56 protein-coding genes, 1 tRNA gene and 1 pseudogene (1 of these 58 running past the window's edge) are annotated in these 48862 nt (G+C 37.3%); 37 read left to right on the top strand and 21 right to left on the bottom strand.

The window, feature by feature from the left end; all coding sequences use genetic code 11:
* Nucleotides 1–82 precede the first annotated feature (82 nt).
* Nucleotides 83–361 carry a hypothetical protein gene (locus tag PLI06_05660; GenBank protein ID HOI77080.1) on the top strand — a complete coding sequence of 93 codons (279 nt, stop codon included), beginning with the start codon at nt 83–85 and terminating at the stop codon, nt 359–361.
* 4 nt (nt 362–365) lie between these two features.
* Here PLI06_05660 and PLI06_05655 read toward each other — a convergent pair whose 3' ends face one another.
* Nucleotides 366–911 carry a hypothetical protein gene (locus PLI06_05655; protein ID HOI77079.1) on the bottom strand — a complete coding sequence of 182 codons (546 nt, stop codon included), beginning with the start codon at nt 909–911 and terminating at the stop codon, nt 366–368.
* Nucleotides 912–978: 67 nt separating this feature from the next.
* A complete protein-coding gene (locus PLI06_05650) occupies nt 979–1782 on the bottom strand; it encodes a hypothetical protein (GenBank protein ID HOI77078.1) in 804 nt (267 codons plus the stop codon).
* 417 nt (nt 1783–2199) lie between these two features.
* Here PLI06_05650 and PLI06_05645 point away from each other — a divergent pair, with 417 nt between their 5' ends.
* The 20 genes from PLI06_05645 (at nt 2200) to PLI06_05550 (ending at nt 20836) form a co-directional block, all read left to right on the top strand.
* On the top strand, nt 2200–3108 hold the full coding sequence (locus tag PLI06_05645; GenBank protein ID HOI77077.1) for a hypothetical protein: 909 nt from the start codon (nt 2200–2202) through the stop codon (nt 3106–3108).
* Nucleotides 3109–3190: 82 nt separating this feature from the next.
* Nucleotides 3191–5995, top strand: a complete 2805-nt coding sequence (locus PLI06_05640; protein ID HOI77076.1) for an ADP-ribosyltransferase — start codon at nt 3191–3193, stop codon at nt 5993–5995.
* Nucleotides 5976–6254 carry a hypothetical protein gene (locus tag PLI06_05635; protein HOI77075.1) on the top strand — a complete coding sequence of 93 codons (279 nt, stop codon included), beginning with the start codon at nt 5976–5978 and terminating at the stop codon, nt 6252–6254. Before PLI06_05640 ends, PLI06_05635 begins: the two co-directional genes overlap by 20 nt.
* Nucleotides 6235–6606 (top strand): hypothetical protein, encoded by a 372-nt coding sequence (locus PLI06_05630; GenBank protein HOI77074.1) that lies wholly within the window; start codon nt 6235–6237, stop codon nt 6604–6606. Before PLI06_05635 ends, PLI06_05630 begins: the two co-directional genes overlap by 20 nt.
* 3 nt (nt 6607–6609) lie before the next feature.
* The gene (locus tag PLI06_05625; protein HOI77073.1) at nt 6610–7464 is read left to right on the top strand and encodes a hypothetical protein; all 855 of its coding nucleotides are present in this window, start codon (nt 6610–6612) and stop codon (nt 7462–7464) included.
* Nucleotides 7464–8636, top strand: coding sequence for a hypothetical protein (locus PLI06_05620; GenBank protein ID HOI77072.1), 1173 nt, complete (start codon nt 7464–7466; stop codon nt 8634–8636). The genes PLI06_05625 and PLI06_05620 overlap by 1 nt, the downstream gene beginning before the upstream one ends.
* A gap of 27 nt (nt 8637–8663) precedes the next feature.
* The gene (locus tag PLI06_05615; GenBank protein ID HOI77071.1) at nt 8664–8858 is read left to right on the top strand and encodes a hypothetical protein; all 195 of its coding nucleotides are present in this window, start codon (nt 8664–8666) and stop codon (nt 8856–8858) included.
* Nucleotides 8858–9124, top strand: a complete 267-nt coding sequence (locus PLI06_05610; GenBank protein ID HOI77070.1) for a hypothetical protein — start codon at nt 8858–8860, stop codon at nt 9122–9124. Before PLI06_05615 ends, PLI06_05610 begins: the two co-directional genes overlap by 1 nt.
* A 10-nt stretch (nt 9125–9134) precedes the next feature.
* Complete coding sequence (locus PLI06_05605; GenBank protein HOI77069.1) at nt 9135–9365, top strand: hypothetical protein; 231 nt, start codon at nt 9135–9137, stop codon at nt 9363–9365.
* A 1-nt stretch (nt 9366) separates the two neighbouring features.
* Nucleotides 9367–10266, top strand: coding sequence for a hypothetical protein (locus tag PLI06_05600; protein ID HOI77068.1), 900 nt, complete (start codon nt 9367–9369; stop codon nt 10264–10266).
* Nucleotides 10263–10709, top strand: coding sequence for a hypothetical protein (locus PLI06_05595; protein ID HOI77067.1), 447 nt, complete (start codon nt 10263–10265; stop codon nt 10707–10709). Before PLI06_05600 ends, PLI06_05595 begins: the two co-directional genes overlap by 4 nt.
* Nucleotides 10710–10718: 9 nt before the next feature.
* Nucleotides 10719–11699 (top strand): phage tail tube protein, encoded by a 981-nt coding sequence (locus PLI06_05590; GenBank protein HOI77066.1) that lies wholly within the window; start codon nt 10719–10721, stop codon nt 11697–11699.
* Nucleotides 11700–11708: 9 nt separating this feature from the next.
* Nucleotides 11709–12029 (top strand): hypothetical protein, encoded by a 321-nt coding sequence (locus tag PLI06_05585; protein HOI77065.1) that lies wholly within the window; start codon nt 11709–11711, stop codon nt 12027–12029.
* Between the two features lie 7 nt (nt 12030–12036).
* The gene (locus PLI06_05580; protein HOI77064.1) at nt 12037–12234 is read left to right on the top strand and encodes a hypothetical protein; all 198 of its coding nucleotides are present in this window, start codon (nt 12037–12039) and stop codon (nt 12232–12234) included.
* Nucleotides 12197–14059, top strand: coding sequence for a hypothetical protein (locus PLI06_05575; GenBank protein ID HOI77063.1), 1863 nt, complete (start codon nt 12197–12199; stop codon nt 14057–14059). The genes PLI06_05580 and PLI06_05575 overlap by 38 nt, the downstream gene beginning before the upstream one ends.
* 120 nt (nt 14060–14179) lie before the next feature.
* Nucleotides 14180–14560 (top strand): hypothetical protein, encoded by a 381-nt coding sequence (locus PLI06_05570; GenBank protein HOI77062.1) that lies wholly within the window; start codon nt 14180–14182, stop codon nt 14558–14560.
* 73 nt (nt 14561–14633) lie between these two features.
* Nucleotides 14634–19535 carry a hypothetical protein gene (locus PLI06_05565; GenBank protein HOI77061.1) on the top strand — a complete coding sequence of 1634 codons (4902 nt, stop codon included), beginning with the start codon at nt 14634–14636 and terminating at the stop codon, nt 19533–19535.
* Nucleotides 19526–20014: a hypothetical protein gene (locus PLI06_05560; GenBank protein ID HOI77060.1), complete on the top strand. Its 489-nt coding sequence runs from the start codon at nt 19526–19528 to the stop codon at nt 20012–20014. Before PLI06_05565 ends, PLI06_05560 begins: the two co-directional genes overlap by 10 nt.
* Before the next feature lie 10 nt (nt 20015–20024).
* Entirely contained in the window at nt 20025–20693 is a 669-nt protein-coding gene (locus PLI06_05555) for a hypothetical protein (protein HOI77059.1), read from the top strand.
* The gene (locus tag PLI06_05550) at nt 20690–20836 is read left to right on the top strand and encodes a hypothetical protein (protein ID HOI77058.1); all 147 of its coding nucleotides are present in this window, start codon (nt 20690–20692) and stop codon (nt 20834–20836) included. Before PLI06_05555 ends, PLI06_05550 begins: the two co-directional genes overlap by 4 nt.
* Before the next feature lie 24 nt (nt 20837–20860).
* Here PLI06_05550 and PLI06_05545 read toward each other — a convergent pair whose 3' ends face one another.
* From PLI06_05545 to PLI06_05520, 6 genes are all read right to left on the bottom strand, one after another.
* The gene (locus PLI06_05545; protein ID HOI77057.1) at nt 20861–21085 is read right to left on the bottom strand and encodes an NFYB/HAP3 family transcription factor subunit; all 225 of its coding nucleotides are present in this window, start codon (nt 21083–21085) and stop codon (nt 20861–20863) included.
* 327 nt (nt 21086–21412) lie between these two features.
* Entirely contained in the window at nt 21413–21610 is a 198-nt protein-coding gene (locus PLI06_05540) for a hypothetical protein (GenBank protein HOI77056.1), read from the bottom strand.
* Nucleotides 21611–21644: 34 nt separating this feature from the next.
* Nucleotides 21645–23720 (bottom strand): site-specific DNA-methyltransferase, encoded by a 2076-nt coding sequence (locus PLI06_05535; GenBank protein ID HOI77055.1) that lies wholly within the window; start codon nt 23718–23720, stop codon nt 21645–21647.
* Nucleotides 23721–23796: 76 nt separating this feature from the next.
* Nucleotides 23797–24846 carry a hypothetical protein gene (locus PLI06_05530; GenBank protein ID HOI77054.1) on the bottom strand — a complete coding sequence of 350 codons (1050 nt, stop codon included), beginning with the start codon at nt 24844–24846 and terminating at the stop codon, nt 23797–23799.
* Nucleotides 24847–24900: 54 nt separating this feature from the next.
* Nucleotides 24901–25635: a hypothetical protein gene (locus PLI06_05525; protein ID HOI77053.1), complete on the bottom strand. Its 735-nt coding sequence runs from the start codon at nt 25633–25635 to the stop codon at nt 24901–24903.
* A gap of 34 nt (nt 25636–25669) precedes the next feature.
* On the bottom strand, nt 25670–26827 hold the full coding sequence (locus tag PLI06_05520; GenBank protein HOI77052.1) for a hypothetical protein: 1158 nt from the start codon (nt 26825–26827) through the stop codon (nt 25670–25672).
* Between the two features lie 95 nt (nt 26828–26922).
* Between PLI06_05520 and PLI06_05515 the strand changes: the two genes are divergently transcribed.
* The gene (locus PLI06_05515) at nt 26923–27537 is read left to right on the top strand and encodes a DNA-3-methyladenine glycosylase (GenBank protein ID HOI77051.1); all 615 of its coding nucleotides are present in this window, start codon (nt 26923–26925) and stop codon (nt 27535–27537) included.
* Nucleotides 27538–27554: 17 nt separating this feature from the next.
* Here the strand turns inward: PLI06_05515 and PLI06_05510 are convergent, their stop codons facing one another.
* Nucleotides 27555–28085, bottom strand: a complete 531-nt coding sequence (locus tag PLI06_05510; protein HOI77050.1) for a hypothetical protein — start codon at nt 28083–28085, stop codon at nt 27555–27557.
* Between the two features lie 323 nt (nt 28086–28408).
* Between PLI06_05510 and PLI06_05505 the strand changes: the two genes are divergently transcribed.
* The 3 genes from PLI06_05505 to PLI06_05495 all read left to right on the top strand — a co-directional run bounded on the left by PLI06_05505 (nt 28409) and on the right by PLI06_05495 (nt 30676).
* Nucleotides 28409–29443 (top strand): endonuclease NucS, encoded by a 1035-nt coding sequence (locus PLI06_05505; GenBank protein ID HOI77049.1) that lies wholly within the window; start codon nt 28409–28411, stop codon nt 29441–29443.
* 64 nt (nt 29444–29507) lie between these two features.
* Nucleotides 29508–29921 carry a DUF6508 domain-containing protein gene (locus PLI06_05500; GenBank protein ID HOI77048.1) on the top strand — a complete coding sequence of 138 codons (414 nt, stop codon included), beginning with the start codon at nt 29508–29510 and terminating at the stop codon, nt 29919–29921.
* 8 nt (nt 29922–29929) lie between these two features.
* Nucleotides 29930–30676 (top strand): hypothetical protein, encoded by a 747-nt coding sequence (locus PLI06_05495; GenBank protein HOI77047.1) that lies wholly within the window; start codon nt 29930–29932, stop codon nt 30674–30676.
* Nucleotides 30677–30969: 293 nt separating this feature from the next.
* Here PLI06_05495 and PLI06_05490 read toward each other — a convergent pair whose 3' ends face one another.
* On the bottom strand, nt 30970–31218 hold the full coding sequence (locus PLI06_05490) for a hypothetical protein (protein HOI77046.1): 249 nt from the start codon (nt 31216–31218) through the stop codon (nt 30970–30972).
* A 118-nt stretch (nt 31219–31336) separates the two neighbouring features.
* Between PLI06_05490 and PLI06_05485 the strand changes: the two genes are divergently transcribed.
* From PLI06_05485 to PLI06_05460, 6 genes are all read left to right on the top strand, one after another.
* Nucleotides 31337–31624 (top strand): hypothetical protein, encoded by a 288-nt coding sequence (locus PLI06_05485; GenBank protein HOI77045.1) that lies wholly within the window; start codon nt 31337–31339, stop codon nt 31622–31624.
* Nucleotides 31625–31802: 178 nt separating this feature from the next.
* On the top strand, nt 31803–32690 hold the full coding sequence (locus PLI06_05480) for a hypothetical protein (GenBank protein HOI77044.1): 888 nt from the start codon (nt 31803–31805) through the stop codon (nt 32688–32690).
* A gap of 62 nt (nt 32691–32752) precedes the next feature.
* Nucleotides 32753–33151 carry a hypothetical protein gene (locus PLI06_05475; GenBank protein HOI77043.1) on the top strand — a complete coding sequence of 133 codons (399 nt, stop codon included), beginning with the start codon at nt 32753–32755 and terminating at the stop codon, nt 33149–33151.
* 192 nt (nt 33152–33343) lie between these two features.
* The gene (locus PLI06_05470; protein HOI77042.1) at nt 33344–33838 is read left to right on the top strand and encodes a hypothetical protein; all 495 of its coding nucleotides are present in this window, start codon (nt 33344–33346) and stop codon (nt 33836–33838) included.
* 163 nt (nt 33839–34001) lie between these two features.
* On the top strand, nt 34002–34202 hold the full coding sequence (locus tag PLI06_05465; protein HOI77041.1) for a hypothetical protein: 201 nt from the start codon (nt 34002–34004) through the stop codon (nt 34200–34202).
* A gap of 10 nt (nt 34203–34212) precedes the next feature.
* A complete protein-coding gene (locus PLI06_05460) occupies nt 34213–34371 on the top strand; it encodes a hypothetical protein (GenBank protein HOI77040.1) in 159 nt (52 codons plus the stop codon).
* A gap of 629 nt (nt 34372–35000) precedes the next feature.
* Here the strand turns inward: PLI06_05460 and PLI06_05455 are convergent.
* From PLI06_05455 to PLI06_05430, 6 genes are all read right to left on the bottom strand, one after another.
* Complete coding sequence (locus tag PLI06_05455) at nt 35001–35132, bottom strand: hypothetical protein (protein HOI77039.1); 132 nt, start codon at nt 35130–35132, stop codon at nt 35001–35003.
* Nucleotides 35133–35288: 156 nt separating this feature from the next.
* Nucleotides 35289–35373: transfer RNA gene (locus PLI06_05450), tRNA-Leu, on the bottom strand.
* Nucleotides 35374–35406: 33 nt separating this feature from the next.
* The gene (locus tag PLI06_05445) at nt 35407–36003 is read right to left on the bottom strand and encodes a hypothetical protein (GenBank protein HOI77038.1); all 597 of its coding nucleotides are present in this window, start codon (nt 36001–36003) and stop codon (nt 35407–35409) included.
* 17 nt (nt 36004–36020) lie between these two features.
* A complete protein-coding gene (locus PLI06_05440; protein HOI77037.1) occupies nt 36021–36461 on the bottom strand; it encodes an NUDIX domain-containing protein in 441 nt (146 codons plus the stop codon).
* A 180-nt stretch (nt 36462–36641) separates the two neighbouring features.
* On the bottom strand, nt 36642–36887 hold the full coding sequence (gene albA / locus PLI06_05435; GenBank protein HOI77036.1) for a DNA-binding protein Alba: 246 nt from the start codon (nt 36885–36887) through the stop codon (nt 36642–36644).
* A 159-nt stretch (nt 36888–37046) separates the two neighbouring features.
* Nucleotides 37047–37877, bottom strand: a complete 831-nt coding sequence (locus PLI06_05430) for a hypothetical protein (GenBank protein ID HOI77035.1) — start codon at nt 37875–37877, stop codon at nt 37047–37049.
* A gap of 152 nt (nt 37878–38029) precedes the next feature.
* On the opposite strand from PLI06_05430, the gene PLI06_05425 reads away from it, so the two are divergent.
* The 4 genes and pseudogenes from PLI06_05425 (at nt 38030) to PLI06_05410 (ending at nt 41711) form a co-directional block, all read left to right on the top strand.
* Nucleotides 38030–39736, top strand: a complete 1707-nt coding sequence (locus PLI06_05425) for an OB-fold nucleic acid binding domain-containing protein (GenBank protein HOI77034.1) — start codon at nt 38030–38032, stop codon at nt 39734–39736.
* Nucleotides 39737–39738: 2 nt separating this feature from the next.
* Nucleotides 39739–40683 (top strand): annotated as a pseudogene (radA, locus tag PLI06_05420) (DNA repair and recombination protein RadA).
* 8 nt (nt 40684–40691) lie between these two features.
* On the top strand, nt 40692–41357 hold the full coding sequence (locus PLI06_05415) for a peptidylprolyl isomerase (protein HOI77033.1): 666 nt from the start codon (nt 40692–40694) through the stop codon (nt 41355–41357).
* Nucleotides 41358–41420: 63 nt separating this feature from the next.
* Entirely contained in the window at nt 41421–41711 is a 291-nt protein-coding gene (locus PLI06_05410; protein HOI77032.1) for a hypothetical protein, read from the top strand.
* Between the two features lies 1 nt (nt 41712).
* On the opposite strand, the gene PLI06_05405 is transcribed toward PLI06_05410, so the two are convergent.
* On the bottom strand, nt 41713–42510 hold the full coding sequence (locus tag PLI06_05405) for a hypothetical protein (protein ID HOI77031.1): 798 nt from the start codon (nt 42508–42510) through the stop codon (nt 41713–41715).
* Nucleotides 42510–43382, bottom strand: coding sequence for a hypothetical protein (locus PLI06_05400; protein HOI77030.1), 873 nt, complete (start codon nt 43380–43382; stop codon nt 42510–42512). Before PLI06_05400 ends, PLI06_05405 begins: the two co-directional genes overlap by 1 nt.
* A gap of 118 nt (nt 43383–43500) precedes the next feature.
* Here PLI06_05400 and PLI06_05395 point away from each other — a divergent pair, with 118 nt between their 5' ends.
* A complete protein-coding gene (locus PLI06_05395; GenBank protein ID HOI77029.1) occupies nt 43501–45210 on the top strand; it encodes a tRNA uridine(34) 5-carboxymethylaminomethyl modification radical SAM/GNAT enzyme Elp3 in 1710 nt (569 codons plus the stop codon).
* Here PLI06_05395 and proS read toward each other — a convergent pair.
* Entirely contained in the window at nt 45204–46643 is a 1440-nt protein-coding gene (proS, locus tag PLI06_05390) for a proline--tRNA ligase (GenBank protein ID HOI77028.1), read from the bottom strand. The two genes, PLI06_05395 and proS, sit on opposite strands and share 7 nt — an antisense overlap.
* Nucleotides 46644–46689: 46 nt before the next feature.
* Nucleotides 46690–47343, bottom strand: coding sequence for an ArsR family transcriptional regulator (locus PLI06_05385; GenBank protein ID HOI77027.1), 654 nt, complete (start codon nt 47341–47343; stop codon nt 46690–46692).
* A 121-nt stretch (nt 47344–47464) separates the two neighbouring features.
* On the opposite strand from PLI06_05385, the gene PLI06_05380 reads away from it, so the two are divergent.
* A complete protein-coding gene (locus PLI06_05380; protein ID HOI77026.1) occupies nt 47465–48220 on the top strand; it encodes an SAM-dependent chlorinase/fluorinase in 756 nt (251 codons plus the stop codon).
* Here the strand turns inward: PLI06_05380 and PLI06_05375 are convergent.
* Nucleotides 48206–48862, bottom strand: partial view of an undecaprenyl-diphosphate phosphatase gene (locus tag PLI06_05375; protein HOI77025.1) — the 3' portion only. 111 nt of this gene lie beyond the right edge of the window; only the last 657 of its 768 coding nucleotides appear in the window; its start codon lies beyond the right edge, outside the window; its stop codon occupies nt 48206–48208. The two genes, PLI06_05380 and PLI06_05375, sit on opposite strands and share 15 nt — an antisense overlap.

The raw sequence follows: 48862 nt of genomic DNA, 5'->3' as shown, positions 1-48862 counted from the left end.
AATAGGGAAAATAGGGAAAATTAATTTTTTTCCCTTTTCTTAGGGATAAAGTATAAGTCCATATTAGTTCCAATAGAATCAGGTGATGCAAACGGCAGCAATAGTTGAAATGAACGGGAAGAAGTTTGTTGAAGGAAATGAGATAATAGCCGCTTGGAAGAGTGAAACAGGCTGGCACTGGTTTGCAACTGAAGTTTCCGAAATCAGGAGAGTAGAGGACGAGACAGGCGGCTCAATAATTAATGGCAAGCCAGAAAACGACATAATATACTATGGCCTAGTTTTAGGGCCAACAGAGGAGTGGGGCTACTTCTCGGCAAGAGAACTGGAAATGGACCAAAGGGTAGAAAAATTATTTTAATTTTTTATAATGTTCTATTTGTAATATTATAGTTTTCTGTTACATATGTTTTCATGTCTGTAAAAAAGAATTCTACAGTTTTTTTGTAATCCTTCACTCTGAATATTTCTTCCCAATAATTTTTAATTGGAGACTCTCTTTCAATTCCGTATGATGCCTCAATCTCGACCTCTCCTGTTTTAGAAATTTCAAGATAAGGCAGTATAACTGCATCAATCTCCTTAATGTTGAAGACTTCACTAGCAATCGTGCAACAGTCCTTGTAGTAGCTATCCTCATTTGAAGATAATGGCGAAAAGTCTCCGCTTACAAGAGAGATGACGCAGACCCCATTTTCCTTGGAATAGATGACCTTGTCTATCTTAAGTTCGATTTTATCCTTCAAGAGTGCATATGTTCTTGCAACTACCTCGGCAGGATCGGCTTCAGGATGCCCGACCAATGTTTCATCATTTGTCTGTATTTCATTTTTAGGAGAAGTAGATAAACAGGCACTTAATACTAAAACAGCAATTGGTATTAGAAACACGATATATTTTCTTGATGACATTTGATAGCCTCAGATATTTTGTTAAATTGATAAAAACTTTATATATAAATTTTTAGATAAAATTATATTAAATCATGTATTCATAGTTTGATGGGACATCCTCGAATCGTTTCCATTCGTACCACGAAGAAAGATTCAAAATATTGGCCCAATCGTTGATTCTTTTTAGATCTCCGTCAAAGTTGTTTTTATATTTGTCCATAATCTCGATAAGTAATCTGCCTTTATCCTCAAATTCAAAATCATCATAGCTGCCTAGTAACTCAAATTTTGTCTTTTTGGCTAGGACATTAAAATAAGCGTAGTTCATTGAATGTGAAGCTTCATAGATTTTAGAAGGTGTTATTTTTCTAACATCTTCAATCAATCCCCCTAAAGCTTCCTGCAGCTGGGATTGAAAAGAGATTTTCTGAAATTCTCTTAATCCAGGATATTCATTATAGATCCAATCTTCGATTTTTAGATCAACTGGCTGATTTGTAAGTTGCATTACTAGCCCCTTGAAAAGCATTTCAATTAACTTCTCAACCTTTGATTTAGGCATGACTTTGGATATGGAATCAATATCATTTGCTATCTCGTTGATAGCAGTCTCAGAACTCTTGGAAGATATAAAAGGGATTAATCTTTCTGAAGGATCGGATTTGAATATTCTTATGATGTGGCCGCATTCATGGGCTATAATGTGATTGATGCTTTGGCTTGCGCCCTCTTTGTAGTATACAATATGATTCTCCATATCATTTCTGGCCATCTTAAGCTTTGCATGTGATGTTATTTCCTTGTTTGGTATAAATTTGAATCTTTTCTCTGTAAGGCTCTCCACCTTTTCTAGGATCTCCTTTGTTTCAGGGATAAGTTCCAAGCTCATGAAATCATAACTCGCAAAATCCAATAATGTACTGTTTATGTTAATTATTTCTTTTAAGCTTATTTAAGAAAATATGAAAAGAAATACTTTTTACCTATTTCCCTATTTTTTTTCCATATTCTTATATATGGGGAAAAATATACTTATTGCATGTATAATTATAAATTCTTTATTAGATCTATTCTTGTTATTACTTTCTTATTATTGATTATTTCTCCCGGGTGTACACTTTGGACTAAAGCGAATTATAAAGAGTCTGGAAGAGAAGGTTTTGATGAACTAAAAAAAATAGAAGAAGCGCCCGAAAAATATCAATATGATTTAGATATTGAATCTAAAACTAAGACTGATTATAACACAGAATTGTTTTCAATTATCGAAGAACATTACATAAAAGCCAATCGAACATTTAGTAAAATGAAAGAACATGCCACAACAAACGATGAAAAAGAATTAGCAAGTAGCTTGATTAAATATACTTATTACAATGGATTACGTGTTCCAAAATTAAGGGATTTACTTATTTATTTATCCAAAAATAATGTATCCGATGAGAATGCCTACCTTCATCCTGAAGCCCTAATGTTAGCAAGAGATATAAAATCATACCAAAATTCAGCAAATCTTGAATTGGAAAAGGCCAAAGAAATCTTGGGCAGGATGCCCGAATACCAAAAGGATTTTGCCTATCTATATGAATTGGAAAGTATATTTGAATTGGAAACTGGGCAGGACAAAAAAGATAAGCCTTCCCCAATACAAGAGACAAACGCCAATATAATTTCGGATGAGATTTTTGTATATCTTTTATCTGCTTTTATAATTATTATATTTATAATAATACCCTCTGGGATAGCTTACTATTTAGTCAGGAAAAAAAGCAATAGAGAAGAAAAATTCTTAAACTCTGCTTTAATGGGGGTAGGATTTTTCATAATATGTATTGGAATGCTACTTATATTTTCGAGTGGTATGAACATTTCTTTTTTAACCGGTGGAATTATAATCTTACTATTCGGAATTTTGTTATTAATCTTATATATATTATATTATAAAGACATTCCTTTAAACCTTAAGAAAAGAAATAAATCAAATGCGAAAACAAATGATTCCAAGTTGGAAATAAATCTCGATAAAAAAGATAAGTCTCTTGAATATCTAAAAAGTTTTGACAAACTAACTGAAAAAGAGATAGTTGTATTTCTCTATCTTAAAAACAATCAAAATATTTCCAAAGATAAATTAAATGAAATGTTTGGCGAAGAAATAATTAATTCTCTTATCGCCAAGGGCCACTTTACTGAGGAGAATGTTGATCAAGACTAAACATTTCTATACGCACAAATTATCTTAGATACGCTATTCGACAATTCATATAAACTCTTTACCCAGTCTAAATACTCTTTGATTGTCTTTTCTTGCAAAAATTAATCCCTACGGCACAGTCATTTCTGGCCTTAAAAATAGAGTTGCATTACTGGAGAAGGAGCTTTCTATAGTTGGGCAGGACGGCAACCTCTACTTAAAGGAAACATCCGAGCCGAAGTTCCCAACGATATCTAAGGAGAAGATCCTGAAATACTGTGATCATTCCCCGCTTGTCCAGCCAATCCACAACGCAATAATACGTGAGGTCACAAACGCCGGATGGTCGATCAAGCCCCTTTTCAACTCTAAGTGCAGCAAATGCGGGAAAGAGTATGATAGACCTGAAGATGTTAGTTGTGATTGCGGGGGGAAAATATTAAGGCCAGAATTAGAGCAAAAAAACAAGCTCCAGTCCTTCATAGACAATCCTCATCCAGATATAGATCTTTATTCAATCATAAGATCCGCCCTCAAATGGGAGCTTTGTATTGATGACTATTATCTATCCCTTTCTTACATAAGGCAGAACGACAGGGGAAAGTATTTCATAATGGAGGCGCCCCAGGCACTCTATGTTGAGAATCCTCTTTTGATTGGGAAGGTTAGGCGTGGCGATTCTGATTGGTCGTACTTCTGCCCCATCTGCAATCTGCTTGATGAAGAATATTTATCAGAGTCAAAGGGGAAGTGCCCCAAGCATAAAATAGAGCTTTGGGAGACGGCATACGTACTTTATGCCGGGAGAAGGATAAGAAGGCGCTACTCCAAAAGAGAGATAATAGAGGGCCACTTCAATAGGAGACTCCCGGATGAATATGGCACTCCAATAATCCAGGCATGCATAAATCAGATAGAAGCGGCCCTAAATCTAGACCTCCTGAATCGTGACACTTTTGAGAAGGGCACCCTCGCAAAGATATTCGCCTTCGAGGGCTATACGCAGGACGAAGTGGCTTCTTTAGAGCAGGCAATAGCATCGATGGCCGAAAAAAGAAAAAGCATAGGTTCAAAGCTATTCAATCTTTTCCTGGGAAACTCGAAAGGCAAGATAGAGATCCATGATGTGCTTTCTGATCCCTCAAAACTCCAGGCTCTGGAGTGGCACCGCTACTATCGTGACATGCTCCTCTCAAATTACGGAGTGACCCCAGTCTTTGCAGGTACAGTTGAGAGCGGAAAGGCTGGGAACAACCCGATGCTGCAGATTGACGTGATGGCGAACACCACAAAGGCATGGATGAGGACAATCTCTGAGCCCATAAACACTATTCTGCTTTCAGCTCTTGGAATAACGGATTGGTACTTTGATTTTGATGAGATAGAGCGTGAAGACAAGAAAGAGTCGGCATTGATCCAAAAGCTAAGGGCCGAAACAGTCGCCATCTACAGAAGCTCCGGTCTTGAGATTGAGATAGAAGACGATGGCACCATTAATCCGATCATAACAAAAGAAACAAAGCCAAAAGAGCCCATCCCGCAGATAGAAAAACAGAAAGATCCTCTAGACAAATTGTTCGATGATTTTGAAGATGCACTCTTCCATATTTCAAGGGATTATGAGAGCGGCCTGCTTCAAACTCTGGAAAACAGTTCAAAAGATAGGGCCAATCTTGATAATGAAATAACTCCAGCCGTATCAGACGTTACACTAAAGCTAGGCGCCGAGCTTAGGGCCAATATTCATCTTATTTTTAATCATGCTTACCTAAATACAATTTCTAAATACGCAAAAATAATCTCAAAAGATGATATCAATCCAAACATACTGAAATACCGGAAGGAGTATTTTGAGAGTTACGTCTCGCCCTTCTTCGATAAGTGGGAGGATAGGGAAAAGGAGAACATATTCAAGATTATCGAGGAAGAAATTCTAAAAGGCTACAACTGGCAGACAGTCAGAAAAAGATTGTCAGAGGATTATTTCGAAAGAAGGGATTCTTACTACTGGCGGATGGTGGCAAGGACCGAAGGAACGAGAGCGTTCAGCTTCGCATCAGAGCGGGCGGCAAAGGATCTTGGTGCCACCGAGAAGAGATTCATTTTTACTGAAGATGGCCTTGCATGTGTTAGCTGTGTCCAGGCCTCAAAAGAGGGATGGCTTCCCATTGATTCAGAAACCTCATTTGGCAATCCACCGCTTCATCCGAACTGCAGGTGCTACTATGAGTTCCGGATAGGGCCAGTTACCAAAAGGTGGGATGATGTGCCAGCTGAGAAGAGGAAAGACTTCACCGAAGAGATGCAGGATGCTCTATGGGAATACTCCTCCACTTCCTATTACATAAACACGATATTGAGGCACCCCTTGGATTATCTAAAGAGGATATCCTACAAGCTTCAGATAGAGCGTGCACTGAAAGCGATTGAAACAATGAAAAAGATATTCAATTTAGAAGGAAGCAAAATCAACGAAGAAGGTGTTCTTCTTTGGAGGGGCCTTGATGAAGCTGACATATTAGATCATATCCTTGATCCAAATGATCCTGAGCTAAAGGATATTTTCGATGACAAGGGATTTTCAAGCACAAGCAAGGATAGCGACATTGCCCTTGCTTTTGGTTATCATTACATGCAGGTAAGCGAAGGCCATATAACAATGCTTAAAATCCACGTCCCTTACGGAACAAGGGTGATTTATATTGGAAATTCATATGAGTACGCCCAGGAGGAAGTCATACTGCAAAACGGATCAATTTTCCGCATAAATAACACTTCTTTCAGGGATCTTACAGAGTCTGAAAAAGAACTACTGTACAATGAAGGCATGGACCCAGAAAGACAAAAAAATATAAAGGTCAAAATCTATGATGTGGACTACCTAGGTGATGCAAATATCAGAGCTTAAGAAGGATGATCCGGGCAGGAGATTTGTCGCAGGAGAATTTGTAACACGTGGCATAAATCTATGCAAGATGTGCGTCCATTACAGAAATGACAAAAAGTGTGAAGCATTTCCGGACGGTATACCCCATGAGATATGGATCCTCAAGGTATTGCACAAAAAGCCATATCCCGGCGACAATGGAATAACTTACAAGCCGCTTCCAGAATATGACAGCTCTATTGAAAACATAAACGCTACATATGATAAATATTTCTCTTGATATAAAGGCAGAACCTTTGAAATCAGTTCTAAAAAAGGCCCCGTTTGAAGTTGACAGGATTGTTTCTGAGGAGATAGCTAACTGGGCACTCAGGACTTCTAATCTTGCAAAATCCAGATCACCAGTTAGAACTGGAAATCTAAGGCAGTCCATAACGCCGGCAAGAACAACTGATTCTGCAAGCGTTTCCGCCCTTGTCATGTATGCAAAGTTTGTCGAGCCCCCTCCTCTTGGAGTTCCGATGAAGCGGAAGATGACGAGAACTATGTTTCTATACAACTCCGCCATGGAGGAACTTGACGTGACTGTTCTAAAGATTAATGATAGAATCAAAGAGCTAATGGAAGTTTAGATCATGGAAGACTCATTCAGATTTCAGGGCGAGTTCTTCAAGGTGAACGGCGAGGAGGACTTCTTCATATTCGGCCCGGCATCGGCAGAGATGCTGGATAGCCAGGGGGACGTCATAAGGATTGACGCTGTGAAGAAGGCACTACCAGAACTTTTGAAGCGTGCAAGGGTCACCGTCGACCACAAGGACCAGATAGTAGGCGAGATTATCGAGTCCTTTGAGAAAAAAGGCCTTATTTACAAGACAGAGGTAAGGCCACCAAACGACGATGAGCTCTCAAAATTTTCTAGCCTTGAGAAGGAGAAGGAGGCCCTATTCGTCTTAGCAAAGGTCTGGGACGATACGGAATACTGCAGGGAGGTAAGAAAAGCCATAGAGAAGGGCGACTACAGATCATATTCTATTTCTGGTAACGTCCTAAACTCTAGGCCTTGCAGCTCAAGCGAGGGCTGCACAAGAATCGTATCTGACCTAAATCTATCTGCAGTCACCATCTGCCGCTCAGGTGCAAACCCAGCGGCGCAGTTTGACATCTTAAAAGAGGAAAAAGAGATGCCGGAAGAAGTTACAAATGCCGAGGAGAAGGGGCCTGAGTTTCTCACCCGCTCCGACTTTGAGGCATACAGGAACGACCTTGAAAAGAGGCTTGAGCCACTTTCAAGAATAGATGAGATCCTTGGAATTCTTAAGGCCAAGGAGAACGACACTGGCCCTAAATTAGAGCTCGAAAAAATCAGGGAGGAGATAAAGAAAGAGATCCTCTCAGAGTTCAGGCCGGTCCAAAAGTCAGAGGGAGTCTCTCAAAAGGAAATCTCAACTGACGACATAGTATCAATGCTATCCGAGAAGAGGATCTAATGACAGCTCCATTTTTCAAAAGCTACGAGGACATGCTGGACTACTACTACTGGCAGCCGCTGAAGAGATCAGGGGTCGACCCGAAGGTATTCCAGAAGTATAACAGGGCAAGCGACATCGCAGAGGAGATAGATCTTTCAAAGTCTGATGCTCCAGTGCTCACATCAACTACAGGGGTAAAAAACGTCCTTTTCGGGGCAACGCTTTACTCCCAGATAGTCACTGAATCAAACGCATTTGCACTACTCCCAAAGAGGCCTTGGTCAAAGTCAGGTTACAGGGCACTAACTGCTGCAGGTCTAACAACTGGCGGTCACATAACAGAGGACGGGGCAATACCTGAGACAAAGAAGCCAACGTTTGCAGAGATAACTGTGACACCACATACCGTAGCAAGGGCCACAAACATTTCTGAGATGGAAAGGCTTCTCGAGCAGAAGGATGACACCATAAAATGGGCTGATGTCGTTTCATATACTGCCGATGAGTTCAGGAACACTTTGAACAGGAACATATTGGCCGATGCAGATGGTGCAGCAACAGATGGCAGCATAATAACTCCACTTGACAGGATCATCTCTTCCTATTCTGAGTTAGCAGAAACAGAGCTCACCACAAACGAGGGGGACGTCTACGGCCTTGACAGGGACGCTGAAGCTTCATGGACAGATGCTAATGTTTCGCATGGCGGATCATCTGGAACTGAGACTGACCGGACCCTAACGCTTTCCATGATAGATGACGTCATAGCAGAGTGCGAGCCCTACTGGGACAGCGGAGGTAGGAAGAATAAGGCCATCTTGACAGGTTATGACACCGCCAAGCGTATAGCCCAGCTTGAAAGGCCCAAAGAGGTCTACACACCCGACGCCTACATCGAGTTCACTGTGAACGGGATAAAGGTCAGGGGAAAGGAAGCTGGCATACCAGTTGCAACATTTGACGGCATCCCGATTTTAAGGAGCAACAACGTCCCGAAGGACACCATATCCAGAATTTACATCCTGGATCTCGATCATGTCTCTCTGGAAATGCTTAAACCAATTACTTACGTTGAGACAAGCGATCCTTTCATCCAGAACAAGTTCGGGACAGAGGGCGTATTCTCCTGGATTGGGGAGATATGGTGCGACCGCTTCAAGGCCCAGGGAAAGATCAGGGGTCTGAAATAGGCCCTATTTTTATTTTAGGCGATTACCATGGCTAAGGTTAGATACGATGGACCCGAGACCTACTACACCGTCCAGGGCACAACTGGCATAGTCTACCAGTTTACCGGGAGGGACAAGGTCTCAGAGGTAAGGAATCCAGAGGACATAGAGATGCTAAAGGGAAAGGGCGGATTTACGGTGATAGAAGGAATCGAGCTTGGCAATATCAAGAAGGTGAAGTGATGGCATTTTCTAGCGTGATAAAGGGGTACGGCAAGAGCGGGGACAAGGCAACTACATGGGGAACTTTCACAAACGGAGTTTCAGACACAGGTGGCGACATAAACACTGGGCTTGTCATTTGCGAGTCACTTTCACTTGAGTTCACAGGCTCTGCCGTAGTGGCAGATGCTGCCGCAATAAATGAGTCGTTTCCATGCGCAGGAAATGCCGTAACGATAGTAACAACTGCAGACGCTGACGGCATCTGGCGGGCCGTAGGCTACTAAAGGTGGCTTAATGGAACCCGCCGATCACGACATCTTGATAGAGATAAAGACCGACCTCTCCTGGATAAAGAAGAAGCTAAACGACCAGTGCGAGTCATACAAGGAACACGAGGATAGGTTAAGCTCTCTTGAGACCTGGAAGGACAGGGCAGCTGGGGCGATCACCATAGTTGAGTTTGCAGTTGGCGGCGGGATAATCTTCTCAATAATTTCAATACTGTTGTGGCTTGCGAGGCCCTAAAATGGATGCACTTTCGATTGTATATTCTGGCGAATCTGATGCGGCCATCTGGATTGAGAATTCAATTCTCACTTTGAGCCTTGATACTGAAACTGAATTTGATATTACTGGCAGCTCTTTGGAAGATCTAGCGCTGGCCCTAAATTTAGTGGAGGGCATAACGGCTGTTTTGATAGCTGACGGGGATATCCAAGCATCAGATCTAAACGAGATATCAAGCGAATACTCTGCCGACATAAAGTCCAGGCCCTATTTTTTAGGCCACGGGAACTACTCAAATCCTAAGAAAGTCTCTGAAGTTTCCCACAAAAATGCTGAAGAGATACGAAACTCTTGGCTTGACGAGGCCGATGCACTGATAGAATCACTGACCGGCCTTAATTTTAGGGCCAGATCATTAGAGGGTGTCTCGATTGACATAAGGGCAAGAGACATTTTCTCAAACGAGGATTACGGAGACTACCGCCGTGCAAATGGACTTTATTTTAGGCAGTTTGCACCGATAACTTCAATTGAAGCACTTGCAATAGACGGAGTTTCTGTAACGCCCTCAAAAGCCATAGTGGATTATGACAGGATTATTCTCTCTTCAAGCGCTGAAGTCTCCTCATGGCAAATCGGAAAATCCAAGGCTACAGTATCCCTCACATACGGCTATGCAAAAGGCTCAAGGGAGTCTGTTTTGGCATCGGAGTTTGCAACGCTCTACACCTGCAACATGCTCTTTGAGTCCGACCTAAGGCTGAGACAGAAGGCAGGTGCCACAAAGATAACGCATGCATCAGTCGTCTTTGAAAATGACACGATCCCAGAAGAGGCCATCTCGAGAAAGGAGATTGAGCTTAGGATGAAGCTAATCTTAGAGCATCTGCCAAAGAAGATGAGGAGTGTTTTAGGATGAGCTTTGAACCGATCTCATTTCTCGCAAACGTTGAAAGAATCTTCAGCACAGCCACTGGACTTTCTGATGTAAAGAGTTGGACAAGGCCTACAAAGCTCTCAACCTCCCTTGAAACTCCTGAAGTTGCAATCGAGATTATAGCGGGCAGCATGGACTCAATATCGCTGTCTTACCCCAACAGGCAGATTGAGTTTTATGTCCGATTTGTGATCTTTGAAGAGCAGACATCAAACGCATCTAAGATTGGGACAATCTATTCAGGGATCATCGATGCGGTGAGAAGCAATCCAGACCTAAAAACAAAATCCGGATCTGCAACTTGCGATTATTTTGGAACATTTTATGGCAGAAATATCAGCTTTGATCTGGCCGCAACTGAAAGAAATGGTGTTTCTGTAAATGCAATGAAAATCGACGTACCATGTCTGGTACGGGACATCTAGGTGAAAATCATGGCTTATACAAAAGGAGACGTTTTTGTAAAAAAGGAAAGCACGTGGGGAGTTGGTGTTGATCCAACTTCACCCACAAGCGGAATAGATGAGATATTGGGCCTGGACTCTGAATATGAGTACGGCCTTGAAAATCAGATAACTGCTGTAAATCCGGCCGCAATGGCATACCCTTCAGAGATATCATACCACACTGCAAAGGCAAGGGGGAAGATAGATTTCGTATATAACGGGGCACTGCCGTTTGCGCTGATGCTCGGAGGGATTTCAAATTCAGATCCCCTAGAAGATGAATCGCCTTACACATGGACGATAACGCCCTCAGGCACTCCAATTCCTTTCACAACTTCTTGCCTCATGAAAGGGACAAATGACAAGATAGCGCAGATTCTTGGGTGCTACGCAAAGAGCCTATCATTTAAGATGGGACTAAACGAGCCGGCATCTGGAACTCTCGACATTGTTGGAAAGGACCTGGATTTAAACAATCCTTTCACTGCCCCAACAACAGTCGCAGTTGATGACTCAAAAGCATGGAAGCCCCATGAGTTCACATATTCTATAGGTGCAATATCGGGCATCACATACATAACGGATCTAGAATTTTCAATCTCAAGAGGCATTGATGTAGGACACGGCCTTGCTGCAAGATCCCCCTCGACAGCATACTCCGGAAAGTTTGAGGCAATAAATGGATCAATAACAGCTTACATCCCAGACTCAATAACTGCAAACGAAATAGAGCAGCTGGTGCTTGGCGGGACCTCTACAAATGAAGCACTTGCTGCAAAGGATATTGTAATTGACAAGGGCTATGCAGACGAGGCATCAGATTCTCTAAAGATAACTCTTTCAAACTGCATCTTTTCAGACTACAGCGCAGTATTCCCCCTTGACACAAAGATGAGCTACAAGTTTTCATTCTCTGGCACATCCGCAGAAGTTTTTTGGGAGGCACCTTTTGCAAAGACCAACTGGTGAGGCGATCATATGGCGATAGTTGAAAAATCATACTTTCTGCATGAGCGGGATGAAAAAGGGGAGCTGAAAGCAATCATTATCGAGATTGAGCATGGCAAGGATGCCAAGGTCATACCAATCCCTGAGGGCGAAATAGCACTTTTGTCAGATCCTCAAAAAGGATACGATATTCTATCAGCACATATTGTTGAGCCAAAGCTTTCCTCTGATGAAATCAAAAAGTTTGGGAAGACAAAGGCAATTGCGCAACTAGTCCAAAAGCTCCTTGATATCAGTGACATAAAAGAATCCTTTCGTTCTGAGCCTGGAAACAAAGGCAAGGCTCCTTGAGGAGCAGGTGCTGCACCAGCTTGGATATAAGGTTTGGGAAATACCAAGACTCACAATCCTTGAAAAAAGGAGGCTTGTGAGGGGCTATATTTTGTACCAGAATCCGGAAGACACCCAGGAAGAAAAGAGAATTCAGGCCGAAGAGCTTATCAAAAAGAGAAAAGAGCATGCAAGAGCAAAATGTCAAGATAACTGTAACTGCTGAAGACAGGGCATCAGGCCCTATAAAAAATGTTGAGTCGGCGCTTGGCGGCCTTGAGAAGGGCACATCCAAAGCCGGCGGGGCAATGTATTCTTTGGGCCATGCGGCAGAGGTAGCTGTGGGAACGATGGCAACTGCCATAACGACCTACGGCATTGCCGCAGTACAAAACTTGAATCGTGAGATGGTAAAGCTCTCTTTAGAGCAATCAAAGTTTCAGTCACAGACAGGAAATCTTTTGAAAAATGCAGGAATACAGTCCTACTCAAAGCAGATTGAAAAGGTGATAGGCCAGCATTCTGAACTGACATCCATCGACGACATCTCAATTCGGAAAAGCTTCAACAATCTGATAGCCGTAACAAAGGATTATGACCGGTCGCTAAAGCTCTTGTTAGCAGCGGAAGACTATGCAGCAGCAGAGGGTATGGATCTAGAGACTGCAACAAAGCAAGTTGCAATGGCTCTTAGTGGGAGCACATCAACGCTCGAACAGAACGGTGTCGTCCTTGATTCAGTCAGCATGAAATCAATGTCGGCAGCACAAAAGATGGACTACCTGGCAAAGCAGATGGAAAAATCTTTTGGCGGAAGTGCAGAGGCGCTCAGGAACTCAACTGCAGGGATATTTGCCAATTTTCAAAATCAGGTCCAAAATCTAAAGACGCTTTTTGGAGATGAGCTGACCGGGGCAATAGCGCCAACATTAGAAAACATTGCAAACAAGATTTCAGAGATGATAAACTCCGGGGAAATCCAACCGCTTGTAGATGCGTTTGGGAATCTTTTAGAACATTCGATAAGCTTTGGTTCTGAACTTGGCAACATTATCATGAAGCTCGCTGGCGTTACTTCTTCTGAAGAGGCGATCACAAAACTGGCCGATGCTTTTGACAGGGTATCATATATTTTGGGCATAATTGAAGATGCGCTTTCCAGGATAAGTGTCATTATCAAGGATTTACACCTTGACAAGATTATAGATCTTGGACTTAGGGCAACAAATCCCGGGGGCATGGCCATTTGGGATTATGCGGGACAACAAGTGCAGTATGAAAAGGCCGGAGCTTATACCTCTTATGAGGCGGCTGCTAGGGGGCAGTGGGTTAGCCCTGGGGCTGTAAGTCCAAACACACTTCCAATAGAATCAGAAAATGCCGCAGATGCATTGGGACGCTTGCGAGAGATAGAGCGTGCTGAAAATGAAAACAAGGAAAAGACAAAGCAAAACAGTCTTGAAATCACAAACAACACAAATGCGGTGCAGCTTGCAAATGAATATCTGGCTATTTTGAGGGGCAGCACAAGCAAAACTGCAGGGGAAGTTGATCAGTTGGGCCAAACTGCTGGCGGTGCAGTCAACTACATGAACAGCGCAATGAACATTGTCAGGCAGATGTTGAATCCTTCCGGAGGGGGCGGCAGCGGCTGCAGGACTTTTGGATCTTCTGAAAGAGTTCAAGCTGGAAGCGATATAGTCTATGAAGGCCCCGAAAGGGGGAATGCAGTCGTTACAAATTCTTTTTCAAGCGGCGGCGTAACTTACGAGACAATCCGCAATAGCTCCGGTGGTGCTCTCGTCGGTTACATGAACACAGCAACTGGAGAAATCTCAAAAAGAGTAAACGATGCTTTGATTACAAAAAAAGGCGAAGTTGTGCAGTTCCACAAGGATGACAATATTCTGGCGTTCAAGGATGGATCAAAGCTCCAGGGAAAAAGCATGGTCGTGAACAATACCTTCAATATTTCAGGAAGTGGCGACCCAGACAAGATCGCCGATGAAATCCTGAAGCGAATCAATAGAATCACCAGGGTGGGATTCTAGAATGGAAGCAAAAAGCAAGACGGAATATCTCGTGACATGGGTAGTCAGAGATAAAGACGGCAACATAAAAGAGATGGGAAATGACTACCCGAAAATAGAAAAAACGGAGAGTTGAATCTTATGGCAACACTCGTGAACAAAGGCCTTGAAATGAAGGCCAAACTCTTGAATGGTGTATCTACTGCCCCATTCACATATATCGCACTAGGCTCTGGAACAACAGCAGAGGCAAACGACCAAACAGCATTAGTCACAGAAATTACAACTAACGGCGGAGCAAGGGCGGCTGCCACTTGCGAATATGAGGCTGACTACAAGGCAAAGTGGACAAAGACCTTTTCCTTTACAGGAAGCTTATCCGTCAACGAAGTTGGAATTTTCAACGATGACGGGGATCCTGCAGGGGACATGCTGATGAGGCACAAGTTCTCAGCGACAAAGGCTGTTGAAGGCGGCGACTCTCTGCAGATCATTATCAAAGAGACTGAATCCAGGGCATAAATCTATTTTTTTTTATTTTTTTAAAATTGGGTAAAGTGATAGACTGGCCGGATACGACTACAGTTTTTCAGGTGTGAATAAAAAGCAAGAGGTAATTGAAAAAAGGACTCTTACTTCAAAAACATTTCAAATTGCGCCAGGAAAGTTCAGAAAGATCTATCACGAAAAGCCCATCCATTATGAAGATGACAATCACAATCTAAGAACTATTGATATAACGATCCGTGAAGAAAAAGACAAATTCATAATGGACAAGCACAAATTTTCTGTTGGATTTAGAAAAGACAGAAAGAAAGAAAAATATTTTGGCTTCCGAAAAGGGTATGATCAGCAATACGAAGCAAGTATCGCTAAGATCATACTGAATGGGGAAGAAGTTACTTTTGATAGATTTACCAAAATTGTGCGGGTAAATGATTACGAACTGAAGCACGTCATTTCTGATGGCATCTGGATCCACAACAGGGTCCATGAGCGCTATGTCCAGGAATCTATTGTGGTGGATACCGAAAAGATCCATTTGAAAGATGTTGAAGTCTGGTATGAGCTGCATCTGAAGGGACTCCATCCGAAGGGGAAAAAGGCAGAAACATTTACTTTTGAACTGGATACAAAAGAAAAAATCTGGATACCCAGGCCCAGGATGTGGGTAGAAAATCTTGATTACTTCTCGCAACCTTTGAAGCACAAGATCGTAAAAAAAGAAGGCAGAATTTTCTATGTCAAGTACTTTGATGATAAGGCCAAAAATTGGGCGTGGATGGTCCAAAAATACGGCCTTCTCGGTCCCGGCAATGAAAAACTGAAAGGCAAAAAAACAATATATATCGATTCTACAACTTATTATTCCACTTCTGCAGACGGGGATATAAAAGGAACATACAGCACGTCTTGGAGCACGGCACGCACAAGTGGTGCCACAGTTTATGACACCGCCACAGCCATAGTTGTCAGCACGAGCAAATCCTTTGATAAGCAGCTTCTAGGCTATGCATACACGATAAGAAGGGGATTTCTATACTTTGATACTTCAGATATCCCAGACGGCGCAACAATCGATACAGCCGCTCTTTCTGTTTATGTCTATTCAACTAGCAATGGTGCCACGCTTTGCGCATTGAAAGGGACACAGGCAGCTTCACTTACAACAAGCGATTTCACAGCGTATAGCGGGAGCTCTTATGGCACTATAGCTACAAGCACCAACGGCTACAAAACAATCGACCTTGACGCAACTGGCAAATCAGACGTTTCAACAACAGGCACAACAAAATACTGCTTGATGGAATACACCTATGATTATGCAGATAGTCCGCCCAGCCTGACTACTGCTTATACCGGATATATCTATTCGTCTGAGTATTCTGGGACAAGCTATGACCCAAAGCTTGTGATAGAATATACCGAGGCTTCTGGAGAGGAATATGAAGAAACAGTTACTTATACTGGAAATGCTGCAGTTGCGGTGACCGCAGCCGGAGTAGCTCGAGCAGCAACAATAACTTATACTTCAAACGGTGCAGTTTCTTGCACTTATGGCTTGATATATTCTGAGACTATAGCTCTCACAGGATATGGATCAATAGTTATACAAGATATTGATACCGATATTGAAACAATACTTATCGCCAGCAAAGGCAGTGTTTCTTGTGAAGAACAAGTGGGGTATAATTCATTAGCTGAACTTACAGGGACAGGTGCAGTAACAATTGCGGCAACAGCAGCATACAGCCAAACAATCACTTACCAAAGCTATGCGGCAGTTGAAGTTGCAACTGTTACTGATTATATTTGTAATATTAACTATACCAGCTTGGGCGCTGTCGTTTCCCAGGACAAAGACACTGATATTGAACTTATCACATTTTCAGGTTATGGATCATCTGCCGTTTCTGCAATTTCCAGCTTGGCCTTATCTGTAACTTTTGATGGGGCCGGAACAACTGAAGCTTTAGGGCATAAACAGTTGGTCAGTATTTCAAACATCACCGGCGCAGCAACTTTTGAAATAGGCGCAATCTTAGGGAAAGTAGTTGAAGTCGCATTTGGCGGCGCTGGATCAGTTACAATACAAGATATTGACATTGATCTTGAGATAATATCATTTGGGGCCCAAAGTGAAATACAAATCGCAGCAGCCACAAATTACTCATCTCTCGTAAACTACACAAGCATTGCTTCAATAGTCGCTTATGACGTAGAGACTGATATTGAACTGATCACATTTACCAGTGCCGGTGCATTTGGAGTATGGGATTATTCGGGGTCCACGGCAGTGGTAGAATACCAAAGCAATGCAGCAATTGAAATTACAACAGTCACGGATTATATTTATGGTATCAATTACACAAGCACCGCTTCAATAGTCACAAATGATATAGACACTGATATTGAACTTATCACTTTTATCGGTGCCGGGTCAGTTGAAATAAGCCGGACAACAGATTATACTTATAGCGCCTTTTTGAATGCGGCATCTTCAGTTGAACTATCTGCAATCGGGAATTATTTTTCTAATATAATCACGACAGGATTGTCCTTTGTCACCTTAACAGGGCATATGAATAAGTATGATCTTCTTGAAGTTTCTTCTCAAGCTGCAGTAGAGATAATCACGACAACAGATTATACTTATAGCGCTTTATTGAGTGCAGCTTCCTCAGTTACAATTCAGGACATTGATTATGATATCGAACTAATCCTTTTCTCTGGCCATGGATTAATCCAGATCCAGGATCTTGAGCTAATAGATTATATCTCAAAAGCTAAAATAATTGTTTATACTTTATGGACCCCTCCCGATATTATAATGCTCGGTGCCGGTTCCCTAGAGTTAGCCGCAAACACAGATTACATAATAAGCGCTACATATGCTGCAAATGGATCTCTTTTGCTCCAGGACATCGATTCAGACACTGACCTGATAGAGATTGCCGGCATGGGATCAATCACAGCAGAGATAAAAACAGATTTCAAAAAAACACTAAACATTATCGGGATAGGGGATCTTACATTCAACGGCATCACCTCATATATCATCAGTGAAGCAATAACAAGTGATGCGCAAATGGATATTCAATTGAATACTTCATTTGTGGGGGAAAACGAAGCAGCTGGCGCCAGTACCATGGAAGTTGCAACTGCATGCGTCTATCACTCATTAATAGAAGTAGATTCTCATAGTTCCATAATTATCCAGGATGTTGATACAGATATTGAGATACTCACTTTTGAATCCAAAGGAGCATTTCAGTTCACTGAGGTTGAATCAATAAATTATTCTTCTTATGGCGCCTTATCAATAAAATCTGAAACATCCGGAGCGACACCACTTTTTTGGGCCATAATTGTGGGACAGGCTGGCGATGTTGAAATAGATCTTTCAGCCTTAAACATAATTGAATATGCAAGATTCACTGACGAGAAAGGAAAAAGATCGGATTACTTTGAAATCAGTTTATACAATGATAACGGGGCGTTATCCGAAACATTTGAGGTGGGGAATGAAGTATTCTTCTATGTCGATGAAAATGATCCGCCGGTCACAAAGATCTTCCATGGCCTTATCACCTCAGTTGAGTTTGAGCTGGACGAGTACAGGAGCAATCGCATAATACTTTCTGGCGAAGACTATGGGTCAATTAGGGCCGGCCAAACAACTATATCAGGCGCCGAAACTTATAACAACAAAACTGCCGATGAAATAGTTTCAGATATTATTTCTAGGTATTGCCCTGAAATAACAACAACTAATCTTGAAACTTTTGCGGAAGCAATTCCATCCATGACCTTTGCATGGGAGTATGTTGGCCAGGCAATTGATAAAGTTGCTAGCCTTGTGGGTGCTGACTTTTACATTGATGAAAATGACGATTTGAACTTCTACGATGCGGCGGATCTATCAGCAGACCACGTTATATCAAGTGGGGAAATCATAAGCGCTAAGATCAAGCGAGATGCAATGAAATACTTTGACAGGGTGTATGTTGTCGGCGGCAAACAGGGATTTTTGGATTTCAGCCAGTCCACAACTACAACAGAAGTTTCTCTGCACGATAAATCCTATGCCTCGACATTTACGCCCTCAAAATCAAATATACTGTTCCTGGACGTTTATGTCAAAAAGGTAGGAAATCCTCTTGATGATATGATCTTCACAATCGTAGAAGATAACGGCGGAAATCCAACTGGAAGCATTATCGGCTTTGGATCAATCCCTCAAGAAGATATTTCCACTGACGGCGGCTGGGTAAAAACAACGCTTGTTGATTGTCAGCTTGACATATCAAAAACAAACTGGATCGTTTTCAATATTATTGGCACGGCAACAGACACTTACAAAGTTGTGCATAATAACACAACGACAAGCGGCCATAAATACAAAACTCTTGCTGGATCATGGACCGCAGCAACTGGGAAGCTGGCCTTCAAGACTTACTATGGGGTGCAGATTGTAAAAAGCGCCACAACAGAAACAATGATGTTTGAATACCATACAGATATCCCAATTATAGATCTGACCATCCAGGAGGCAGACACTGCATTGACTTTGGCGCAGCAAAAGGCAATAGAATATGCGCTAAAAAATGCATCCCGACTCGTGATAAATCCCCCCGGGAAAAGATTGAAGGCGGGCCAGGTTATTGAGTTTACTTCCCTTCCTGGAATGCCAACGCTTGAAGATCAAACAATACTGTCGGTAACTTACGAGATAAAAGAGCGGCAGATTTCAACAGTCACCTTGACATGCACAGCTGCAGATGACTTTTACTCCGCATTTGCAAACTTGTTTTCCGAGCTTAGAAGGCTGAAAGTCAAAAATATCCTGGAATCACAGGAGCAGACAACAGATTATAAAGAGACAACTGAAACACCTGCAGTCGTATTATCAGAAAATATTTTTGAGACGGCAACAGATTATGAGACCGAATATGATGACAATGAAGCGAGATGGGACGTGAGCGATTGGACATAATAGAACTAGTGAGGGGGGATAAAAATCCTTACCTTGGAAAATTCAAGATTGTAGAATATGATCTTGAAAGAGACAAGGTCATTGGAGGGTCATGGCAGAAGAATCTGATCACAAACAAACTAAAAGCTGCACTTGCAGATGTGCTGACAGGAGATTATGATGCAAATAAACATGTTCTAGGAAAGTTAGCGGTGGGTACTGGAAGCTCGGCAGTTGCAGCAACAGATCTGGCCCTAACAACACAGTTAGGATCATTAAAATCTTATGTCCCCGGGAGCTTGCATAACAATACCTATTCAAATAAATCTGAGGCAACTTATTATTTTGATTACACGGAAGCTGATTATTATGGCACATGGGCGGAGCTTGGACTTTATGCTGCCAATCAGACAGACCTTCTTACTCACTCATTGATCTCTCCAACAAAAACTTTCAGCAACACAAAAACAATGACTGTTTATTACGTTATAGAATTTTAAAGGTATATTCATGACATTTACAAAAAAGGTATCGGCAGGGGCAAAAATCACCTCGGCTGATTTCAGGCAGTATTTCGGGGATTTCTTTCCTGAAGGCAAAAAGACAGGATTTACAGTTTCAGTTGACAGTGGCCTTAATCTTAGCGTTTCTGCTGGAACTGCATATGTAAAGGATGCGGCCGGGGGCATGTTTCAAGTTGTTTCAGATGCTGCAGAATCTTTGACAGCAACAGCAAATAGCACAAACTATGTTTATCTGCATTCTGACAACGGCGCTAACTGGCTCACAATCTCAACTTCCGTAACTTTGCCGGATGATGCGATGCTACTTGCGACAGTTGTTGCGGGGGCTAGTTCAATCTCTTCAATTACAAACGTTATTTCGGGATTACCCTCGTTTGTACCGCCTGGAGTTATTGTGGCTTGGAGTGGGGTATTAACAAGCATCCCATCAGGATGGCTTCTTTGCGATGGAAACAACGGGACGCCTAATCTAATTGACCGCTTCCTTCAGGGCATAACGACTTCTTCAACAAATCCTGGGACAACTGGCGGTAGCCATACAAAGACTGTAGCAGGGTCTTGGACTTTTGCAGGGGACACCACCACAAGAGTTGCAGGATTTACAATTGATATTAGGCCAAAATATTATGAAGTGGCATGGATTATGAAAGCATGAGAGAATATTATTGTGTTAGATGCGGGGTAGTTTTGGCAAGGCCGATTGAGAGGACTGCTAGCTATTGCTATGATCAGAAGACCGAGGGAACTTTTTTAGTTTGTAAGAAGTGCAAGAGAAAGAGAGACAGGGTTATCTGGTAATTTATTACTATTTTTATATATAGTCTATTTAATCTTAAAATCTTTCAGTGCAAGCTCAATATCATCAAGTTTTATTGTTTTTCTTTTAGCATGAGTCGAATAGTCTTTTGCCTTTCTTGTTATCTGCCTTGCATATTCTTCAAGTGCCAAGGCCAAAGCTATGCATGCATCTTCAGAAACTCTCTCTATCCCCTCTCCCCTAATCAATCTCCCAACTGCAGCCAAAGCAAGATCTTCGGGTTCTTTTATAATAAACCCCCCAAATTACCAAATCTTAATCAGAGCTATTAAAAATAAATACTATTTAAAACTAACTAAAAATAGCATAAATATGATATATTAATTATAATAAGAGAAGAATCTACCTTAAATTTAGCTTGTTAGATAATTAGAAATAGTATTTCGCCTAGGCTGAATTACAGACTATTTGACCACCTAGGCAATCTACCCGCTTAATTTCGATTTATAAATTTAATTGTTGAATAGTCCAGGGCTGTTCTGCCAAAAGAAAGTAATGGCGCCCTGGACAATAGCTAATTATTATTTTACCTTTATAAAAATTATTATCAAAATTAACTAATATATGCCAGTATAAAAATAAGTTCCATTTTTATAGATATATTTTACTTCCTTATTTTCTCTTAATAATTTCAAGGATTTTACAATGGCTCTTTCTCCAAGTCCTGGACAATTTTTTGATATATTCTTTGCAGTTAGAGGTTTTTCATTTGAAGCGTTGTTTTTTATGTACTCGTAGCAAAAACGTTGCGACATAAATAAAAAAAATTGTTACTCTTAAAAAAGATTACTATTCATTTTTCATGAAAGAATCTAAGTCAGATTGATGATTTTTAATATTTATATTATCTTTATTTGTTAGAGAGTTTATATAATCATTTGGTGTCATAAACAATAGTCTCAAATAATTAATTAGTTCTTCATCTGATAAATCAAAAATAAAATCGCCTGGATTTTTTCCTTTTATTGATGATTTAACAGTTTGAAATTTCAATGCTGTACGTTTTAAAATTTCCCATATTTTTTCTCCATTACCTATTACCTCTTCTAGTTTCTCTGCATCTTCATTTTTCGGAACTGAACCTCCAAAATCAGTTCTAAACCAATGGCCTACTGTGTGGAGATAATTATCAGGAAAAACTTCCAATAAATCCTTAATTTTAAAGTCTTTACTCTCTCGTATTATCGATAGTATTTTCGCAATTGTTGGTTGATCCATCCTATATAATCTCATTTTAGCAAAATAGTCGCCTTCCATGATTTTTCTAGCACCTGGAGAAGCGCCCCAGTTAACCCTTTTTACATCTGCAAATTTACTTGACGTTTTTTTCTTATTCTCAAATGAATTTATTTCAATAATTTTTCCAATGGGGCTATATATAGATTTTAGATTTTCTAATTCTATCTCAATTTGTTCTGGCTCTATAATCGTTGGTATAGAGTCCTTGCCATTCAATAGTTCCTTTTTACAATTTGGGCATTTTGTCTTTGAAATAGGATTAAATATTTCTTTTAGAGTAGTATGGCAAAAAGGACATAAGAATTTCAAACCTTCCATTAAAAATTCGTCTTCCCCTGGGTGTATCACAAATTCTATAGAAGCTTTTCCATTCCATTGAACACATACTATTTTAGGGAACCCGTCTTCATAATTTTTTAGTATTTCAACAATAGTTCCCTCTTTAGTTTCTTTAGAAAAACTACTTTTGACCTTCATTCCAATAAATTTAATTTTATCCCAGTCAAATTCATTTTTCATTAAAGGATCAACTCTTATCCTATCAATATAAAATTTATACGGAACTATGGTGCTATCATTAGCAAATACAAAAATAGGATACCATTTGAAGTTATTGGAAATAATAATCATATTTCTTAAAACATAGTTATACCCATATATCCTGTTGGCATAATACAGGGCTTCTAGATCCCAATTCTTAACACCAAAAAAGTATAGGGCGTCCTTTCGGTGGTATTTCTTGAAATTGTCACCTGTAATGCCATTAAATGCAGCAATTAATTCTTTTGAAGTATTTGCAATGAATACTTCTCCATAAATATTGTTGATTATCTCATTAATTTCAGTATAAGAAGGATAGTCATTTGTGAGGGATTTCCATTTATATTCTATATGGTTTACTGGAACAATTTTTTGTATATCAACCCGCTCTTGGATAATCTTGACAAATTCTTCACTCATTTCGATCATTATAGAATATATTTCTAAAGGATTAAGATTGTTGTTTCTCAACTTTTTAACAGCATAAGCAGTAGTTCCAGTACCTCCGAAAGGATCTAGTACAATATCCTCCTTTTTTAGATTAATTTTTTTTAATAATTCATCAACTAGTTTCTCTGGGAATACTGCGGTGTGTTTCCATTTGGAAGGCTGTAATGGAATACTAAGAACATTATTTTCTTTTTTATAGATATTATGTTTATTCTTGGATAGAACTATTACAGGCTCATAAGTATTTGCAAATCTGTCCTTCACAGATGAGGGCATATGATTTGGTTTATACCACATAATAATATCTTCAACTATCCAACCATCTTTTTGCATGTGATAAGCAAGTCTATAAGGTATTAAAAGTAAGTTCGACTTTCCATACTTGTTAAAATATTTGTCGCCAACATTTAAGAAAAATATACCGTCATCTCTTAGTTTCTCTCTTAGTTTGCTAAAAACTGAAACTAGCTTCCCAATATATTCCTCTGAAGTCTTTTCTGAACCAATTTGGCCCTCAAATTCATAATCTCTTTGGGCCCAATAGGGTGGTGAAGTTATAGCAACTGCAATTGAATTATCCTCAAGAGAAGTTAGACATGCATAAACATCTCCATGTAAGATTGTATCCTCTGGCATAAGCATTACCTTTTGATTATTGGGTATCAGTATTAAAAATATATAAGATTTAAAGGTTGTCCTAAGTGTTATTGTATTAACAAAGAGGTCTTATGACCTCTCCAACTTTTACTCTTTTTCCTATTATCCCTCTATTTTTGAATAATGAAATATTATAAAATCGTGGCGTTGATGGAAAATGAGAAAATCTTTTAGGGTTACCTTCTATATCCTCAAACCTTAGATATATACCATTATTCTTGATACCAATTCTGCAGTCAACAGGGTAATTTGGATTTGATTCATCATATCCCCCTTTACCATTAAAAAAGAATCTGTCGAATTTATTGCCTTGAACTCCATTTGGAACATTTACTATATATAAGATTATATCAAAGTATTTGCTGCTGAGAGTATTCAAGGGATCAGTGAAAAAAGGGGAAGGATATGCCAAATAATTTAATCCTACTGCAAAACAGGTAACAGTTACATACTTCTTATTTTCTATTAATGTAATCTGAGGTAACACACTATGTTTTTTAGCCATTAGAGGATCTGGATGCTCAGTTTTTGCTTTTTTTAGCAATGGGGGTTCATATGATATTTGATTCCATTTTGCTTCAAATAGCCCTACTTCGTCCTCTACTAAAGAATCTCCAAGATTTCCTAAGGCATTCAAACTCTTAGAATCGACAAGTAATAATCCGCCGTCATAGTTCTCATTAATCTCAAAGTCTAGATCTAAGATCTCAGCTATTTTAGTATAAGAATTATTAGTTAGTACGACCGCATAATCTGAGGAATTTGGAGAATAGTATATACTATATTCAATTTCATTCTCAACAAACCATTTAGTCATATTTTCATTGACAAATCTTTCGATAGCTACTTTATATAATGGTGAGGAGGCGAGTCTCCATCTTAATTCCTTTTCTTTTTCTCGATCCAATGAAGAATTGATGCAAGATTCAAGAACATCTCTCAAATCATAATCATATAAGGTCCGTGCCCTGCCACTTCCCTGCCTTGAAAGAAACTGAAACATTTCATCAAAATGAATATTTTTGATATTTTTTGTGAACTCATTATATTTATTCCCTAAAACTTTCTCAACTAGTTTAAATGAGATATATTCGTACTGTTCCATTTGGTACACCGATTTATCGAACTGACAAAAGAATATAGAGTTATCGGTATAAAACTAAAGTATATCATTGCGACCAGTAATAAATTCTTTTGTAATGGGACTTTCATTGTCTAAAATATATCCTTCGTTAAAATAAATGAATTTAACTCGGTGAGGTGAACATGGGGTACATTTTTTTATTTTTTCAAAATACGGATTCCTTGAATATACATATCTAAAAGATTCATTTTTCAACTTTCCAGCTTTTGCTATATTATTACCATAAATATTGAATAATTGGCCATTTGGAATACTAATTAAAAGTACAGCTAAAGTAGAATAATTATTATCTGGATCATATATCGTTTGTATGGCATAAGTTAGACAAGGATATTCAAAATAAGAATAAGGTAAATTTGGAATTGTTTTAATCATAGTTCTTTTTGTGTAGGATTCAGTTGCACAATAGCTAGTCTGGTTTTTGCTAACAGGACATAAACCTTTATAATCTTGAGTTCTGCTATTTACTCTTGCCGTTTTAATTTCAATATGCACATATGCATTATTTGTCTTATAGAATAAGTCAGACCCAATAGGGCAAGAATTTGGTTCCCATTCTTCTACCATATAATGTGAAAAAATTCTTTCGGCGCCTTTTGCAATGTCTGAAGTTATTTTCTGTTCTGATTGATTAGCAAATTTCTCTTTCCAATATATTGTTATTTTGTCTCGTGACATAATCCCTTTAATTACTGGATTTATGTTTATATATAATTGATTATAAATAATATTCAAATATTTTTCTTCCAATCTTTCTAAGTCTAAATCAGATATAAAAATAAAATCACCCAATAAACTTATCTAGTTTATAATTATTTGATGTTGATTTATTTAAAATAAATTTTTTTGTCATAACTTCTCCTTTAGTGAGTACCATTACTTGAAATTCATTTTCCGTTTCTGGCATATAGAAAAATCTTTTAGGCATTTCCTCTAAATTTTTGAATACTAAATATTCTTCTTTTGAACTTTTAATGTATATCCTAGAATCAAAAGGATATTTTTGATCAAGGGTCTTATCGTACCCATTTTTGACCCCTCCAAAGAATTCATCATAGAATCGATCTTTTAATATTCCGTTTGGCACTGAAATCACGCAAAAAACAAATGAAAAGTAACTGGTATCTAGGGTATCAAGATCATCTTTAAAAAAAGTGGAGCCTTTGGGTAGGTAAGACAGGCAACTAACAAAATTAGTAACAGTATAATATTTTGAACTATTGATTGATATAAATTGGGGCAAAACTTCATGTTTTTTATGTTTGAATTCATCATCATATTTTCTCAAAGCATCTTCCAACTTTTTAGGTATGTAGGATATTTGATTCCAGTTGGCAGTGCATTGACCTAATTCTCTTTTTTCCCTACCTGAAGCTTCGGCCTTTACAAGCCTATCATTAAGATTAAGTAAAGCGGATACACTTTTAGCATCGACATGCATCACAATGCCATTATAATCTGAATCTGGCAAAGTAATATCAAGATCTAGTAGTTTTATTAATTTTAGAATATCTTCTTTTTCTATAATTATGGCAAAATCTGATGCATTTGGGGAGTAATAGTGTTTATATCCAATATTGTTTTTAAGCAAGTATTTAGTTATGCTATCGTAGACAAGGTGTTCTGTGGCTTTTGAAAAAAAAGGAGCACTTGCAATTTTCCATCTAAGTTCATATTTTAATCTATCAGCTTCGCTAGAATATTTAGAGACGTCTTTGCCAAGTCTAAGTTTTTGGTAATATCTAACTACTTCGTGGGTCTTATACTCGAAGTTTTTATTTTCTCCCTCTTCTTTAGATCCGCCTCTTCCCGTTTCCTGTTTAGAAACAAATCTCAATAATTCATCAAAATTATATTTTTTCACTTCCTCTAGAAAAGTATTTATTTCTTGATTAATAGCAGCTTCAAGCAATTTAAGAGAAATATACTCGTATTCTTCCATCCGAACTATTTAATTATTCCTTATTTAAGAAGTTTACTCAAAAAATCCTGATAATAGAAAGACATATTAATTTTTTATTACTCATAGGGGCAATCATGAAAACTGAGTATAAAGAATCCATTGATCACTTAAAATCAAGGGATCCAGTCTTATCAAAGATAATTGATGACATAGGGGAATGTTTACTCTCAAAGAATAATAACTATTTTAGTTCTTTGGTAAGGATAATAATCCATCAGCAACTATCTATAAGGGTTGCAAATACAATATACAAAAGGTTTTTGGAAGTAATTAATAATAATCCCTCCCCAGAGGCCATATTGGAGATTTCAATAGATCGATTCAAAGAAGCTGGAATATCTGAAAGAAAAATTGAGTACATACTCGGATTGTCTATGCACTTCTTAACGTATAGAGTCGATGACGAATTTTTTAATAATTTATCGAATCAAGAGATCATTGAATACTTGACAAAAATAAAAGGATTGGGTAGGTGGTCAGCCGAGATGTTTTTAATTTTTTCAATGAATAGGCTTGATGTTTTACCCTTGGATGATATAGGATTTCTTAGAGCCTTGGAGAGATCATATGGGATAAAAAATATATCTAAAGAACAAATTTATAGTATAACTTCAAAATGGGGCCCATATAGTACTATTGCTGTTTGGTACCTATGGCAATCATCTAATAAAATGATTGTTCAATTATAAATTTTATATATTTGATTTTATTTTTTAATTCCTTTATTATCGTATCCTTCCTTATCATAGCCATCCTTGTCAAAGCCGTTATATCCATATCTTGTCCCGTTTCTGTGAAGGCCGTTTCTGTCAAATCCTTTTTTGTCGTACCCGTCCTTGTCAAAGCCGTCTTTATCCCTGCCAAACCTATCAAAGCCATTTCTGTTATACCCTTCTTTATCAAATCCCTTGTCATCGTAGCCATTTTGATCAATATTTTGAAAGTTAAATTTTCTGCCTGTGTATCTATGGATGCCTTGTTTATTGAATCCATTTCTATCAAAACCCGCTTTGGAGTATCCTGCTTTGTTATAACCGTCTCTATCAAATCCATGTTTATCGTAGCCTTTTTCATCATAGCCATACTTGTCAAAGCCGTCTTTAGTGAAGCCACTGCTATCAAAAACTTTTGTATCACTTATAAGATCTAAATAAACATTACATATAGGGCATTTTTCAAGTTCCATGACAAATTTAATCCCGCAGCTTGGGCATTGCTTTCCTAAAATATCAGACATATTAAATCATTCTCTTAATAAGTGGATGGGAGTAATATGAATATAAGTATATCCTAGTCTACTATGTCTCTATATCGAAAATCTATTTTAATTTTAACTATAAATGATTCCATAAATCGGGAGAACTATACTTATTTAAATGTACCATATAATCTAATGTGGGAGCCAATTAGAATAATTTCTCAATGGGTACAAAAATTATTTTTGGCCCCCCCATGAAAATAGTAAATTACTTTATAACTTATTTAATTCTACTAAAGAAAATATTATCATATTAATTAACTAGACAATAAATATTTATATTGAATATTATATTATAATGCATGTCTAAATTTGAATTTACACCTGAGCAAATAGAAATTCTACAATCTTATAAAAATAATAGTCTTAATACAGAAAAAGTCAAAAATTTGAGACCTATACAAGATGAAGCGCAAAATGAATGCAAAAAGATTTTGCATGACATAGAATTCATCAATGAAAAAGATATGGACTCGGATACTTTCTTTCATCTATTTAAAAAAATGAGGATTCTAGTTTCTAACAGGAATTTGTCAAATCTATTGTACCGAGACAATATAAAAGAGTTCAATTCACATCTTAGATATTTAATACACGGGGATGAACAATTATTCCCTGAAAGGATAGATAATTTCCTTAGATTGAAAGGCATGGGGGTCCACACATTATCACATTTTTTAACTGCTTCTGACAACTTCAAATATCCAATTATTACGGCACAAAATAAAGAAGCAATGAATATAAGTTCCGAACAAGATGAGGCAGCGAGAGAAGATGCCTTAAGTATGTTTAATGTTTCCGCGGATAATAAGTATTTTGACAGAACAATAGAGTATTTGAGAGATTTTATTATTTTTCAATCAGCTAAAGAACTATTGAACTTAGAAAATTATTACCTGTTGTCTGATATTCTTTGGTATGGTTATGATGAAGAAGACGGTGGCCCAGAAGAAGCATTAAAAGCTTATGGCTCAATTTCAATTGAAAATGATTTAAGGGATTTCCTGTCAATGAATCCTTCGGCCATTGAGAAAGGATTCACTGACGTAAGGAAAGAGTACGATACAAAAGAAGTTGGGAGGATAGACCTCCTTTGCAAGGACAACAGGGGAAATCAAGTCGTAATTGAGCTCAAGAAAGGCCGGAAAAACGATGAAGTGGTGGGCCAGATATTAAGGTATATAGGCTGGGTGAAGAAAAATTATGGCTCTAAAGTGAGGGGAATAATAATAGTAAACGAGCCAGATGAAAGACTTCAGTATGCTGTGGATGCGATAAATAACCTGGTAGAATTAAAATACTATGTGGTGGATTTCAAAATAAAAGACAAATACTGAATTTTCTTTATTTAATAAATCCTAAATCATTATAGAGGTAAAGTTAAGATATGTTCTGGTGAAAATGCACCTAATAGAAAACTCAATCCCAATAACAAAGGAAAACATAGACAAGGTCTTAGAGTTCATGCCGTATTTTGAAAACAAAGACAATATATTCTTTACTGTAGTGGATTGCTGGGTGGAGGATTCAGCAGAAGTTATCAATTTTCTGCATACGCTCTACAAGGAAAATTTTACCACCAGTTATGTAGGCCGTAAAGGAGAGCGTAGAGATGGGAATCATATATCTTTATTACTTAATAGAGCGATTCCCTTGTCAGAAGCTAATATACTGGACATTAGGGCTTTATTCAAAAAGATCTTAGCAGGAGATAGGCTTACTATGGGCGGGGGCTTTATTGCCGCCTCAATTGAGAATGGATTAGTCCTTGACATATTAAAAAGATTAAAGGAAATAAGGGATGAGATGGACTAGGTGTTAAGATGAAAATCGATTGGATTGTCACAGATTCAGATATTTCAAAAGTTAAGGCATTTTACGAAATGCATAAAGATAATCCTTTAGTGTTAAATCGAATTAAAAGGAATATTAATGGAAATATCCCTGAAGTCACGAAAGAGATATTTTGGAAGGAAATGATCACATGTCTTCTATCAACTCAGCAAAGATCTGGCCCAAGTAGCCCAATTACAAAATTCGTTTGCACCAAACCTTTTCTCTTGGATTATTCAATATGTAGCCACCAGCATGACCTAAAAAGGTTCATTGAAAAAACAATTACTGATTTTGGGGGTATCCGCCGGGGTAAATCAATTTCGGAGGAAGCATCGCTTAACTATAACTGGCTTAATAACGGTGGATGGGAAGAGATATTTAGAATTATTGGAGACTTAAAAAAAAGGCCTTCAAAGGAAACAGAACTTGAATGCGTCGATGTCTTGATAGATAATTTGAGGGGCTTTGGGCCGAAGCAATCACGAAATCTGCTTCTAGGTCTTGGATTGACAAGATATGAAGTGCCCATAGACAGCAGAATTACAAAGTGGCTTAAGGAATTTGGTTTTCCAATAGCATTATCGGCTGCAACATTGGCAGACAGGAATTATTTTAACTTTGTTTCTGAAGGATTTCAACAAATATGTAATGCATGCGGTATATCACCATGCGTTCTTGACGCAGCAATATTCTCAAGTTTTGATACCGAGAAATGGTCCGATGAAAACATGTAGGGTGAGCATCTTTAGTCATTATAATGATAAATACAAATTCCCTAGGATTAGCCCTTAATATTGCCAAGCCCAGAATTGATTAGGTCCGGGATTATGGCTACACACACTCCTATATACCCCTTACCTGGGCCTTTTATTTTTCAGTTAACAATAAATAGTATTATCCCAACTAATTTTCTTTCACTCTTTCTTATTGCATACTTAATTGTCTTTAGTTTAATTTGCCAATTGCTATGATACGTATGGAAGAATAATCCGTTCTCCAAAAAAGTGCTTCAGTAATTACTATCCTATTAAATAATCTTTCCTTTTAAATTTTTTAAAATTTTGGTAGCCCTTTCTTTATCCACAAAATCAAAATTTATATATTCTTTTTTCTCATCTGAAATATCATCGTCAAATTCAAATAATATTTTTTCCTTCCAAATAGGTATTTTATGATTAAACCTGCCAACTAAAATTAAATCTGGTATATTTTCCCCAAACTCACAATCTTTATTTCTATGCTTACAATAAAGACAAATTTCTACCATCGCATTCATTTTAATCCCTGTTTATTGTCTATATTAATATTTATAATTTTTTATCTTACAATTATATAACCCTATTGAAGATATTTTTTCAGTTAACAATAAATAGTATTAACATTTCAAATTATGCATGGGGTGCATTTCTGAAGCTATATGCAAGGACTGTGGCACAAGATATTCAATTCAAACAGGCGGTGGATTCACTAATCATGACCTGCACTGCGACAAATGCGGCAAGGGAAAAACCGTGTACTTTTATGAACTACGTGAAGCCCCCTCAAAATACAGATCATTCGAAGAGTATGCTGGAAAATGCGAGTGTGGAGGAAACTATACTATGGATGCTCCCCCAAGGTGTCCCAACTGCAAGTCTACTAATTTTGAATATGATCATACTAAAGATCTCATGTACGATTGAAAAAGAATTAAATTAACCCTCTTGATTTCCCTTTCAATCTTTTCTTATTGCAAATGCTCTAATTAAAATTAATTCAGTTCTGTTTCCAAAAAAGATAATTATCTTCAAAATAATAATTGCACTGAAATCTTAATACCATAAAATGCCTTGTAAATGCCTTTAATCATAAGTTACCAAATTGTTATGGAGGCGTATAGCTGATATTGTCAAAGTCTTTACGCCCCTTCTAAAAGGTGCATCATACATGGCCTATGAGGAAATAAAACAGGAAATATGCAGCAAGCACGGGATCTCGATTAACGAGCTCTCCCGTCTTGTTGACCTAAAAAAAGATGAAAAGGGGGTGACAGAAGAAAGTGCATTAGTTCTAGTAAAACTAGATCTAGAAAAGAAAAATTCTATTCTAAAAAAGCCCAGCCAGTCCTTTGTAGACAGCGTAAATGCTGAGGAGTATCTTGTAGATTACGCTAAGAAGCATCATCCGGATGATCCGGATTGGTACAAGAAGGCGATAGAAAAGGAGTACAAGGGCGGAAGATACGGCATCGAAGAAGAGGATGCTATTAGGCTTGCGGCAATGTCTTACGGTTGGAAGCCTGATGGGGAAAATTCCGATGGCAATTTGTGGCAGGAGCTTGACAATCTTTCGGAGAAGTCATTGGCTCAAAAGATCAGAAACGGTCGAATAGAAAGGCTCACTGCAAGGGTCAATAAATTGAGTACCGAAAGGCCTTATTCTTGGGAGCATAAGTATAGGGCTAAGTCCAGAGGCGTGGAGCTCACCGACGGTAAATTCAGCATCTGGCTAAACTGCTACGACACTTCGATGTATAAAACTGATTCAGGAAAAGTTGTTCCAGCAAATCCAATGCTAGAGCGCATAAGGACTTTGGAAAGCAAGTCTCCGCTGGTAGGGCTAACAGTCACAGTGACCAACATAGAGACGGGGCGCAACAGGAAGGGCTATATCAATCTATCTACCGGGCCTGAATCAGAGTTCCTCGTTTCATCAGAAGAGTATACAGAAATGAAGATTGAGGCAGAACCTGTAGGCGCTGATGCGTAGTGTCTGTACCATCAATTTTCCCGCCCAGCCGTCAGGCTAGGCTAGTAGGAGTAAAGGGTGAGATGGCCTTCATGCAGCACTGCAAGGATAAGGGGTTGAAAGCAAGGCTAACAAGAAACAGGATGCAGCGCTGGGATGTCACCGTCCAGGGCATGAGGGTAGACGTCAAGACTATGAGGACGTGCTTTCCAATCAGCAGCGACTATAACGTGGACCTTTCTAGTGCCCAGGCTTCACTTGAAAACGATATCTACGCCTTTGTATTCTACAATGAGAAAAAGCGAAGATTCACAATTGCAGGAGCTTTGCCAAGGGAGGAATATCTGAAGAAGGCAGTTCTCAAAAGAGAAGGGGAAAAGGAGAGGCAGGGGAACTTCACCTACTCCTGCGACACCTTTGTGATCAAGGTCTCAGAACTTCTGCCAATAGAAAAGATCGTGAAATGCAGGGTGGTGCCTTGATTTCATACTTACAGAAAGAGCGAATTTACTTACACTTTTGCACTTTTGTAAGTAAATCAATACAAAAATTACTTACAGCGACACTTACAAGACCCCCCTTTTTTGGCCTTTTTTACTTACAGGTTACTTACAAAGTGCCATTTTTAGGGCCAGTTTTACTTACAAAAAAAATGAAAATAAGGGGGGTGTAGTATGGGAAAAAGCCAGTTAAGGTACGGAAAACGGCTCATACAAGCATGGCTCCCTGAAGATCTTTTGGAAAAGGCTTACGCTGTTTCATCGAAGGGATTTACAGATACAATAACTGAGGCCTTAAAACAGTATATAGAAATGAACAAATCAGAGCTTGAATTGGCTAAAGACAAATATGAAAGCGCTATTTTGGAAGCAACAAGATTAAAAGCAGAAATTGATGAATTGACAAAGAAAAATCTAAAAGAAACAAAAAAAGAGATTGATAAAGAGATTGTCCCTAAAAATAAGACTGAAGAAAAGCAATTATCTGAAATAGAGAAACAGAAACTCTGGGAATTTACAGTATGGCCTATAATCAAGAAGAAGATATCCGAGGCCGGAATTGATAATGTCCTAAACGATCAGAGAGTCTTGGACAACTTCTCAAATGGTCTTTGTATTTCCACTGGAGAACTAAAAGAAAAGATCTGCACTGAAGCGGGTGTAGTGTAGTGTAGTGTAGTATGTAGTATAGTAGTAAGTAAGTAGTAAGTAAGGAGGAAAAATTTTGGCAAAAAGTATCGATGTTTTAGAAAAGGGGCATGAAGATACACTGCCCATGCTTACAAGGGAGGAGCTGTACACATTTAGTATCATCGAGCTTTCAGAGATGATCATGTCCATTGAGCATGCTATTAGCTACACCGAGGGGTACAGATTCTTGCTTTTGTGTTTTGGCAATGAAGGATCATCGGATAAAGCCAAGACGATCATGAAAGGATTGGAGGACTACCTGTTTCTGGTCAAGGACGTCTACCGGTTCAAGGTCAATGAAAAGAAGAGAAAAGAGAATTTCTTTATGGGAGAAATTTGTTAGAGGAGAAAACATGGAAAATAACATTCCTGAGTCAAAGATGAGGGCTGTAAGATTTTATTTGGAAAACAAGGAGTTCTTGGAAGAGATGTGCATTATAGGAGATCCTTATATCAAGGCCATGGCAATGACGATAATAGTTTCAGCTAAAAAAATTCTAAACAATAATTAATTTTATTTTTTTAATTTAGAAAAAACATTCATTCTAACTTAATAAATTAATCAAAAAAGAAAATTACACAGTTTGTCGCTTATCTAGATTATGTGAAGACTCGGGCTTGTTTAGACTTAACGAAACAATCAAATCCAAGGAGACAAATGAAAAGAAAATAGCTTTCTTTTCATTCCTTCAAACATGGTGTTTGATTAAAGATTTGACCATGACCAGAGCGTAGGCCTTAATGGACACAAAGCATAGATAACAAGTTTTGACGCCTGTTATATAGAGGCCAAGTAACCTAATAAGGAATTACTTCAGCATTAGGCTAGTGAAGTTTCGACCTGTGTAATATTACAATACTTTTTAGCTTATATAACTCTTTCGGTTATTTATTATGTACAAGATATTTATTTATATTTAAAATATATGAAATAGATATTATATGGCTGTATTGTCTTTAGACACTTATTCAGTATAATAAGCTTATAGATTACATTCTATTGATATAACAGGAGTAATCTATATTTTATTCGGAATTCTTCCTGTAAAGGGATATAATGTCGTTTTATTTTAGTGAACTATTTAGGAACTTTTTTTTTGTATTTTTATAAAAAAATATTATATTTAATCCTACAATAATCTTATTCTGACTCTTCTGGATGATCCAGAGTTCGCTGACTGGCTTTATCCAGAGCCCTATTATTCATGTAGCAATCTGTGCAGAGCACGTTGCCCCTGATAGTTTCCTTTCCGCAGATTGGACATTTTCCCATTAAATCCCTCTTTCATTCCCGTTTAAAACTCTTTAGCATCTATTCACAAGTTTTACATTATCATTTACATAATTAATTATTTTTAATTTTAAGCTTTCTAGATTTAATATATTAAAATTAGGAGAGAAACAATACCGCATTAATTTTAGTAAAAAGTGCGGGGGAAGGGATTCGAACCCTCGAAGACCTGCGTCACCGGATCTTAAGTCCGGCGCCTTAGACCATGCTCGGCAACCCCCGCCTAGAAAAATATCTAAGCCTATCTCTTATAAAATTACCTGATAATATAAATCTTTAGGCAGTTCGTGTTGACGCATTTGTAGCCGTCTCTCATTTTGCCATCTTTGTCATGGACTGTAACTCTTCTTATTACAGATCCACAAACTTTGCAATTTCTTTCTCCAAAGTTGATATAGTCGTATTCCTCATCGTCTTCTTTATCATCAAACTTGACATCTTCACCTGAAATTTCTCTGTTTATTATATCCAACTCTCTTTCTAGTTTTGTATCCTTGATTCCAGGCAAATGTTTCTCTTCACTCACTTCATCTTCGGGTTTCAAACTTAAAATTTTGGCAAGTGCTGAAAAAGTTGCATAATTATTATATTCGATGACCATATAGGATCCATCTGGGGCAGTATCAAATGATAGTATTGCATAATCTGCTTCAATCTCATTTCTCAAGTAATCCTTGATTTTTTTAATAAACGACCTATCATTTCCCTCTAAATCTTGATTCAATAGGAGATCTTCATTGATGTAAATTTCTCTACCAGCAGTATAATATTCGATATCTACCTTATTTAGGGTCATAAGTACCTTCTTAATTCCTTCTTCAACTGTATAAGGCAGAGCTTCAACTTTTCTCATAATTATACTACCATTTATTAGAATTTAAGGTTTTCAATCATTTGTTCTGCATCAGAATTTTTAATAAGATCAAATAAGGTCTTTTTAAGATTTGTAACTGTATCATAATTTTCCATTTCTTTTGGATAGATCCATTCAAAAGCGTCGTGTTCCCAGTCTATGTTTATTTCTTTTCCCTTAAATAGGAAGAGGAATGGATTAATCGACCATATGGTATCATTTACAACATCATTGACATCGAAAGGAGTTCCACTCTTTAGGAGTTCTAAGTGTTTTTTATCAACACCTGTTTCCTCTTTTATCTCTCTTAAAGCGGCATCAAGGCTGTTTTCTTCTTCAATGAATCCAGAAACACCTGCCCATTTGCCTCTAAAAGTGCCAACCTTATCGCTTCTTTTAAGAAGGAGGACCTTCCCATCCTTAAATAAAAATGAAGTAACAATCTCTTTTCTTTTCATAAAAGAAATAAATAAAGTATATTAAAAAAGTATCTAAAAAACTGGGGCAAAAGAATGAATTTATTGCTTTCTAGCTTTTCTTTTCATTCTTCTCATTTTCTTCTTAACGTGTCTCCAGCGCATTCTGCCTTTCTTTTTCCATTTTCGTGGCCTTTTGCCCATTATATCCCTCAATGATTTTTATTTTTTCATCGTTATTTCAATAGTACTAACTGCTCTCTGTTCTACCTGCTCTGTTCCAATCTTTATATCGGTAATTTTAGCATCGGGAACAAATCTGCTTTTTACGATTTCTGCAGTATCCACAGCAGTAGATATACTTCTTCCCCTAGCTTTTATGGTTATCTCATTCTCACCTGCATTAAATCCAGTGACTATAGCAAGAACATACGCCATTGCCTTTTTCTTTCCTACGAGTACATCCATAATATCTCCCTCTATCAACGCTCATTGAAAAACGCTAGAGAACTAGCATGAAAAAGTTTCGTTGCCTATTTATATACTTTTTGGTTATTTCACAATTGCTTAAAAATATAGATTTATTCGCTTAATTAATGAAATTTAACATAAAATAGGAGGATTTTATTATTCTGATACGACTACATTGATATTTTCTTGATCAAGTAAAATCCCTCTCCAAAATACTTTAGTATTTACAATGAATCTAGTCTCATAACTCCCAGCAGAAACCTTTGATTTGAGTAGAAATGATTTTGATATTCTTTTATTTCCAGGGAGGAGGTCTTGAAAAGTGAATTTGTAGCCACCATATATCTTCTCAGATGGATATTTATCAACAGACTCCACCTCTAAATCAGAGTAATCCGATGTAAATTCTATCCAGTACTCTCCTTCTTTAAACACTTGATCAGATTCAATGTCCATCATTAAAAGTCCATTTTGGTCGTGTTTAAGGGATAACTCTGTTTTAAGAAGCCCGCCTAGGTCTATTTTTTTAATATCAAATTTTGGTCTATAAACCTGAACAGTTGTTTTAGCTGTAACAGCATTCATTTGAATGCCTTCATTATTCTTATATTTAATTGTGAATTCAAGAGGTATATTTTTCCTTGTTTCAGAAAGTTTTAGTACCTCTTTTTCTGCAACTATTTTTAATTTTATGGTAGAAGTCTTTCCTTTTTCCAACAATAATGGAGGTGTGGATTCTAGGGTAACAGTAAATGGTGAAACTTCCGTTACTTCTATTTCTATAGCATTGCTTTTCCCTGTATTTTCTAAATTTAGAATTCCAGTTTCTTCATTTGTTATTAGCATCTTAGTTGCCAAAACATCAACACTGGCCGATATTTTAGGATTCTTCTTAAAATTGAAGAAAGTATCTTGACCAAGATATAGAATTCCAATTATTAAAACTACTGCAATTACTATGAATATCCACTTTTTATTGATATTCATAAACATCATAACCCATCATAGTTTAAAAGATTATCTTATAATTGTATAAATTTATAATTTTCAGTTTTCAGTATTTGAAAGTGTATTTTTAATTATCTATAAACATACCCCAAATTTTATAAACACCAAAAAATTAATCTTTCTGGTAACCTATGACAGCGGAAGCTCTTTATGAAAGATTATTAGAAACAATTTCTGAAAACGAACTAAAAGAAAGAATTGATAAGAAGATTCAATCTGTGGGGGGATTGTTATCAGAAGAAGGGGCATTGCTCCTGATAGCTGGAGAGCTAGGTGTATCTTTTGAAGAAATTCCTAAAGAGAAAAAACACTTTTTTATTTCAGACATTAATGAAGGCATGCAACACGTTGACATCAGTGGCAGGATTATGAGAATTTTTGATTTTAATACTTTCCAAAGAAAGACAGGCACAGAGGGTAGGGTTCAGAATATCGTAATTGCCGACAAAACAGGAAGTATTAGAATTGTTTTTTGGGACGATCAGATAGAAAAACTTAAGCAATTTAAGAGAGGCGACGTCGTCACAGTTAGAAATGGATATCTAAGGAAAGGGTTTAACAACGAATTTGAGGTTAGTCTTGGCAAAGATGGCGTTATTTCTGGCGGTCAAGACAGCGCCGATTACCCTCCTATAAATTATGTTAAACTAAAAATCAGGGATATTGAAGATAAGATGAATAACATTGATGTCACAGGCAGAATTTCTGTAATCTATGGCGTAAGGGAATTTACTAAAAAAGACGGTTCTGTTGGAAAAGTTGGTAACTTCATGATAATGGATGACACAGGGGAGATAAGGGTGACTCTGTGGGATAAAAAAGCTGAATTATTAAACACCTTTGCAAAAAATGATATTATTACCATTGAAAATGCTTACTCCAAGATGGGATTAAACTCTGTTGAAATAAATCTTGGATCTTCATCAAATATAATACCTGAAAAGACTGAAAGGGAAGACATCCCAAAATCTGAATCTCTCACAGTTTCTATACCTGACCTCAATGAAAATATGAAGGGCATAAACATTGAAGGGTATGTTAAAGAAGTATATGATATTAGAACTTTCACAAGAGAAAGTGGAACTGGAAAAGTTGGCAGATTTTTACTTAGCGATGGTACGCACGATCTTAAAGTAGTCCTGTGGGACGATAAAGCAGATTTATTGGCAACTTTAGTACCTAGCACCAAAGTAAGGATCGAATCCTGTAACATAAAATTCAATAATGGTCTTGAAGCACACCTTGGTCTCGGTTCAAGGATACAATCTTCTAAAGCTGAAGAAAAGCCAGAAGAAAAGAAGATAGCAGATTACAGTTTATCTGACACCGTCAATATCCTAGCAAGAGTCAATGGAATTGAAGGGGATTTCTTAATTGTTATTGATGAATCCGGTAGTATCCCTATCTCTTTGAGTCAGATAACAAATAAAAATTTTAACATCGGTGATGCTGTTAAAGTAGTTGGAACGGTTGAAAAGGATTCTGATGTTTTGTTTATTAAAGCAAGCTCTATTCAAAAGGGCGAATATAGCATTCCTAGCCTCGAATCTATCAAAAACCCTCCCTCCAAAACTATAGATGAAGTATCAAACAACGATTATTGTATTATCTCTCCTTTGATAAAGCATATTGTAAGCGAAGGAGATGGCTTTATTGTTATTTGTGACGACGGTTATGGCAATATTAGAGGTAAGATTAAAAAGGAAGTACAACCTTGGAAGGAATACGATATTAAAGCCAGAATTTATGAAAATAATAACTTGAAAGAGTTTTATGGGTATGAGATTAAAGAAATAAATCCTGCCTCCAAGGCTAGAGATATATTTATGGTGATTTAATGGAAAAAATAAAAGACCTTGAAGGTCTTCCAGGAATAGGCCCTAAGACTGCGGAAAAGCTAAGAGAGGCCGGATTTAGAACTGTGGAGTCAATAGCTGTAGCTTCACCAAAGGAATTGTTTGAAATTGCTGAAATCGGTGAAAGTTCTGCCTCCAAGATAATTGAAGCTGCCAGAGAAGCCGCTGACGTAGGTGGATTTTTAACAGCAAATGAACTTTTAGAAAAAAGAAAATTTATCGGCAGAATTACTTCTGGAAGCAAAAGGCTTGATGAATTAATAGCTGGAGGATTCGAGACACAAGCAATAATTGAAGCTTTTGGAGAATTCGGCTCAGGAAAAAGTCAGATTGGTCATCAGCTTTGTGTAAATGTGCAGTTACCAATTGAAAAAGGTGGACTTGACGCCGGTGCTATATTCATAGATACGGAAAGTACATTTAGGCCAGAAAGGATTATTCAGATGGCCAAGGGAGTGGGCATGGATCCAACAGAAGTGTTGGGCAAGATCAGAGTTGCAAGAGCTTTTAATTCTGACCATCAGATGTTACTTACTGAAAAAACTGTAGATTTAATCGAAGCAGAAAATATTAAATTACTTGTAGTTGATTCTCTTACTTCTTCATTTAGATCGGAGTATGTTGGAAGAGGGACTTTGGCTGAAAGACAGCAAAAACTCGCAAGGCATTTAAGGACGCTACATAGCATTGCATCTAATCAAGATGTCTGTGTATTTGTTACTAATCAAGTTTCAGCAAAACCTGATGCTTTTTTTGGCGATCCGACAAGGCCTATAGGGGGACATATCCTTGGTCACTCATCTACACTTAGATTATATTTAAGAAAAGCAAAAGGCGGACAAAGAATAGCAAGACTCGTTGACTCTCCAAACTTACCAGAGGGAGAAGCAATATTCTTTGTAACTGAAAATGGAATCGAAGACAAATAGGTGATTCATTGAAAGACGGAGATTTTGTTGAGATACAATATGTTGGGAAAATCAAAGAAACGGGTAAAATCTTTGATGTAACTGATGAAACAAAAGCAAAACAAGCTAACGTATATAACGAAGGGAATAAATACGAGCCTATACAGGTAGTCGTAGGTGCCGGACATGTCATTAAAGGATTGGACGAGTCCCTTTTAGATATAGAAGTTGGCGAAACAAAAACTTTTGATATAACTCCTGAAAAAGGGTTTGGAAAGAGAGATTCTTCTCTATTACAAATAATGCATTTGAACGATTTTAAGAAGCATGGTATATTTCCAAGGGCTGGATTAAAAATAGAAATTAACGGCCACTGGGCGACTGTAAGAAGTGTTTCAAGTGGAAGGGTAAAGCTTGACTTCAATCATCCATTATCTGGAAAAACACTCTTATACGAAGTAACACTTCTAAAGAAAATTGAGGACCTGACTGAAAAGATTAATGCTATTTTAAAGGTCAGAGCCCCAGGTATTGATGTTTCTTCACAAGTAGTTAACGTTGAAGGGGAAAAGGTCAATATAGAACTTAAAGGGATTAATCCACCTTACAGAAGCTCTCTTGAGGAATTTATCAAATCAGATATTTCTTCCTATATACCTGAAATAAAGGATACCTCAATTAGCTTTATTGATTAAACTTCTTTTTTTAATTTATACCCCAATATTTATATTTATCAAAATTATTATTGTTTAGATGATATGGATAAAATAAAAGCTCTATTGATTTCTGTTGAGATTCCTACTTTTACCTATCTAGTTTCTTTCATCGGAGTTTCTATTAGAGAAATTATTAGGGGAACATATCCTGAAAAAATTACAGAGCTTCTTTTAATTAACTCTATTTTGTTTATCCTCTTTTTTGTATTGGTCTATACAATAGGGCATGTTGGTTATTCTAGAAGATTAGAAGGTAAAGAAAAAGAAATAGAAAAATATCCTATTTATTATGGTAAAAAAATAAGTGAAAAAAGAGATAGATATATCAGATAATCTAGTTGCAACACCAGTTCCCTGATGAGGCTTGAAGTCCAAAGGTATCGATGCCTGAATTGTTGAAGTCATAATTGAGTGTTATTGGGATTTCAATCCTTCTTCCACATCCGTATCCTGAGAAATTTACATACATTGTGTAGCTTAAAGAGTGATCTGAACCTGTAGATGCAGTTCGTGAAGTTGGTGTAATACTAACGGTAAAACACCTGTTACGATATTCACACTCTGCAAGCTGATTCTGTAGGGATGCTATCGATATGTCTTTTGCTTTGATGTCTGATTCTAGTCTTGACACTTTCGATGTTAAAGACAAAACTTCCCTCTGTAGAAGCCTTATGGTAGCATCGCTGTCTCCCTTGACCTTTTCTAATTCTTTTTCAATGTCTGTTACTTCGCTTTGATAGCTACTTTTCTCTGCTTCAAGCACGCTCTTTTCGTATTGAAGCTTTGATATCTGACCCCTCAATGAAGATGTTTCCACAGTAAGGTCTGAGTTAGCCGAAGTTAATGCTTGATTTGAGTTATATAGAAATGCCAAACCTGCAACTGAACCTGCAAAAAGAATACCAAGAATTAGAATGACTGCAATGGCAACTGTGCCAAATTCGCCCTTCTTCTCAGTTTCTTTAATTTTATCTCTTTCTTCTCTTGTAGATATTAATTCTTTCTTAAGATTTTCATTTTCCTGATTGATGGTATTGTATTTGGATTCTAGTTCTTCCTTTTTTAGTTTGTAATCTTTAGCCTTCTTTTCCCATCTTCTGGAATTTTTTTTCCATTTTGCTTCTTCTGCCATTAAAGTCCTCCCTCCTCAATAGCATTAATAAATTCTGTATAAGATATTGCCTGGAACTTTATGTAGTCTGATATGACATTTGCAAAATCTTCGTTTCCTTCTCCTCTATAATTAATTGCTTTTCTCTGAAGCTCTTTTAGAGAATCAGGACTAAAAGGTGAATCTTTGTATGCGCCTGAACCAAAGAAAGAGTTCCACTTTTCTTCAAATCTTGTTAAAATAACATCTAAAGGTTCATCAAAACTTTGATTGTCATTTTTAGCATATATTGAGAAAAGTGTCGTTGCAAGGTATCTGTTCTCATCATAAGATATTAACGCCATTTCTTTATATAAATTTGAATAATTTGAAGACCGATTCATATAAGTCTCTGCTATTTTTTTAAGTTTTGTTTCTGTTTCTCCCAAACCATTCCCACTAATTTCATTAAGATCATCATTTGCTTGTTTTAAATATTCTTCTGAATTCGCCAAGTATCTAAGATTTGAAGTCTTGGCGGAATCCTCTATGTATTTCTGTGAGCGTGTAAGATTGTATTCTAGAATTAAAACATTGAACATGTCTCTTCTATCTTCAGGTATAAGTTTAAGAGAGCTCATTATTTCCAGAGCCTTGTTCAAATTATCCTCTTTATTCCCCTTCTCACTTTCTATGATACCCTTCAATGCAAAATTGATTGACATCTTTGGGTTGGTAATTGCGGTATCTTTTGCAAGGGGGAGGTATGGATTTTCTGGATCTATCCTTTCTAGATATGAAATCGCAGAAGTTGTGGCAGTTTCGTAGTCTTCAGAAAGTATTCCAATGGGTAGAGCCATTATTAGTAACGCTGGTATTAAGATTAGCAAAGATATTTTCATTGTTTTATTCATTTTTACCACACATATACTTGTTTGAAACAATATAAAAGCATTATCTTGAAACGGTTTTATCGAAAGTTTCAGAAAATGAAACAGTCAATTTTAATAATCTAACTAGAAAATAAATATTATGAACTATAAAGGGGCATGTAAGAAGCTATCTGAAGAGTTCTTAGAAGGAAAAATAAAGAATTCCAGAGAACTTGAGCTAAAGAAATCAGAAATTTCAAGTGCCTTTAACTTGGATAGAACCCCTAGAAATTCAGACATTTTAGAATATCTTAAAGATAGGCAAGAAGAGTTTGTGAAGATTCTAATTAAAAGGCCAATAAGGACTATGTCAGGGGTAGCAGTCATAGCAGTAATGCCTTTACCTAGCAAATGTCCGCATGGGAGATGCATATACTGTCCAGGGGACGCTGTTAATACGCCTCAAAGCTATACTGGGAAAGAACCTGCAACAATGAGGGCCATTAATTTTAAATTTCACCCATTTCTTCAAACATTTCATAGATTAAAACAGCTGTATAACACAGGCCATGAAATAGATAAAGTTGAACTAATTATAATGGGAGGAACCTTTCCCTCACAATCTTTTGATTATCAAGAATATTTCATTAGAGAATGCCTAAATGCAATGAATTATTTTGACCCTGATGCAGATGAAACAAGTTTAGACAATATGTTTGATGTTAATTATGTTATTACTTCTCTAGAGAATAGATTTGGCCAAAAAAATAGTTCTAATGATTTTGCATCTTATATCCTAGCAGATGAACCACTAACTCTGGACAAAGCTCAAAAAATTAATGAAAAATCAAAAATAAGATGCATTGGGATGACCTTTGAAACAAGGCCTGACTGGGCAAAGGAAGTTCACTGTGATAGGATGCTCTCTTATGGTGGCACTAGAGTTGAACTAGGCGTTCAAATTATCTCTGAGGAAATATACCAAAAAGTTAATCGAGGCCACACAGTTAACGATGTCGTTCAAGCTACAAGAATCCTAAAGGACTCTGGATTTAAGATAAACTATCATATGATGCCTGGATTACCTGGGTCTTCATTTGAAAAAGACATAGATACTTTTAGAACAATATTCTCTAACAAATTATTCATGCCTGATATGGTGAAGTTCTATTCATGTCTTGTTCTAGAAGGAACGGAATTATACGACATGTGGAAAAAAGGTGAATATGTACCTTACACTACAGAAGAAGCAATGGAGCTTATACTGAAGATCAAGGAGTTCATGCCAAAATGGGTAAGAACCATGAGGATACAGAGGGATATACCATCTACACTTGTCCAAGCTGGAGTGAAACGCTCTAACCTCGGGCAGATGATTGAAGAAGAATTGAAAATAAGAAATATACAGTGCAAATGTGTCAGATGCAGGGAAGTCGGAAGAAAAGCGCACAAAGAAGGAATTTATCCAGAGCTTCAAAACATTAAGTTACTGACTGAAAGCTATGAGGCTTCAGAAGGGGTAGAGTACTTTATCAGTTTTGAAGATGTCAAGAGGGACATCTTGATTGGATATGCTAGATTAAGAAAACCTTCAGAATTTGCACATAGAAAAGAGATATCCAAAGTTTCAACTGGATTAATAAGAGAGCTTCACGTCTATGGTGGCCTTATCAGTATAGGCGATAAAAAGGAATCTGGTTGGCAGCATCAGGGATACGGAAGAAAATTATTGCTTGAAGCAGAAAGAATTGCAAAAGAAGATTTGGATTTAAACAAGATGGTAATAATTTCTGGCATTGGAGCAAGAGAATACTATAGAAAATTTAAATATAAAAAAGAAGGGCCTTATATGTCAAAGATCCTTCAATAATGCTTGGCAAACAGGATAACTTTCTTTGCTTCTTGGCCGCACACAATGCATTTTTTCTCTAATCCATTCTGGTCTAGAGGTATGCAACAAGAAGTTGCGCCTGTTTCGTCTTTTATCTTTTCTTCGCAACATCCCCTTTCGCACCAGCTAATCTTTGCCATTCCTTTTTGATTGTTTAGTATATCCGATAATTCATTGTAGTCTTTAGGTAAAAATGTATTTTTTTCTAAAAACTCTTTAGCATTTGTGAAAAGAGTGTTCTGGATATCTTCAAGGATCCTGTCTATTTCTTGGCCAAGATTGTCCATATGCAAAAAGATTTTTTGGGCGTTGTCACGTCTTACGACAACTACTTTATTCTCTTTTACATCTCGTGGCCCTATCTCTATCCTAATTGGGATTCCTTTTAATTCCCATTCATTGAATTTAAAGCCTGCAGTATACCCTTCTCTGTCGTCTAACTTTACTTTGTATTTCTTTCCAAGTAACTCTTGAACTTCCTTGCATCGTGCAATCACTTCTTCTTTACCATCTTTAAATATAATTGGCACAATAACGATCTTGATTGGGGCTGCTCTTGGCGGTAATATAAGGCCTTTATTGTCACTGTGGACCATTACAAGAGTACCTACTGTTCTAGTGGTCATTCCCCACGAAGTTTGCCAGACGTACTTCTTTTCTTTATCCTTGTCTTCAAACATAATACCAAAGGCTTTAGAGAAATGCTGGCCTAAAAGGTGAGACGTACCTGCCTGCATCGCCTTTTTATCCGCCATCAAGGATTCAACAGTCATAGTGTAGACTGCACCTGCAAACTTTTCATTGTCAGTTTTATACCCTGGTATTGTTGGGATTGCAAGTAAATCTTCCATTACTTCCCTATAAATACCAAGCATTTTTTTTACTTCTTCCTCAGCTTCTTCCTTTGTAGCGTGGGCAGTGTGTCCCTCTTGCCATAAGAATTCCCTAGTTCTTATGAAAAGTTTCGTCATTTTTGTTTCCCATCTAACTACATTAGCCCATTGATTTATCAATAAAGGAAGGTCGCGCCAGCTTCTTATCCATTTGGCATACATTGAGTACATAATAGTTTCAGAAGTTGGCCTTATAGCAAGTTTTCTTTCAAGAGGTGTGTCCCCACCATGAGTCACCCATGCAACTTCAGGTGTGAATCCTTCAACATGCTCTTTTTCCATCTCAAAAAATTCTTCAGGAATAAATAAGGGAAAATATGCATTTTCATGACCTGTATTCTTTATTCTCTTGTCAAGAAAATCCTTAATACTTTCCCATATTGCATAACCGTATGGTTTTATTACCATACATCCCTTAATGGGAGAATAATCAGCAAGACCTGCTTTTACAACAATTTGATTGTACCATTCAGAAAAATCCTCATCTCTAGAAATGGTAACTCCAAGATCTTCGGCCATTCATAGCACCTGCTGGAGTTATATTAAGATAATATAAAAAATTATCCTATAAAACTCCCTTTTCTCTAAGTATTTTAATAGAATCAACTACTTCTTCTAATTCTAAGTTTAAGCTATCAGCAATACCTTGAGGAGAATAAGATTCTTTTAATACAATCTCAATAAGAACTTTTTTCTCTTTTTCTCTAAGATTAAGGTCTTCTATAGTTTTTAAAATAGTCTCCTTTACTTCAGAAATAGACCTTTCTATGAATGCTTTTGCATTATCAATTTCAACTAATTCATTTTTGAGGTAATCAAGATTTTCTTTCAACCTACCAATTATTCTAATCTCCGAATCAAACTTAATTTCTTCATAAAAGGACTTGTATTCTGGATATCTTTCAAAAATCGATTCCATATCAATTTCTTCAGTTTTAAAAGATGCATCAAACACTCTTGGTGCAACAAAAAGCTCCATTCTTATATTGTCTTTTATCTTAAAGTATTTCCTGGGGCTTCCTCTTTTCTGTTTTAAAACAAACAGATCTATTAGCCCTAGATCTTGCATTATCTTAAGATGTTCATTAATGGCCTTTTGACCGATTTCTAGCCTCTCAGCTATCTCTGTCGTATAACAAGGGGATGTAGCTAGCATCTCAAGTATCATTCTCCTTGTTTGATTCCCTAGAATATCAAATATTTCTTCTGTCGTTGCCATTCTTTCACTATAACTTAACTATTAGTTAACTTATTTAAATGTTTCGCAATTAGATTATACAATGGTCGAGATTCTTTTTTTATATACATAAATTTAATAGGTACAGGAGATAATTTTATTCATGATTTCATTGACTACTGATTTCGATGATTTTTACGCCGGCCAAATCAAAGGCCCAATCTACAAAATTAATCCCAAGGCTAAAATTATTGATATCACTCATAAGATAAAAAGGCAGTCGATATATGACGCTGCATTTGTGATATCTAGTTCATATTCATATTTTCCCAAAGGAACAATCCATATTGTTGTAGTTGATCCAGGTGTTGGAAGTCAAAGAGAATCTATAGTATTAAATTGTGATGGCCATACATTTGTCGGGCCCGACAATGGTATTTTTTCCCTACTAAAAGGCGAAGTCTTCAAAATAAATGTTAACAAACTGAATCAAAGATTACTTGAATATGGAATTACTAATTATTCTAATACTTTTCACGGCAGAGATATATTTGCCCCAACTGCCGCATTTATAGATATTGGCGATACGGATTTTCTGGAAAAGAAAGATCAAATAACTTGTCTTCCTTTTAAGAAGGAAATTAGCAAAGACTGCGCATTGCTAACTGTTTTGTACGTGGATTCATTTGGGAACATTATCCTAAATATGAAAAAAGAAGATGCAAACATAAAAGAAATTGAGCTATCCAATATTAGAATTCCAGTTCTTACTCACTATGAAGAAGGAAAAAATCTAGAGTTGCTTGCTTTATACTCTTCATCAGGTCATCTTGAAATATCAAAATATCTTGGAGATGCAAACTCTATGTTGAACCTCAAATCTGGAGATATTATATATCTAATTTTAAAGAATAAGTAAGGATATAACCACTGTTATTGCCCCAAGCCCAATACAAAAATAAGAAAAATTTAATCTTTTTGCAAACTCTAACAATAACTTGATTACTATAATAGATGTAATAAATGCGCTAATTAATGCGGGATAAGTATTTGCTACTAATGTAATGTCATTTGCTTCTAAGATAATCCCACCAATAATTGCTGGCATTGACATTAAAAAAGAGATTCTTAAAGCCTCTTCTTTATCAAAATCTCGCCCTAACAAAGCTGCAAGAGTAAAACCGGATCTTGATATTCCAGGTATTATAGAGATACCCTGAGCCACCCCGGCAACTATCATATCCCAAATGTTTGAATCTTCCACCTTTTTAAATCCTGATTTTGACCTATACTTCAAGATAATCCCCGTCGCAATAAGAAATAGGCCGATAATTATATTTCCAATATCTAGCTGAATGTTTTCAAAAATAGATTTTAATACGATGTATATTGGAACACCCACTACTCCGGTAAGAATAGTAGAAACTATCAAAAAATGTGATGTTTTATCAGTCTTGATGTTTTTTAAAATATTTATGATGTCATTTCTAAAATAGACTAATACTGCAAGAAGAGTGCCCAGATGGAGGAATATAGATAAAGAAAAACTTTCAGAAGGTGT

Source organism: Methanofastidiosum sp. (assembly GCA_035362715.1).
Lineage (GTDB): Archaea > Methanobacteriota_B > Thermococci > Methanofastidiosales > Methanofastidiosaceae > Methanofastidiosum.
This window is presented reverse-complemented; position numbering and strand designations above follow the sequence as displayed.

Bases quoted from the DNA above. Each gene is read 5' to 3' on its own strand.
- PLI06_05655 (HOI77079.1), bottom strand. From the start codon at position 911: ATGTCATCAAGAAAATATATCGTGTTTCTAATACCAATTGCTGTTTTA.
- PLI06_05650 (HOI77078.1), bottom strand. From the start codon at position 1,782: ATGAGCTTGGAACTTATCCCTGAAACAAAGGAGATCCTAGAAAAGGTG.
- PLI06_05645 (HOI77077.1), top strand. From the start codon at position 2,200: ATGAAAGAACATGCCACAACAAACGATGAAAAAGAATTAGCAAGTAGC.
- PLI06_05635 (HOI77075.1), top strand. From the start codon at position 5,976: ATGCAAATATCAGAGCTTAAGAAGGATGATCCGGGCAGGAGATTTGTC.
- PLI06_05630 (HOI77074.1), top strand. From the start codon at position 6,235: ATGATAAATATTTCTCTTGATATAAAGGCAGAACCTTTGAAATCAGTT.
- PLI06_05625 (HOI77073.1), top strand. From the start codon at position 6,610: ATGGAAGACTCATTCAGATTTCAGGGCGAGTTCTTCAAGGTGAACGGC.
- PLI06_05620 (HOI77072.1), top strand. From the start codon at position 7,464: ATGACAGCTCCATTTTTCAAAAGCTACGAGGACATGCTGGACTACTAC.
- PLI06_05615 (HOI77071.1), top strand. From the start codon at position 8,664: ATGGCTAAGGTTAGATACGATGGACCCGAGACCTACTACACCGTCCAG.
- PLI06_05610 (HOI77070.1), top strand. From the start codon at position 8,858: ATGGCATTTTCTAGCGTGATAAAGGGGTACGGCAAGAGCGGGGACAAG.
- PLI06_05605 (HOI77069.1), top strand. From the start codon at position 9,135: ATGGAACCCGCCGATCACGACATCTTGATAGAGATAAAGACCGACCTC.
- PLI06_05600 (HOI77068.1), top strand. From the start codon at position 9,367: ATGGATGCACTTTCGATTGTATATTCTGGCGAATCTGATGCGGCCATC.
- PLI06_05595 (HOI77067.1), top strand. From the start codon at position 10,263: ATGAGCTTTGAACCGATCTCATTTCTCGCAAACGTTGAAAGAATCTTC.
- PLI06_05590 (HOI77066.1), top strand. From the start codon at position 10,719: ATGGCTTATACAAAAGGAGACGTTTTTGTAAAAAAGGAAAGCACGTGG.
- PLI06_05585 (HOI77065.1), top strand. From the start codon at position 11,709: ATGGCGATAGTTGAAAAATCATACTTTCTGCATGAGCGGGATGAAAAA.
- PLI06_05575 (HOI77063.1), top strand. From the start codon at position 12,197: ATGCAAGAGCAAAATGTCAAGATAACTGTAACTGCTGAAGACAGGGCA.
- PLI06_05570 (HOI77062.1), top strand. From the start codon at position 14,180: ATGGCAACACTCGTGAACAAAGGCCTTGAAATGAAGGCCAAACTCTTG.
- PLI06_05555 (HOI77059.1), top strand. From the start codon at position 20,025: ATGACATTTACAAAAAAGGTATCGGCAGGGGCAAAAATCACCTCGGCT.
- PLI06_05550 (HOI77058.1), top strand. From the start codon at position 20,690: ATGAGAGAATATTATTGTGTTAGATGCGGGGTAGTTTTGGCAAGGCCG.
- PLI06_05540 (HOI77056.1), bottom strand. From the start codon at position 21,610: ATGTCGCAACGTTTTTGCTACGAGTACATAAAAAACAACGCTTCAAAT.
- PLI06_05535 (HOI77055.1), bottom strand. From the start codon at position 23,720: ATGCCAGAGGATACAATCTTACATGGAGATGTTTATGCATGTCTAACT.
- PLI06_05530 (HOI77054.1), bottom strand. From the start codon at position 24,846: ATGGAACAGTACGAATATATCTCATTTAAACTAGTTGAGAAAGTTTTA.
- PLI06_05520 (HOI77052.1), bottom strand. From the start codon at position 26,827: ATGGAAGAATACGAGTATATTTCTCTTAAATTGCTTGAAGCTGCTATT.
- PLI06_05515 (HOI77051.1), top strand. From the start codon at position 26,923: ATGAAAACTGAGTATAAAGAATCCATTGATCACTTAAAATCAAGGGAT.
- PLI06_05510 (HOI77050.1), bottom strand. From the start codon at position 28,085: ATGTCTGATATTTTAGGAAAGCAATGCCCAAGCTGCGGGATTAAATTT.
- PLI06_05505 (HOI77049.1), top strand. From the start codon at position 28,409: ATGTCTAAATTTGAATTTACACCTGAGCAAATAGAAATTCTACAATCT.
- PLI06_05500 (HOI77048.1), top strand. From the start codon at position 29,508: ATGCACCTAATAGAAAACTCAATCCCAATAACAAAGGAAAACATAGAC.
- PLI06_05495 (HOI77047.1), top strand. From the start codon at position 29,930: ATGAAAATCGATTGGATTGTCACAGATTCAGATATTTCAAAAGTTAAG.
- PLI06_05490 (HOI77046.1), bottom strand. From the start codon at position 31,218: ATGAATGCGATGGTAGAAATTTGTCTTTATTGTAAGCATAGAAATAAA.
- PLI06_05485 (HOI77045.1), top strand. From the start codon at position 31,337: ATGGGGTGCATTTCTGAAGCTATATGCAAGGACTGTGGCACAAGATAT.
- PLI06_05475 (HOI77043.1), top strand. From the start codon at position 32,753: ATGGCCTTCATGCAGCACTGCAAGGATAAGGGGTTGAAAGCAAGGCTA.
- PLI06_05470 (HOI77042.1), top strand. From the start codon at position 33,344: ATGGGAAAAAGCCAGTTAAGGTACGGAAAACGGCTCATACAAGCATGG.
- PLI06_05465 (HOI77041.1), top strand. From the start codon at position 34,002: ATGTCCATTGAGCATGCTATTAGCTACACCGAGGGGTACAGATTCTTG.
- PLI06_05460 (HOI77040.1), top strand. From the start codon at position 34,213: ATGGAAAATAACATTCCTGAGTCAAAGATGAGGGCTGTAAGATTTTAT.
- PLI06_05455 (HOI77039.1), bottom strand. From the start codon at position 35,132: ATGGGAAAATGTCCAATCTGCGGAAAGGAAACTATCAGGGGCAACGTG.
- PLI06_05445 (HOI77038.1), bottom strand. From the start codon at position 36,003: ATGAGAAAAGTTGAAGCTCTGCCTTATACAGTTGAAGAAGGAATTAAG.
- PLI06_05440 (HOI77037.1), bottom strand. From the start codon at position 36,461: ATGAAAAGAAAAGAGATTGTTACTTCATTTTTATTTAAGGATGGGAAG.
- albA (HOI77036.1), bottom strand. From the start codon at position 36,887: ATGGATGTACTCGTAGGAAAGAAAAAGGCAATGGCGTATGTTCTTGCT.
- PLI06_05430 (HOI77035.1), bottom strand. From the start codon at position 37,877: ATGAATATCAATAAAAAGTGGATATTCATAGTAATTGCAGTAGTTTTA.
- PLI06_05425 (HOI77034.1), top strand. From the start codon at position 38,030: ATGACAGCGGAAGCTCTTTATGAAAGATTATTAGAAACAATTTCTGAA.
- PLI06_05410 (HOI77032.1), top strand. From the start codon at position 41,421: ATGGATAAAATAAAAGCTCTATTGATTTCTGTTGAGATTCCTACTTTT.
- PLI06_05405 (HOI77031.1), bottom strand. From the start codon at position 42,510: ATGGCAGAAGAAGCAAAATGGAAAAAAAATTCCAGAAGATGGGAAAAG.
- PLI06_05400 (HOI77030.1), bottom strand. From the start codon at position 43,382: ATGAATAAAACAATGAAAATATCTTTGCTAATCTTAATACCAGCGTTA.
- PLI06_05395 (HOI77029.1), top strand. From the start codon at position 43,501: ATGAACTATAAAGGGGCATGTAAGAAGCTATCTGAAGAGTTCTTAGAA.
- proS (HOI77028.1), bottom strand. From the start codon at position 46,643: ATGGCCGAAGATCTTGGAGTTACCATTTCTAGAGATGAGGATTTTTCT.
- PLI06_05385 (HOI77027.1), bottom strand. From the start codon at position 47,343: ATGGCAACGACAGAAGAAATATTTGATATTCTAGGGAATCAAACAAGG.
- PLI06_05380 (HOI77026.1), top strand. From the start codon at position 47,465: ATGATTTCATTGACTACTGATTTCGATGATTTTTACGCCGGCCAAATC.